The organism is Corallococcus sp. AB030 (genome assembly GCF_003668965.1).
Classification (GTDB): Bacteria; Myxococcota; Myxococcia; order Myxococcales; family Myxococcaceae; genus Corallococcus; species Corallococcus exiguus.
The window spans coordinates 1-54,018 of sequence record NZ_RAWQ01000040.1 but is presented as its reverse complement, the minus strand read 5'-3'; the positions used below and the strand labels follow the sequence as shown (position 1 = coordinate 54,018).

General features: G+C 70.1%; 29 protein-coding genes. 15 read left to right on the top strand and 14 right to left on the bottom strand.

Going from position 1 to position 54,018, the window contains the following annotated elements; all coding sequences use genetic code 11:
* The first annotated feature begins 45 nt into the window (after window positions 1–45).
* Both D7Y15_RS13035 and D7Y15_RS13030 read left to right on the top strand, forming a co-directional pair.
* Entirely contained in the window at window positions 46–14,382 is a 14,337-nt protein-coding gene (locus tag D7Y15_RS13035) for an amino acid adenylation domain-containing protein (RefSeq protein ID WP_368667338.1), read from the top strand.
* A gap of 275 nt (window positions 14,383–14,657) precedes the next feature.
* Window positions 14,658–16,007, top strand: coding sequence for a GON domain-containing protein (locus D7Y15_RS13030; protein ID WP_158629043.1), 1,350 nt, complete (start codon window positions 14,658–14,660; stop codon window positions 16,005–16,007).
* Between the two features lie 10 nt (window positions 16,008–16,017).
* Here D7Y15_RS13030 and D7Y15_RS13025 read toward each other — a convergent pair whose 3' ends face one another.
* The 6 genes from D7Y15_RS13025 to D7Y15_RS12995 form a co-directional block, all read right to left on the bottom strand.
* Entirely contained in the window at window positions 16,018–16,842 is an 825-nt protein-coding gene (locus tag D7Y15_RS13025) for a GNAT family N-acetyltransferase (protein ID WP_121752762.1), read from the bottom strand.
* Window positions 16,843–16,891: 49 nt separating this feature from the next.
* Window positions 16,892–17,617, bottom strand: coding sequence for a hypothetical protein (locus D7Y15_RS13020; protein WP_121752761.1), 726 nt, complete (start codon window positions 17,615–17,617; stop codon window positions 16,892–16,894).
* On the bottom strand, window positions 17,614–19,692 hold the full coding sequence (locus D7Y15_RS13015) for a serine/threonine-protein kinase (protein ID WP_121752760.1): 2,079 nt from the start codon (window positions 19,690–19,692) through the stop codon (window positions 17,614–17,616). The genes D7Y15_RS13020 and D7Y15_RS13015 overlap by 4 nt, the downstream gene beginning before the upstream one ends.
* Before the next feature lie 645 nt (window positions 19,693–20,337).
* Window positions 20,338–20,805 carry an SMI1/KNR4 family protein gene (locus D7Y15_RS13005; protein ID WP_120576392.1) on the bottom strand — a complete coding sequence of 156 codons (468 nt, stop codon included), beginning with the start codon at window positions 20,803–20,805 and terminating at the stop codon, window positions 20,338–20,340.
* A 10-nt stretch (window positions 20,806–20,815) separates the two neighbouring features.
* Window positions 20,816–21,328 carry a hypothetical protein gene (locus D7Y15_RS13000; protein ID WP_217275963.1) on the bottom strand — a complete coding sequence of 171 codons (513 nt, stop codon included), beginning with the start codon at window positions 21,326–21,328 and terminating at the stop codon, window positions 20,816–20,818.
* Window positions 21,329–21,457: 129 nt separating this feature from the next.
* Window positions 21,458–23,182, bottom strand: coding sequence for a sigma 54-interacting transcriptional regulator (locus tag D7Y15_RS12995; RefSeq protein ID WP_121752758.1), 1,725 nt, complete (start codon window positions 23,180–23,182; stop codon window positions 21,458–21,460).
* A 233-nt stretch (window positions 23,183–23,415) separates the two neighbouring features.
* On the opposite strand from D7Y15_RS12995, the gene D7Y15_RS12990 reads away from it, so the two are divergent.
* Window positions 23,416–29,256 carry a DUF3320 domain-containing protein gene (locus D7Y15_RS12990; RefSeq protein WP_158629042.1) on the top strand — a complete coding sequence of 1,947 codons (5,841 nt, stop codon included), beginning with the start codon at window positions 23,416–23,418 and terminating at the stop codon, window positions 29,254–29,256.
* Window positions 29,257–29,275: 19 nt separating this feature from the next.
* On the opposite strand, the gene D7Y15_RS12985 is transcribed toward D7Y15_RS12990, so the two are convergent.
* Window positions 29,276–29,974 carry a carbonic anhydrase gene (locus D7Y15_RS12985; RefSeq protein WP_233604928.1) on the bottom strand — a complete coding sequence of 233 codons (699 nt, stop codon included), beginning with the start codon at window positions 29,972–29,974 and terminating at the stop codon, window positions 29,276–29,278.
* Complete coding sequence (locus D7Y15_RS12980; RefSeq protein ID WP_121752755.1) at window positions 29,971–31,233, bottom strand: FAD/NAD(P)-binding oxidoreductase; 1,263 nt, start codon at window positions 31,231–31,233, stop codon at window positions 29,971–29,973. Before D7Y15_RS12980 ends, D7Y15_RS12985 begins: the two co-directional genes overlap by 4 nt.
* A 192-nt stretch (window positions 31,234–31,425) precedes the next feature.
* Between D7Y15_RS12980 and D7Y15_RS12975 the strand changes: the two genes are divergently transcribed.
* Window positions 31,426–32,127, top strand: coding sequence for an MBL fold metallo-hydrolase (locus D7Y15_RS12975; RefSeq protein WP_121752754.1), 702 nt, complete (start codon window positions 31,426–31,428; stop codon window positions 32,125–32,127).
* A gap of 2 nt (window positions 32,128–32,129) precedes the next feature.
* On the opposite strand, the gene D7Y15_RS12970 is transcribed toward D7Y15_RS12975, so the two are convergent.
* On the bottom strand, window positions 32,130–32,681 hold the full coding sequence (locus tag D7Y15_RS12970; protein WP_120581150.1) for a glutathione peroxidase: 552 nt from the start codon (window positions 32,679–32,681) through the stop codon (window positions 32,130–32,132).
* Between the two features lie 184 nt (window positions 32,682–32,865).
* Between D7Y15_RS12970 and D7Y15_RS12965 the strand changes: the two genes are divergently transcribed.
* From D7Y15_RS12965 to D7Y15_RS12945, 5 genes are all read left to right on the top strand, one after another.
* Window positions 32,866–34,980: an ATP-binding protein gene (locus D7Y15_RS12965; protein ID WP_121752765.1), complete on the top strand. Its 2,115-nt coding sequence runs from the start codon at window positions 32,866–32,868 to the stop codon at window positions 34,978–34,980.
* Window positions 34,970–36,343 (top strand): sigma-54 dependent transcriptional regulator, encoded by a 1,374-nt coding sequence (locus D7Y15_RS12960; protein WP_120581148.1) that lies wholly within the window; start codon window positions 34,970–34,972, stop codon window positions 36,341–36,343. The genes D7Y15_RS12965 and D7Y15_RS12960 overlap by 11 nt, the downstream gene beginning before the upstream one ends.
* Before the next feature lie 88 nt (window positions 36,344–36,431).
* Entirely contained in the window at window positions 36,432–36,956 is a 525-nt protein-coding gene (locus D7Y15_RS12955; protein ID WP_121752764.1) for an OmpA family protein, read from the top strand.
* A 34-nt stretch (window positions 36,957–36,990) separates the two neighbouring features.
* Window positions 36,991–37,788 (top strand): DUF3014 domain-containing protein, encoded by a 798-nt coding sequence (locus D7Y15_RS12950; RefSeq protein ID WP_121752753.1) that lies wholly within the window; start codon window positions 36,991–36,993, stop codon window positions 37,786–37,788.
* 155 nt (window positions 37,789–37,943) lie between these two features.
* Window positions 37,944–39,086 (top strand): hypothetical protein, encoded by a 1,143-nt coding sequence (locus tag D7Y15_RS12945; protein WP_120574281.1) that lies wholly within the window; start codon window positions 37,944–37,946, stop codon window positions 39,084–39,086.
* A gap of 18 nt (window positions 39,087–39,104) precedes the next feature.
* Here D7Y15_RS12945 and D7Y15_RS12940 read toward each other — a convergent pair whose 3' ends face one another.
* Together D7Y15_RS12940 and D7Y15_RS12935 are read right to left on the bottom strand one after the other, a co-directional pair.
* Window positions 39,105–40,451, bottom strand: a complete 1,347-nt coding sequence (locus tag D7Y15_RS12940; RefSeq protein WP_120574282.1) for a hypothetical protein — start codon at window positions 40,449–40,451, stop codon at window positions 39,105–39,107.
* Window positions 40,452–40,458: 7 nt separating this feature from the next.
* Window positions 40,459–41,532 (bottom strand): amidohydrolase family protein, encoded by a 1,074-nt coding sequence (locus tag D7Y15_RS12935; protein ID WP_121752752.1) that lies wholly within the window; start codon window positions 41,530–41,532, stop codon window positions 40,459–40,461.
* 188 nt (window positions 41,533–41,720) lie between these two features.
* Here D7Y15_RS12935 and glsA point away from each other — a divergent pair, with 188 nt between their 5' ends.
* Complete coding sequence (gene glsA / locus D7Y15_RS12930) at window positions 41,721–42,797, top strand: glutaminase A (protein WP_121752751.1); 1,077 nt, start codon at window positions 41,721–41,723, stop codon at window positions 42,795–42,797.
* A gap of 3 nt (window positions 42,798–42,800) precedes the next feature.
* On the opposite strand, the gene D7Y15_RS12925 is transcribed toward glsA, so the two are convergent.
* Both D7Y15_RS12925 and D7Y15_RS12920 read right to left on the bottom strand, forming a co-directional pair.
* Window positions 42,801–43,961: a DcaP family trimeric outer membrane transporter gene (locus D7Y15_RS12925; protein ID WP_199745922.1), complete on the bottom strand. Its 1,161-nt coding sequence runs from the start codon at window positions 43,959–43,961 to the stop codon at window positions 42,801–42,803.
* A gap of 176 nt (window positions 43,962–44,137) precedes the next feature.
* Window positions 44,138–45,229 carry an erythromycin esterase family protein gene (locus D7Y15_RS12920; protein WP_233604927.1) on the bottom strand — a complete coding sequence of 364 codons (1,092 nt, stop codon included), beginning with the start codon at window positions 45,227–45,229 and terminating at the stop codon, window positions 44,138–44,140.
* Window positions 45,230–45,471: 242 nt separating this feature from the next.
* Between D7Y15_RS12920 and D7Y15_RS12915 the strand changes: the two genes are divergently transcribed.
* From D7Y15_RS12915 to D7Y15_RS12895, 5 genes are read left to right on the top strand one after another with little or no spacing between them, the layout of a single operon-like run.
* On the top strand, window positions 45,472–47,301 hold the full coding sequence (locus tag D7Y15_RS12915) for a sigma 54-interacting transcriptional regulator (protein ID WP_120574287.1): 1,830 nt from the start codon (window positions 45,472–45,474) through the stop codon (window positions 47,299–47,301).
* A 10-nt stretch (window positions 47,302–47,311) separates the two neighbouring features.
* The gene (locus tag D7Y15_RS12910) at window positions 47,312–50,803 is read left to right on the top strand and encodes a serine/threonine-protein kinase PknK (RefSeq protein WP_121752749.1); all 3,492 of its coding nucleotides are present in this window, start codon (window positions 47,312–47,314) and stop codon (window positions 50,801–50,803) included.
* Window positions 50,804–50,835: 32 nt separating this feature from the next.
* Window positions 50,836–51,381 carry a hypothetical protein gene (locus tag D7Y15_RS44120; RefSeq protein ID WP_148712753.1) on the top strand — a complete coding sequence of 182 codons (546 nt, stop codon included), beginning with the start codon at window positions 50,836–50,838 and terminating at the stop codon, window positions 51,379–51,381.
* Window positions 51,378–52,607: a YcaO-like family protein gene (locus D7Y15_RS12900; protein WP_233604926.1), complete on the top strand. Its 1,230-nt coding sequence runs from the start codon at window positions 51,378–51,380 to the stop codon at window positions 52,605–52,607. The genes D7Y15_RS44120 and D7Y15_RS12900 overlap by 4 nt, the downstream gene beginning before the upstream one ends.
* Complete coding sequence (locus D7Y15_RS12895) at window positions 52,604–53,368, top strand: TfuA-like protein (RefSeq protein ID WP_121752746.1); 765 nt, start codon at window positions 52,604–52,606, stop codon at window positions 53,366–53,368. The genes D7Y15_RS12900 and D7Y15_RS12895 overlap by 4 nt, the downstream gene beginning before the upstream one ends.
* Window positions 53,369–53,655: 287 nt before the next feature.
* Here D7Y15_RS12895 and D7Y15_RS12890 read toward each other — a convergent pair whose 3' ends face one another.
* Entirely contained in the window at window positions 53,656–53,856 is a 201-nt protein-coding gene (locus D7Y15_RS12890; protein ID WP_121752745.1) for a hypothetical protein, read from the bottom strand.
* Window positions 53,857–54,018: the final 162 nt, after the last annotated feature.

Genomic DNA, 54,018 nt, shown 5'->3' with positions numbered 1-54,018 from the left:
CGCCGCGCATGGCCCGTTCCCCCGCCCGTCCCGCAGGCCCCCGTCCTGCCCGCACGGCTGCGCGAACATGCGCTGCGGCAGCCAGACGCAGTCGCCGTGGAGCAGGCCGGGCGGACCTGGACCTGGAGGGAGCTCGCTTCCCGCGCGAGAAGGCTCGCGTCGAGGCTGCGCGAGCAGGGACTCCGGCCGGGAGAACCCGTGGCGCTCTGCCTCCGTGCGTCGCCGGAGAAGCTGGCCGCGCTGTGGGGTGTCCTGGAAGCAGGTGGCGCGCCGGTGGCGCTCGGGCCCACGGACCTGGACTCGCTGGCCGTCTACGCCGTGGAAGGCAGTGTCGTGCCCCGGCTCATCACCTGGCGCGGGCTCTTCACTTCAACACGCCTGGAGTCCTCACGCGTCCTGCACGTCGAAGAGGTGCTGGGAGACGCGGCGGTGTTGACGGTGACGGAGGCGCTGCCGCTTCCCTCGCCGGAGTCCCTGGCGTGGCTCCTGCCCATGGGTGCGGGCCAGCCCGCGTGGGCGTTGAGTCACACGTCGCTCTCGGGCTTCTTCGCGGGCCTGGATGCACGGCTGCATCCGGCGCCGGGCACTACCTGGCTCGCCGCCTCCGAACCCGCTCCCGAGAAGCCCGAACTGGAAGCCCTCTGGGCCTTGTCGCGCGGCCTGCGCGTGCTGTTCCCCTCCGAGGCCACCACATCGCGGCGAGGCGTATCGGACGAGGCGGCATCGCGTCCGCTTCAGCTCAGCCTGTCGTACTTCGCCAACGACGAGGACTCGCTCACCGGGCCCAAGTACGAACTGCTGATGGAGGGCGCGAAGTTCGCGGACGCGCACGGCTTCTCCGCCATCTGGACGCCCGAGAGGCACTTCCACTCCTTCGGCGGCATCTACCCGCAGCCCGCGGTGGTCTCCGCCGCGCTCGCGTCCGTCACGAAGCACCTGCGCCTGCGCTCCGGCAGCGTGGTGCTGCCACTGCATGATCCGCTGCTCATCGCGGAGCAGTGGGCCGTGGTGGACAACCTGTCGCAGGGCCGAGTCGACGTGTCGGTGGCCACGGGCTGGCACGTGCAGGACTTCATCTTCGCGCCCGGGAACTACGCCGACCGGCGCAACATCCTGTTGCGCCACCTGGAGACGCTGCGAGGCCTGTGGCGCGGAAACCGGCTGCGGCGTCCGGGCGGCAACGGCGTCACCGTGGAAGTGGGCCTGCGCCCGAAGCCGGTGCAGCGAGAGCTGCCCGTGTGGCTCACCGCCACCGCGAACCCGGAGACGTTCCGGCTCGCGGGTGAACTGGGCGCGGGCGTGCTCACGGGCCTCTTCGCCCACTCGCTGGAGGAGCTGAAGCCAAAGGTGGCCCTCTACCGCGAAGCGTGGCGCCGCAACGGCCACCCGGGCCGGGGCCACATCACCTGCATGCTGCACACGTACCTGGGTGACGACGAAGCGGAGGTCCTCCGGCAGGTGCGCAAGCCACTGCTGGCGTACTTCCGGAGCTCGGCGGACATCACCACGTCGCTGCTCGCCGCGCAGGGGTATCAAGGGGAGATCGCCAAGGTGTCTCGCGAGGACATCGACGCACTGCTGGAGCACACCTTCGAGCACCACGCGAAGGGCACCGGCCTCATCGGCACGGTGGAGAGCGGCATCCAGCGGCTGCGCGAAGTGCGGGCCTCGGATGTGGACGAGGTGACGTGCCTCATCGACTTCGGACTGGAGACGCCCGTCGTCCTGGAAGGGCTCAAGCGCCTGGCCACGGCACGCGAGGCCGTGGCCGCTGATGCGGCGTCAAACTCGCGGCGCGTGCGTGGCGAACAGGAGACGGATGCGGAGGAGTTGCTGTCGCTAGCGAAGCAGTCGGGCGCGGTGCTGGTGAACACCACGGCACGGCTGGCCCGAGCGTTGACGGACCTGACGGGAGCGCGCGAGGCCCTGGCACCGGTGGGGGCCTGGGTCCTGGAGAACGCATCCGCGGAGCTGGCGTCCGCGCTCCAGCGCACTGCGGGTGGCGACGTGCTGCTCGCGGGGGAGGCCCGGGATGGAGGCCTGCTGCCGCGTGCGCCGGAGGAGAAGCTGCCTCCGGGCCTGGACATCTGGGTGCTGGACGCGGCCGGGGCGCCCGTGCCCGCGGGCGTCGTCGGAGAGCTGGCCCTGTCGGGAGCGGGCCTGCCTGCCGCCCTTTGGAGGGCGACAGGTGAGGCGCCGGGCCGGTTGGTGCCGCATCCGCTGAATGGATCCGCGAGCCTCTACCGCACCGGCCGTCCTGTGCGCCTGCGCGCGGATGGTCGTGTCGAGGCCGTGAACCTCCCTGCCTTCAAGCTGCCCGCGCCGCGCCCCACGTCTCCAGCCACCCAGAGCGCTTCGGCCGCGACAGTGCACGCGGAGACGCCCAGCGCCTCCGGTGCCCTCCAGACGATCCCGCGTGCGCCTCGTGGCCAGCCGTTGCCCCTGTCGTTCGCGCAGCAGCGCCTCTGGTACCTCCAGGAGCTGGAGCCGGAGAGCACCGCCTACAACAACGCGATCATCTTCCGGCTCACGGGGGCGCTGGATGTCACCGCGCTCCAGGCGGCGCTCCACTCGCTCGTGGAACGCCATGAGGTCCTGCGCACCACCTACGCCCTGGGCGACACCGGGGCCGTGCAGGTCATCCACGCGACCGGCCCCCTGCCCCTGGAGGCGGAGGATATTCCCGGCGACACGGCAGAGGCGCGCGAGGCCGCCATGCTTCGCCGCTGCCAGGCGTACACCGCCACGCCCTTCCACCTGGACACGGGCCCCGTGGCCCGCGCGCTGCTGCTGCGGCTGGCTCCAGACACGCACGTCCTGCACCTGCTCCTGCACCACGTCGTCTCCGACGCCTGGTGCGCCCTGGTCCTCAGCCGCGAGTTGCCGGTGCTGTACGCCTGCGCCAGCGCGGGTGTTCCCTCCGTCCTGCCGCCGCTGCCGGTGCAGTACGCCGACTACGCCGTGTGGCAGCGCGCGTGGCTGACCGGGCCGGTGCTGGAGGAACAGGCACGCTGGTGGAAGGAGCTGCTCCAGGGCACGCCGCCGCTGGAGCTGCCCACCGACCGTCCCCGTCCCGCCGCGCAGTCCTACGCGGGCGCCGCCCACGCCTTCCACCTGCCTCGCGAGCTGTCCGAGCCGCTCCTGGCGCTGGGCCGCCGTGAAGGCGCCACGTCCTTCATGGTCCTGATGGCGTTGTTCCAGGTGCTGCTCTCCCGCACCTCCGGACAGGACGATTTCGCGGTGGGCACGCCCATCGCAGGACGCTCGCGCCCCGAGGTGGAAGGCCTGCTGGGCTGCTTCGTCAACACGCTCGCCTTCCGCGCGAGGCTCGACGGGGCACCAGGGTTCCGCGAGCTCATCACGCGTGTGAAGCAGCAGGCACTGGGCGGCTACGCGCGCCAGGACATGCCCTTCGAGCAGTTGGTGGACGTGCTCCAGGTGCCTCGCGACCTGAGCCGCACGCCGGTGTTCCAGACCGTCCTCAACGTCATCAACGTTCCGGCGGCCCAGACGACCGGAGGTGCGGGGCTCCAGATTGGCGGAGTGGACGTGCCAGTGACGACGTCCAAGTTCGACCTGTCGCTGGAGGTCTGGGAACAGCGCGACGGCCTGCGCTGCCGCCTGGAGTACTCCACCGCCCTCTTCGACGCCGCGACCCTGGAGCGCATGGCGGCGCATCTGACCGTGCTGGCAAAGGCCGTCGTCGCCGCGCCGGACGCACCAGTCTCCACCTTGTCGCTGCTCACGCCGGCCGCGCGCGAACAGGTCCTGCGCGGCTGGAACGACACGCGCGCGGACTTCCCTGCTGGCGCCACGCTCCACAACCTCTTCGAGTCCCAGGCCGAACGCACGCCGGAGACCATCGCGCTCCAGTTCGAGGACCAACGCCTCACGTACGCGCAGCTCGAAGCGCGGGCCAACCAGCTCGCGCACCATCTGCGTGCACACGGCGCGGGTCCGGAGACCCTGGTGGGCGTCTGCATGGAGCGCTCGCTGGAGATGGTCATCGCCCTCCTGGGCGTCCTGAAGTCCGGAGCCGCCTACGTGCCGTTGGATCCGGCCACACCCGCGGAACGGCTCGCCGGGATGTTGGAGGACACCGCCGCTCCCGTGCTCCTGGTGCAAGAGCGCTTCCGCGCCGCACTGACTCCGCATGCCGCGCACGTCATCGCGCTCGACACCCAGTGGGAGGCCATCGCGCGTGAGTCCACTGCGCGTCCCGTGCCGTTGGCGGCGGATGACTCCCTCGCCTACGTCATCTTCACATCTGGCAGTACGGGCCGCCCCAAGGGCGCGATGAACGCGCACGCGGGCGTCGTCAACCGCCTGCGCTGGATGCAGAGGCGCTACGGCCTCACGCCGTCGGACACGGTGCTACAGAAGACGCCGTTCAGCTTCGACGTGTCCGTCTGGGAGTTCTTCTGGCCCTTGATGACGGGCGCGCGGCTGGTGCTCGCGAGGCCCGGCGGACATCAAGAGCCGGACTACCTGGTCGCGCTGATGGCCCGTGAGGGCGTGACGACCACGCACTTCGTGCCGTCCATGCTGCGCGCCTTCGTGGAGGAGCCCGGCCTGGAGTCCCTGTCGCGCCTGCGCCACCTGATGTGCAGCGGCGAAGCCCTGCCCGCGGACCTGGTGCTCCGTGCCCAGTCGCGACTGCCGCACACCACGCTGCACAACCTCTACGGCCCCACCGAGGCCGCCGTGGACGTGACGTCCTGGGAGTGCCCGCGCGACGAAGCACTGCGAGTCGTTCCCATCGGCCGCCCCGTGGCCAACACCCGCATGCACGTCCTGGATCGCCACGGACAACCGGTGCCCTCGGGCATCCCGGGCGAGCTGTTCATTGGCGGCGTGCAGGTGGGCCGAGGCTACTGGCGCCGACCTACCCTCACCGCCGAGCGCTTCATCCCCGATGCCTTCAGCGATACGCCCGGCGCGCGCCTGTACCGCACGGGCGACATCGCACGGTGGCGCACCGACGGCACGCTGGAGTACCTGGGCCGCGCGGACTTCCAGGTGAAGCTGCGAGGCTTCCGCATCGAACTGGGTGACATCGAAGCCGCGATCCAGTCCTGGCCCGGCGTGCGCGACACCGTGGCCGTCGTGCGACTGGCGGACACAGGGGGACCGCGCCTCGTCGCCTACGTCAGCGTCGAGGGGACACTCGACGTGGCCGGACTGCGCGCGTTCCTGCACTCGCGGTTGCCCGAGTACATGGTGCCCTCCGCCATCGTCCGCATGGACGCCCTGCCGCTCACCCCCAGCGGCAAGGTGGACCGCAAGGCCCTGCCCGCGCCGGACGCGCCCACCGCCGGACGCGCGGAGCCCATCGCCCCACGCGACGACACCGAGCGGGCCCTGGCTGAGATCTTCGCGCAGGTGCTCGGCATCGCGCGGATCGGCGTGAGGGACAGCTTCTTCGAGTTGGGCGGGCACTCGCTGCTCGCGACCCAGGTGGCCGCGCGCGTGCGGGCTCGCCTGGGCCACGAGGTGCCGCTTCGTACGCTGTTCGAAGCCCCCACCGTGGAGGCGCTCGCCCGGCGCATCGCTCCGTCTGGGGCCGTTGCGCCCGCGCCAGCGGAGCCTGAGAAGACCGAGCCCACCGGCCTCACGCCGTTGACCCGTGGCGTGCGGCCCGCCGTGCTGCCGCTGTCGTTCGCGCAGCAGCGGCTGTGGTTCATCCATCAACTGGGCACCGCGGACACGGCCTACAACATGCCGTTCTCGCTCCGGCTGGAAGGCACGCTGGACCTCGGCGCGCTCCAGCGGAGCTTCGACCGACTGGTGCGCCGGCACGAAGTCCTGCGCACCACGTTCCGCGAGTACGAAGGAGCCCCGGAGCAGGTCATCCACGCTCCCGGTCCGCTGCCCTTGCGACAGGTGGACCTCACCGGCACCCCGGACCTGGAGCAGCGCCGCGCCGAAGCGACGAGGCTCGCCCTCGAGGAGGCACGCACCCCGTTCGACCTGGAGCAGGGTCCTCTCCTACGGGCCCTGTTGCTGAAGCTGTCGCCCACGGAGCACGTGCTGGTGCTGAACCTGCACCACATCATCTCCGACGGCTGGTCCACCGGCGTCCTGGTACGCGAGATGGGCACGCTCTACGCCGCGCTCTCCGACAACCTCCCCTCCCCGCTGCCCGAGCTGCCGGTGCAGTACGCCGACCACGCGCTGTGGCAGCGAGGCTGGTTGCAGGGCGCGGTGCTGGACGCGCAGCTCGGCTACTGGCGGCGGCAGCTGGAAGGCGCGCCGTCGCACCTGGAGCTGCCCACGGACCATCCGCGTCCGGCCCGGCAGACCTTCCAGGGCGCGCTGATGCCCTTCACCCTCCCGAGTGCTTCCAGCGAAGCCCTGGAGACCCTGGCGAAGCGCGAGGGCGCCACGCCCTACATGGTGCTGCTCGCCGCGTTCCAGGTGCTGCTCGGCCGCTACGCCGGACAGGACGACGTGCTGGTGGGCTCGCCCATCGCAGGCCGCCGCCACGCCGAATCCGAGGCGCTCATCGGCTACTTCGCCAACACCGTCGTCCTTCGCACCCGGCTGCGCGAGGACGACACCTTCGTCTCGCTGCTGACGCGCGTGCGGGACACCACCCTGGGCGCCTACGAGCACCAGGACCTCCCGTTCGAGAAGCTCGTCGAGGCACTGCACCCCGCGCGCGACGCATCCCGCACGCCGTTCTTCCAGGTCACCTTCACGCTGCAGAACGCGCCGCTGCCGCCGCTGGCCCTGCCCGGCCTGTCATTCCAGCCGATGAACGCCGACCCGGGCGCCATCCGCTTCGACCTGGAGCTGCTGCTGCACCGCGCTCCCGAGGGCTTCACGGGAGGCCTCAACTTCAACACCGCCCTGTTCACCCCCGGCACGGTGGCTGGAATGGCCAGGCACCTGAGCGTGCTGCTCGAAGCCGCGGTGGCTTCGCCGGGGACGCTGCTCACACGCCTGCCGCTGCTGACGTCCGAGGAGCGGCACCAGGTACTCGTCGCCTGGAGCGACACCGCGACGGAGTATCCACGTGACGCCTCCGTGCCCGAGCTGTTCGCGGAGCAGGCCGCGCGCGCGCCAGACGCCGTCGCCGTGAGGATGCCCGCGAGTCCAGGGGCCTTCTCTTTGGTGGACACGACGCGGATCGCGGCGCGTGAGCTCACGTACGGAGAATTGGATCGCCGCTCGAACCAGCTCGCGCACCACCTGCGCCGGTTGGGCGTGCGGCCCGGAGACCGCGTGGGGCTGTGCGTGGAGCGTTCGCCGGAACTCGTCACCGGCATGCTCGGGATCCTCAAGGCGGGCGCGGCCTATGTGCCCGTGGAGGCGAAGGCCCCGGCGGACCGCACGACCTGGGTGCTCCAGGAGGCGGGCGTCAGCGTGCTCGTCACGCAGGAGGCGCTGGCGGATGAACTGCCGGCGGTGACCGGGCTCCTCGTGCTGCTGGACGAGGAATGGGACCTGATCGCGAAGCAGCCGGTCACGCCCCTGGCGGTGCACGTACCCGCGGAGGCGCTGGCCTACGTGATGTTCACGTCGGGCAGCACGGGCCGTCCCAAGGGTGTCTGCGTGCCCCACCGGGGCATCGTGCGCCTCGTCCGGGGCAATGGCTTCATCGCCTTCGGTCCAGAGCAGGTGTTTCTCCAGGCCGCGCCAGTCGCGTTCGACGCCTCCACGCTGGAGCTCTGGGGAGCATTGCTGCACGGCGCGAAGCTGGTGCTCGCACCGCCGAATGCGCTCTCACTGTCAGAGCTGGGCACGCTGCTCGCGGTGGAGGGCGTCACCACACTGTGGCTCACCGCCGCCCTCTTCGAGCAGATGGTCCTTCACGAAGGAGTCTCACTCGCGGGCGTGCGGCAGGTGCTGGCGGGCGGGGACGTGCTGCCCGTGCCTCGCGTGAGGGAACACCTGTCGCGGATGGCGCCGGACGCCGTGCTCGTCAACGGGTACGGCCCCACGGAGAACACCACCTTCTCCACCACGCACACGCTGCGCGCGAGGGACACCGTTGAGCGCTCGGTGCCCATTGGCCGGCCGCTGGCGAACTCCACCGCGTGGGTGCTGGACGAGCGCCTCCAGCCCCTGCCGCCGGGACTTCCCGGCGAGCTGTACGTCGGCGGTGACGGCCTCGCCTGGGGCTACCTCCAGCGGCCGGACCTCACCGCCGAGCGGTTCATCCCCCATCCCCACTCCGCCACGCCGGGCGCCCGCCTGTACCGCACGGGCGACCGGGCCCGCTGGCGCGACGACGGCACCCTGGAGTTCCTGGGGCGCACCGACTTCCAGCTCAAGCTGCGCGGCTTCCGCATCGAGCCCGGAGAAGTGGAGGCCGTGCTGCGACAGGCTCCGGACGTACGCGAGGCCGTGGTGCTCGCGCGCGAGGACGTGCCCGGTGAGAAGCGGCTCGTCGCCTACGTGGTCCTCGGAGGGGACAGCGCCGACACCGACCGCGTGAAGGCGCACGCGCAGCGGCAACTCCCCGACTACATGATGCCGTCCGCCTGGGTGGCGCTGCCGTCCCTGCCGCTGTCACCCAACGGCAAGGTGGACCGCAAGGCCCTGCCCGCGCCCGAAGCGCCCCGGCCCACCGAGTCGACGCGCGAAGCCCCACGCAACGCCGTGGAGGCACAGCTCGCGGCCATCTGGGCGGAGGTGCTGCACCTGGACGCAGTGGGCATCCACGACGACTTCTTCGACCTGGGAGGCCATTCGCTCCTGGCCACGCAGGTGGTGTCGCGCATCCGCGCGGTGCTGGGCGTGGAGCTGCCCCTGGGTGAGTTGTTCAACGCGCCCACCGTGGCCGCGCTCGCCCGGCACCTGGGAGCCACCACGAACCGCCACGAGCACGTGCCGCCTCTCACCCGGGCCCCAAGGCCCCCGCTGCTGCCACTGTCCTTCGCGCAGCAGCGGCTGTGGTTCATCGACCAGCTCGAACCGGGCAGCGCCCTCTACAACATGCCCGTCGCCCTGCGGCTCCTCGGCGCGCTGGACGAGGCCGCGCTGAAGGGAAGCCTGGACGCGTTGATGGCGCGGCATGAATCCCTGCGCACCACCTTCCGCACGGAAGCGGGCCAGCCCGTGCAGCACATCCACGCGCAGGCCACCGTGCCCCTGGAGCGCGTGGACCTGTCCGCGTTGGAGGACACCGAGGCCCGGCTGCGCGAAGCGGAGCGTCTGGCGACAGCGGAGTCCCAGCGGCCGTTCGACCTGGAGCGAGGCCCCGTCATCCGCGCCCTGCTGATCAGGCTCGCGCCCGAGGAGCACGTGCTGGTGCTGCACCTCCACCACATCGTCTCCGACGGCTGGTCGCTGGGCGTGATGGTGCGCGAACTCACCACCCTCTACGCGGCCCTGCGTGAGGGCCGGCCGCCCGCGCTCCCGGAGCTGCCCGTGCAGTACGCGGACTTCGCGCTCTGGCAGCGAGCCTGGCTCCAGGGAGAAGCACTGGAGGCGCAGCTGGCATGGTGGACCCGGCAGCTCGAAGGAGCGCCCCGGACCCTGGAGCTGCCCACCGACAAGCCCCGTCCCGCCGTCTCCACCCAGCGCGGCGACACGCTACCGGTGCACCTGTCCCTCACCCTGTCCGAGCGCGTGGAGGCCCTGGCGAAGCAGGAGGGCGCCACGCCCTTCATGGTGCTGCTCGCGGCCTTCCAGACGGTGTTGCACCGCTACGCCGGCCAGGATGACGTGCTCGTCGGCACGCCCATCGCGAACCGTCGTCACGCGGAGACCGAAGGCCTCATCGGCTTCTTCGTCAACACGCTGGTGCTGCGTGGAACCTTCGGCGCCCGGACGACGTTCCGGGAGCTGCTGGCCCAGGTGCGAGCCACGACGCTGGGCGCCTACGAACACCAGGACGTCCCCTTCGAGCGGCTGGTGGAGTCGCTGCAAACGACGCGCGACCTGGGGCGCATGCCGCTGTTCCAGGTGATGTTCGCGCTCCAGAACGCGCCGGTGCCGGAGCTGTCGCTGCCCGGCCTCACCGTGCGTCCCGCGGCCCTCGCGGAGCGCACGACATCCCAGTTCGACCTGAGCCTGGACCTGGACCGCCGCGAGGATGGCTTCCGGGGCAAGCTCGAATACGCCACGGACCTCTTCGAGCGTCCCACCATGGCGCGGCTGATCACCCACCTGGGGGTGCTGCTGGAGGCGGTGCTCACGAATCCGGACGGACCACTGTCCGGACTGTCCCTCGTTTCGGAGGAGGAACGGCGACAGCTCCTGGGCGACCTGGCCGGAGGCATGTCGCACTTCGATGGTGACGGCACGCTGCACGGCCACTTCGAGGCCCAGGTGGCGCGGACTCCGGATGCGGACGCCGTGGTGTTCGGAGACACGACGCTGTCCTTCCAGCGGCTCAACGCGCGGGCCAACCAGCTCGCCTGGCACCTGCGTTCGCTGGGGGTGGGCCCGGAGGTGACGGTGGGCCTGTGCCTGGAGCGCTCGGCGGAGAGCGTCATCGCACTGCTCGCGGTGAACAAGGCCGGGGGCGCCTTCGTGCCGCTGGACCCGGCCGCGCCCGCCGCGCGCAGGTCGTTCGTCCTCAAAGACTGTGGCGCGTCCGTGCTGGTGACGACGCGGGCATTGCAAGAAGCGTGGCACCCCGAGGTGCCCCACTTGGTGTGGATGGACGCAGAACCTGTCCGACTGTCGGACAGGTTTTCGGACAACCTGCCGCCGGCGGCGGGAGCGGAGAACCTCGCCTACGTCATCTACACCTCCGGCTCCACCGGGACGCCAAAGGGGGTGATGGTGCGGCACCGCTCGGTGCTGCACCTGCATCACGCGCTCCTACGGACCGCCTACGCGGGGCGGCCCCCGGGGCTCCGCGTCAGCATCAACGCGCCGCTGTTCTTCGATGCCTCCATCGAGCAGGTGCTGCAGCTGTTGGGCGGCCACTGCCTGTGCCCTGTTCCGGAGGATCTCCGGTTGGAGCCAGAGCGGATGCTCGAGTGGCTGGAGCGGACGCGGGTGGACGTACTGGACTGCACGCCCGCGCAACTGAAGCTCCTGTTGGATGCGGGGATGCTGGACCGCCCCCGTCTGCCGTCACTGATGTTGGTGGGAGGCGAGGCGCTGGACGAAGTGATGTGGCGGCGGCTCGCCACGACCCGGCGCACGCGGGCCTTCAATGCCTATGGCCCCACCGAATGCACCGTGGATGCCACGGTCTGGGACATCCAGGGAACGTCCCACGCGCTGCCCGTCATCGGGCGGCCGCTGGACAACCTGCGCGCGTACGTGCTCGACGAACGTCTGGAGCTGGTTCCCTTCGGCCTGCCTGGAGAACTGTGCTTCGCCGGTGAAGGCGTCGCGCGCGGCTACCTGGGCCGGCCGCACCTGACCGCCGAGCGCTTCATGCCGGACCCCTTCGGCACGGAGCCTGGAGCGCGCCTGTACCGCACGGGCGACAAGGTCCGGTGGCGCGAGGACGGAACGCTCGAGTTCATGGGCCGCCTGGACTTCCAGGTGAAGCTGCGCGGCCACCGGATCGAGCTGGGTGAGATCGAGTCCACGCTGCGGGCCCATGCCGGCGTCCGGGACGCGGTGGCCCTGGTGCGCGAGGACGTTCCGGGCGACGCGCGCCTCGTCGCCTATGTCACGCCGGAAGCGGACACCACGCCACTGCACGAGCACCTGCGCAGGCACCTGCCTGATTACATGGTCCCGGCCACCGTCCTCGCCCTGCCCGTCCTGCCCCTGACGCCGAACGGAAAGGTGGACCGCAAGGCCCTGCCCGTACCGGACGCGTCATCGCGCCCCGCACGTGTCTTCGAGCCTCCCGCGACACCCACCGAACAGCGCCTCGCGACCATCTGGGAGGAGCTGCTCCGCGTGTCCGGCGTGGGCCGTCACGACAACTTCTTTGAGCTGGGCGGGCACTCGCTCCTGGCCACGCAGGTGGTGTCGCGCGTGCGCGTCCATTTCGGTGTAGAGCTGCGCGTCCGGGCCCTCTTCGAAACGCCGACCGTGGCGGGGCTCGCCCAGCGGCTGACGGACGCCGCATCCACGCCCGCGCTGCCGCCGCTGACAAGGACGCAGGGAGACGAACTCGCGCCCCTGTCCTTCGCGCAGCAGCGGCTGTGGTTCATCGACCAGCTGGAACCGGGCAGCCCGCTCTACAACATGCCCTTCGCGCTGCGGCTGTCCGGAGCGCTGGACGTCCCTGCCCTCCAGCGGGCCTTCGACGCGCTGGTGCGGCGGCACGAAACCCTGCGCACGACGTTCGAGACCCACGATGAAACACCGCGTCAGCGCATCCATCCCGCGCCCTCGGGAATGCTGCGCACGGAGGACCTGGAGGCCCTTCCCACGGATGCGCGTGAGGCTGAAGTCCGGCGCCGCATGGACGCCGATGCGCTGCGTCCCTTCGACCTGGGCACGGGGCCCCTCGCTCGCTTCACCCTGCTGCGGTTGGACACGAGGGAGCACGTGCTCCTGCTGTGCACGCACCACACCGTTTCCGATGGCTGGTCCTTCGGGGTGCTCGTGCGCGAGCTGGTGGCGCTCTACGAAGCCTTCCGCCAGGGCCAGCCGTCGCCGCTGCCGGAGCTGCCCGTGCAGTACGCGGACTTCTCCCGGTGGCAGGCCTCATGGCTGGAAGGTCAGGTGCTCGCGGGACAGCTCGACTGGTGGAAGCGGCGGCTCGACGGGGCGCCGCATGCGCTGTTGCTGCCCACGGACCGGCCGCGTCCGGCCCGCCGCTCCGCACAGGGAGCACGGTGGCCCGTCCAGCTGACACCGCCCTTGAGTGACGCGGTGGAAGCACTGGCGAAGCGGGAAGGCGCCACGCCGTTCATGGTGCTCATGGCCGCGTTCCAGTTGCTGCTGTCGCGGTACTCCGGCCAGGACGACGTGCTGGTGGGCACGCCCATCGCGAACCGCCGCCACGCGGAGACCGAAGGCCTCATCGGCTTCTTCGTCAACACGCTGGTCCTCCGAGCCCGCTTCACCGCGGACACGTCGTTCCGGAAGGTCCTCGCACAGGTGCGCTCGACCACGCTCGGCGCGTACGAACACCAGGACCTCCCGTTCGAGCGGCTGGTGGACGCGCTCCAGCCCGAGCGCGACCTGGGCCGTACTCCACTCTTCCAGGCCCTCTTCGCACTGCAAAACACGCCGGAGCCGGAGGCCACCCTCCCGGGCCTGACGCTGAAGGCGGAGGAGGTCCCCTCCTCGGCGGCGAAGTTCGATCTGGACCTGGCCCTCATCCGGCAGCCAGACGGCTTCCAGGGTGCGCTCACGTACAGCACGGACCTCTTCGATACCGCCACGGTCCAGTGGATGATGGAGCGCTGGAGCACGCTGCTGGAGACAGTCCTCGCCGAGCCCGACGCGCCCCTGGATCCACGGACGCTGCTGACGGACGAGGAGCTTCTCCGGATGCACGTCCCAGAAGCACCGGCGTCCCGTCCCTCCGAAACCACGGAGGTCGCCCCACGCGACGACATGGAGCGGGAGCTGGTGGCGCTCTGGGAGGAGCTGCTGGGAGTCCGGCCCATTGGCGTGACGCGTCCGTTCTTCGACCTGGGCGGTCACTCCCTGCTCGCCGTGAAGCTGATGGCGCGCATCCGGGAGCGCTTCCACCGCGAGCTGCCCCTGGCCGCCCTCTTCCATGCGCCCACGGTGGAGACGCTGGCCCGGCTGCTGCGTCAGGCGCCCGAAGTCTTCTCCCCGATCGTACCCATCCAGCGCGAGGGCTCGCAGCGGCCCTTCTTCTGCGTCCACCCCGTGGGCGGCAACGTGCTCGCGTACGCGGCTTTGGCGAAGCAGCTGGGCCGGGAGCAGCCCTTCTACGGGCTCCAGTCCCAGGGGCTCGATGGAAGCCGTCCGCCGCTCGACACGGTGGAGGCGATGGCGGCGCTCTACGTGAACGCCGTGCGCACCGTGCAGCCCCACGGCCCCTATCGGCTCGGCGGCTGGTCCATGGGAGGCGTGGTGGCCTTCGAGATGGCCCGTCAACTCCAGGCCCGGGGCGAGACCGTGGAGCTCGTGGCCCTCATCGATCCCAGCCCGGCGACGGACGACCGTGTGCCGCTCGACGTGGACGACGCAGCCCAGGTGGCCGCGCTGTTCGAGCTCGACCAGGGCCAGCTCGCGACGCCGGAAGCGACCACGGAGACGGGGCGCACGCTCCTGCACGTCTTCACCCGCAACCTGCGCGCCCTGAAGCACCACCGCCCCGGACCGTTCACCGGCCGCGTCCTCCTGCTCCAGGCGGGCGGAGCGCCGGCGCGCGGCGACGACGGCTGGAGCGCGCACGTCCACGGCGAGCTGACGCGCGAGGTGCTCCCCGGCACGCACTACTCGCTGCTGCGCGCGCCCCACGTCCAGCGGCTCGCGGAGCGTTTGACGGAGGCGCTCCAGGGCGCGGCGCGGGACACGTCCCGGTAGGCCGGAGACCCGCACCGGCGCCGTGCCTCCCGCGCGGCGCCGGGGTTCGCCCGCCGCGATGTCCGTGGAGGGCTCTGAGGGGAGCATGACAGGCCGCCTCCTCGGAGGAGCCAGCGCGCGTGCCAGGACTGGCACGTTCGCGGCGCGGCCACGTCATCCAGCGGGCCGCGCTCACCCGTAACGCCCCGGAATCCCGACGGCGAGGCCCTGGCGGCCCGCGTGGCCCCGACCTTGCGATGGGAAGGCTTCGCAACCTCTCACAGGAGCCCAGCCCCATGAACTCCCAGAAGCCTTCCGTCATCCCCCACCTCCCCCGCCGCGCGCGGACCCTGACCTGGAGCCTCCTGGCGCTCGCCGCCGCCGGCTGTGGCGCCAGCGACAGCGCCAGCCCCGGCACCCTGGCGGAGCGCCCCCAGTCCCTCACCGAGCTGCCCACCCGCTGCCTGGACATCCGCACCGCCCAGCCCGGAGCGCCGGACGGCGACTACAAGCTGTATGTGGCGGGTGACCCCAGCGCGTCCTGGACCGTGTACTGCCACGACATGGCCGGCACGCCCGCCGAGTACCTCACGCTCACGCGCACGGACGCCGACTCCAACTTCTCGCGGTACACCGCCGGCGGCTTCTCCCCCGGCACCGACGTGCTCACCCACTTCACCCGGCTGCGCATCGCCCCCGCGACCCTGCGCGTGGACACGGCGGACCAGACCTTCGCCTCCTCCACCGGCGCGCTGACGCACTCGCCGGACACCGTCACCGCGATGCCCTACGGCGTGGCCATGACGTGCGGCGGCGGACAGGGCCAGGGCAACGTCGACCTCCGGGGCACCCCCTTCACGGTGGAGGCGCAGGCGTTCAGCGTGGGCGGCGCGAACGGGACCGGCGCCGCCGTCTCCAGCGAGCACGGCCAGGTCGTCACGCTGTCCGGTGACGGCATCTGCGGCTGGGTGGGCCCGCAGGGCAGCTACAACCCCTTCAACCAGCATGGCGGCCTGCTCCAGCTCCACTACCGCGGTGAGAACTTCCCCGCGACGTGCCAGGACGTCCAGGCGGCCCGCCCCGGTGCGCCGGACGGCGAGTACGCGCTGTTCGTGAACAAGGACCCGCTGAAGCGCTGGACGGCCTGGTGCCAGGACATGGCCGGCACGCCCAGGGAGTACCTCTCCCTGGTGCACACGGAGGAGGGCGCCAACTACTCGCAGTACACGTCGGGAGGGAACTCGCCGGGCACCGACGTGCGGACCCGGTACACGCGCGTCAGGCTGAACCCCGTCACCCTCGCCGTGGACACCGGGGACCAGACCTTCGCGACGTCCAGCGGCTCCCTCAAGCACGTCAACAGGGAGCTTGTGACGGCCATGACCTACGCGGCCGCCATGGGGTGCAGCCGCACGGGCCTGGCCAACGTGGACCTGCGAGGCACGCCGTTCTCCGTGCCCACCGGCAACATCGTCCGGGCCGGCCCCTCCAGCGAGTCCTCGTGGTGGGCCTTCCACGACAACAACCAGGTGGTGGAGATGCGCGGCTACGGAGGCTGCGGCTGGGTGGGCCCGCAGGGCAGCTACAACCCCTTCAACAAGAACGGCGCCCTGCTGCCCCTGGCGTACACCGTGCCGCAGCCGTAGCCCCTGACGCTCAGGGAGACGGCTCCAGCCCCGCGCCGGGCTTCACCAGCACGGCGCGGGAGTAGGCCATGAGGAAGCCCAGGCGCATGGCGTTGCGCTCCGTGGGGATGCCGGGCGAGGACATGATGGCCGCCAGGTCACTGCCCTTCTCCAGCCCTCGCGCCAGCCGCGCGGCGATGAGCGCCTGCTGCACGCCGAGCCGCCGGTACGCGGGCAGCACCGACGTGCCGAACAGCGAGGTGAGCCCGTCGCTCACCTCGCAGCTGCCGGCCCCCACCGCCACGCCGTCGAGCCACGCCACGTACGAGTCCGAGACGGGGTTGCGCGCCGCCTTCAATCCCATCTCCAGGAAGATCGCCGGCATCGACTCGCCCTCCGGGACGAAGCCGCTGCCGGCGACCTCCACGAACCGGTGCACCGCCGCGTCGTCGGACGGATCCACCCGCTCGACGCGCAGCCCGGCGGGAGCGCCCCGGGAAAGCCGCGACAGGTCCTCCCCCACCTGCAACGGCCGGTACAGCACCGTCTCGAACTCGCGCAGCACGAAGCCCCGGTCCGCCAGCCCCTTCAGCAGGGGCTGCGGCGCGAAGGGGCTCAGCTCCGCCTTGGGCTCCACGCCACGCGACGCGAAGAAGTCCACCAGCGCGTCCAGCTCCGCGTCCGTGACGGCGCGCTCGAAGCCGTAGCCGCAAGACTTGTTGATGTAGGACCCCACGCCGCCGAACGCCATCCAGCCGTCCGCGAGCGGCGCGGACGCCGTCGAAAGCGCCACCGCGGAGGTGGCCTGTTTGCGCTCGAACCGCCGGGCGATCTCCACCAGGTTCACGTCGTTCATCCTCCCCGTCTACACCGGGACGGGCCGCCGCGTCAGGGCGTCGCTGCGCTCACCCAGGCCCGTTTCCGTGGGGTGGCGGGGGCGAGGACAGCAGGCCGTCCAGCACGCCGTAGGCGTAGAGCGCCGCGAAGGCGTAGGCCCCCACGAGATAGGAGACGTTGAAGGCCCGGGCCGTGGGTGCGTCCTGGGCCGAGTAGCGGCCGTCCGGGCCGCGCAGGGACAGGGCCACGCCCAGGGAGACCGCGGACACGGCGAACGTCGTGCCCTGCCCTACCGCGAGCGCGGTGCCCTTGGAGCGCTGGCCGTGCACGAGGTGGCCCACGCCGAACGGCACCAGGTACCAGCCTCGCGAGGCCGGGCGGGATTCGACCAGGACGGGAGCGGTGATGGAGCTCGTGGGCCCGGGCAGGAGCACGGGCGGGCGGAGTCGGGCGGCGCGCTGGACGATGCGGTCATGGCGCCGCGCGCGCACCCGTTCGATGAAGGCGATGAAGTCCGGCGGATACACCAGGGGGTCCAGCTTCGCGTCGGGGTCGAGCGCGAGCCCCTCCACGGCCTCGTGCTCCGCGCGGGGCAGGTCCTCCTGGGCGTGGAGCGTCGCCGCGAGCAGCAGGTGGGCTTCCGCCTCCTCCTGGGGATGGGAGAGCCGAGGGGGCTGGAGCAGGGCCTCCAGCGCGGTCCGGGCGCGGGGCAGGTCGCCGGACTGATAGGCCTCGCGAGCGGGGCCCAGCGGAGAGGACGCCGCGAGCAGCAGGGCGACGATGGCGGTCTTCATGGAGCGGCCCCCAGCACGAGCGTGGTGTGGGTCCCCGCCACCGCGTCGAGCGATTGCCTCAGCACGTGGCCTCCCGGGTCGCGGACGGACAGGAGGTGTACCCCGTGCGAGAGCTTCAATGGGTCGCGCAGCGGGGCCACGCCCACCTCCACGCCGTCGACGAAGACGCGGGACGCCGCGGGCGCGACGAGGGTGACCTCCGCGTCGCGCACCCGGAGGGAGACTTCACGCGAGACGGTTGCGCCGGCAGCCACTTCGAGCACTTCCTCGACGGGCTCGCACAGGGGGTTGGCGAAGCGGAGCCGGTGCGTGCCGGGAGACAGCCGCAGCTCGCGCAGCCGAGGGGTGTAGCCCCGGCTCTGGCCGTCCACGAACACCTCGGCCCAGGGGCGTGTCGCCACCGTGAGCGTCGCGAAGTCCCGGGCATCCGGGACACGGACGGGCAGCTCGTCGCCGGGGGGCTCCGGGGACACGGGCCGTTGCAGAGAGTCCTGGGCGGGGCGGGCCAGCGGCGCTGGCGCTGCCCGAGGAGACCTGCCCGGAGCCTCCGGACGCGCGCCCCGGACCGGCGTCCCGGAGGCCGCCTGAGGCAAGGGACGCGAAGGTCTTTGCGCTGAATCAAGGCGGGCGACGGCCACGGGCGCGGCGGAGGCCTCGCTTGTGGCGGGCAGGCCAGCGCCGGGCGGTGCCGAGGCGGCCGTTGTCGCAGTGGAGTCGTCACCGGGCGAGAGCGCGGCGGAGGCGGCATTTGTCGCAGTGGAGTCGTCACCGGGCGCGAGCGCGGCAAGGTCCTCCGACGTGGCAGGCGAGCCCGCAGCAGGAGCAACTGGCACGGCGGTCTGCACCGTTGCCTCCGGATCCGTCGCGGGCGCGGACGCCTGCCCCGTGGCCACCGCCGGACTCCTGGCGCCACCCGCGCGCCATGCCCATGGCCCCAACCCGCCCGACACCGCCGCGAGCACCAGGGCCGCCAGGAGCGCTCGCTTGTGCTCCGCCCACGAGCGCGGGAGCGCCTCCCACGCGCTCCGGGCGAGACCCTTCCTCATGGGCCGCGAGCGCAGGAGCGCCAGCACCTCGGGGGCCCCGGGCCGGAGCGCCAACGCGGCGTTGAGACACCGGGCAGCCCGGGCGCCCTGCCCCGCGGCGAGCAGCGCACGGCCTTCGCCCAACAGCCGCTGGAACCGGTCCTCGCGCCAGCGGGCCACGCAGGACTCCGGAGCCTGGAAGAAGGCACGCGACGCTTCGGCGGGAGCCCCGACCCACGGCCGCAGCACCGCCTCCAGCTCCTGCGCCAGCGCCCCACCCTCCACGGGCCTGTCACGCGCATCCCGGGCAAGACACCGCGCGACCAGCGCCGACAGGGACTCAGGCGTGCCCGGCGCGGCCTCCACCAACGGCGGCGCATCGCGGGTCATCACCGAGACCGCCAGCCGGGCACTGCCCTCCCCTGCATGGGGCGTCGAACCGGTGCACAGCTCGAACAACACGACGCCCACCGCGTAGACGTCCGACGCCGGGGACCACGCCCCGGTATCCATGCGCTCCGGCGCCATGTACGGCAGCGAGCCGATGACGGCGCCAGTGCTCGTCAGCCGGGCCTGGTCCGCCAGCGCGGCGATGCCGAAGTCCGCGAGCTTCAGCGGCCCTCCACGCGCCACGAGCACGTTCTCCGGCTTGACGTCCCGGTGCACCACGCCGCGCGCATGCGCCGCGTCCAGCGCGCGGGCCAGCTCCCAGCCCAGCAGCGCGACGGCCTCCGGCGGCAATGGAGCCAGGCGCCGCGCCAGTTCGCGCAGGTTCTCGCCTTGCACCCATTCACAGACGAGGAACGGGCCGCGCACGGCGTCCTGGCCAAAGTCATGCACCGCCAGGACATTGGGGTGCTGGAGCGAGGCCACCACCTCCGCCTCCTGGCGGAAGCGCTCGGTGAAGCGGGCGTCCAGGCCCGGGTGCAGCACCTTCACGGCCACGCGGCGGGACAGCTGGAGGTCGAGGGCGAGGAAGACCGTCGCCATCCCGCCCCGCCCCAACTCCTGCTCCAACTGGTAGCGGCCGGCCAACAGTTCGCCCGTCATCGCGCGCGCAGTCTAGGAAGCGGGATCCGCGCGATCAAACCCCCGGGCGCCCTCACTGCTGGCACACGCGGAGGGTGGAGCCGGGGAGCTGCACGCACGTGCCTGCCTGTCCCCCGGGACACTCCGCATCCGACCGGCAGGGTTGGTGACAAGTCTTCCCACGTCCCAGGTTTGCGCAGAAGCCGCAGCGGGCGCAGTCCATGGAGGTCTCGCAGGAGTCGCCCAGGTGCTCGGGGGGCAGGCCCTCGCAGGTATCGACGCACAGGGACTCCGGAGCCGGTGAGCATTGGTAGCCCGTGGGGCAGCCCGGGTCGCAATCGCGTGTACAGCGTCCCTTCACGCAGTACGCGAACGTCGAACAGGCCAGGGGGTCGGAGCAGGGCTCGGTGAGGCGGGGGCCCGATTCGCATTCCCTGTAGACGTCGGAGCAGCGCTGCCCCTCGGGACACTCCCGGTCCGCGGCGCAGGAGCGCACGCAGGCGTCTCCCAAGCAGCCGGCGTCCAACTCCTCACGCACCTGGATGTCGAGCGGACACCCCGGGGCCACGAGCAGGACCCACAGCAGGACCGAGAGCGGGAAGCGCATGGGCTCAGGACTACATCAAGGAGTGAGATATACGCACGCGGTGGCGCTCGCCACGGCCGCTAATCCTCCTCCGTCTGAAGCCAGAACCATTCTTCATTGGAACGGAGCGCTCCGCCCAAGAACTCTGAAAAGGAGCCCGCGATCTGGCGGTTGTAGGCAGGGTCTGGAAACGCTTCGCGGTAGCCATCCCGGATGGAGTACCGGCCCTCCGCCTGCTGGTTCACGTCGACGAAGATGTAATTGGTATCCCGCACCTCGCAGACCGCGTACCAGGACGCGGGACCCGCCCTGTCTGTGTCCTCCTTGAGGAGGACGACACGAGCGCGGCGAATCTTCGCCAGCGGGTAGAAGAAGAACGCGGGGTCGACTCGGTCGAACAATTTCGCGCCATCGCAATGCAGGTAGAAGGCACGAAGGTCCGGGTCCAGGCGCCACCCGACTCTCTGCTCAAAGGCCTCGATCTCCGACGGAGTCGCGGGCGGGTTCGGGAAGTGGAGCCGTGAAACCTCGTCCAGAAGCGCCGACATGGCTTCGGAGCTACTCGCCATAGGGGTGATCCACTCCTACACGCGTCCACGGAGGCTGGTTCGCATAGCATTGGTTGTAGGGGCCCAGCAGATCCTCGTGAAGGTCCTGGGGAAACGGCAGCAGGTTGTCCCAATCGGTGGGGTTGCCGCCATGTTGAAGGTCGCGGATGTGATGGCCCTGGTAGGGCTTTCCGTCGGCTTCCGTCGGCCAGTCACCGAACCGCCGGGACCATTCCTCACGGAACCCCTTGCGCGCCTTGTTCCAGCGATTGCGAGCAGCTTCATTCTGGCGAGGCGTCAGTGCTCCGTAGTTGCAGCAACAATGCGCCATCCCAAACCGGCTGCCGGCCTGAATCAGCGTGCCCTGAAAATCCATCTTCACGTCCGCCAGCCACATGCATCCCTGGAGGACGTGGCCGCTTCCCGCGCATTTCTCCTGGCAATAGGTCATGAACTGGGAGCTGCACTGCCACGGCCCATAGTAGATGACGGTGCGGAACTGCCCGCCTCCTGGCACGTTCATGAGCGGCCCACGCCACATCCGAACCGCACCAGCACTGGGTGCCACCGGTGCTTCGGCACAACTCACGGCCACGACGACAAGAGCTGCGAGCAATCGCCACAATAGGACACGCGCACGCAATCAGGCCTCTCAGTCCTCTTCCCCCAGGTATCGGAACACGGAGCGCACACCGATGCCCAGGGCCCGGGCCGCCTCCTTCTTGCTGCCTCCGCTGCGGGCAATGGCCTCGCGCACATAGCGCAGCACGAAGGCATCGCGAGCCTCATCCAGGGGCACCCGCGGTGCCGTGTCCGCGGCCAGGTCCAGGTCCTCGACGCCGATGAGTTCCCCGGAAGCGAGGATGGCCGCGCGCCGCACGCGGGACACGAGCTCGCGGACGTTGCCCGGAAAGGGATGACCGCGCAGGGCCTCCGCCGCCTTCTGCGTGAAGCCCCGCGCACGCGCCCCCTCCTGCTTCAGGACATGGTGCGCGATGAGCAGCACGTCCTCACCGCGCTCCCGCAGCGCGGGCACCTCCAGGCGCACCTCGTCCAGCCGGAAGAGGAGGTCCTCCCGGAAGGCACCCCGAGCGACGAGCGCCTTCAACGGCTGATGCGTGGCGGCCACGACGCGCATGTCGACCCTGCGGGGACGATGCTCGCCCAGCCGCGTCACCTCGTGCTCCTGGACGACGCGCAGCAGGCGCGACTGGAGCGGCAGCGGCATGTCTCCAATCTCATCCAGGAACAGCGTGCCCCCATCCGCCGCCTCCACCAGCCCCGCGCGGTCGGAGGTCGCGCCGGAGAACGCCCCGCGAACGTGGCCGAACAGCTCCCGCTCGATGAGGGACTCCGGAAGCGCCGCGCAGTTGATGGCCACCAGCCGTCCGCGCCGGCCGCTCCGCCGGTGAAGCGCGCGGGCCACCTCCTCCTTCCCCGTGCCCGTCTCTCCCTGGATGAGCACATGCAGGGACGTGGGCCCCAGGCGTTCCACCTGCCGGTAGAGGTTCCGCATGACCGGGGACTCACCGATGAGCCCTTCGAACGTGGCCGCGGCGATGCGCTGCGTGAGGCTGTCCACCTGGGCGCGCAGCTCCGTCAGCTCCCGCGACGTGGCCAGCAGCAGCGCCGCGAGCGACGACAGCGCCATGGCCTCCTCCAGCTCGCGAGTCGAGAACGGAGGGCTGCCCAGGCGCCGTCCCAGGTACACCGCGCACAGGGGCGCGGAGCCCGCGCGAAGTGGCAGCACGAGCGCGGACGTCAACCGCAACGCCAGGACACTGGGAGCCCCCGCGAGCGCCGCATCCGCCGCGATGTCCGGCACCAGCACCGGAGCCCCCGAGCCCACGACTTGATCCACCAGACTGTCCACCACCACCGAAGCCGGCACGGAGCCGGTGGCCCCCAGCACCTGCCGCCGGTCCCCCTCCACCGACACGACGAACCCCACGTCCGCGGAGGCGACGTCCGCGATGCCCCGCAGCGCCGCCTCCAGCAGCTCCGACGCAGGGCGCTGCACGAGCAGCCGCGAAGCGAAGTCCGTCAGCACGCCCAGCAGGCGGGACGGCGTCGAGGAAGGCTCAACCCGGACCGGCGCCTCCGAAACCATCAGCGTGAGCGAAGCCCTGCCCACGCTGAAGGACTCCCCCGGCTCCAGCGGCGCCAGCTCCACCCGCTTGCCGCGAACCCGGACGTCACAGTCCGCGCTGGCGGCGGACACCGTCCACCCGCGCGCGTCACGGAACACCAGGGCGTGGCTGCCCTTCACCCCCGGTGCGGAGAGGACGACGTCGCACGCCGGCTCGGAGCCCACGGACACCACCGGCTTCTCCAGCGGGAAGGAACGGCTGTCCGGGAGGGTCAGGAAGAAGCGCACGGAGCGAAGGCCTCTCAGGAGGAACCACCATGGAGCGTCCGACGTCTTCCACCTCCATCCCATTCATGCCCTTGAAGGGCCACGCAAAGACTCCCTCCGAGGCATGTCCATCGCCCATGGGAGGGGGGCCAAAAGACCCCGCCCTCCCCCGTGGATCCTTGGACAACCGCACGCGTGGCATGCTGTCGCGGTCAGCGGGATGTGTCGCCTTGGCCACCCGCACTCGAGGTCCCATGTCCACGGCCATTCCTGTCCCGGCGGTTCCTCCGGTCCAAGTGGAGCTGCTCAGCGCACCCACGTTGAACTTCGCCATGGAGCAGAGCGGCGTTCCGCTCATCCGGGAGGCACTCATCCGGAATACAGGTGAGCGGGCACTGGGACCGACCACACTCGAGCTGCAGTTGCTGCCCGACCTGGGAGAGCCCCTTCAGCTCCCCGTGCCGCCACTGCCTCCGGGCGAGGAAGCCAACCTCGGGGTCATCGACCTGCGCCTGCCCGCCGGGCGTCTGCGCTCGGTCGTGGAGGCGGAGCGGGCCCAACTGCGATGGGCGCTTCGTGAGGACGCCACGCTCCTTCGCGAGGGAGCCCTGGATGTCGAAGTCCTCCCCTACAACCATTGGCCCGGAACGCGCGCCCCGCTGGGCCTGCTCGCCACCTTCGTCACGCCCAACCATCCCGTCATCCCCGAACTGCTCAAGGATGTGCGGAACCTGCTGGAGCAGGCCCTGGGCGACGGCGGCCTGAGCGGCTACCAGAAGCGCAATCCCAGCCATGCTCGGGCCATGGCCGCCGCGCTCTACGAAGCCGTGCAGGCCTTGAAACTCGGGTACGTGGAGCTCCCCGCCAGCTTCGAGTCTCATGGACAGAAGGTGCGGCTACCGGATCAGCTCCTCCAGGAACGCATGGGGTGCTGTCTGGACCTCACCCTCCTCTTCGCCTCCGCGTTGGAGGCCATGGGCCTCCACCCCCTGCTCCTGCTCGTCCAGGGCCATGCGTTCCCCGCGGTGTGGCTGATCGACGAACGCTTCCCGGAAGGGCTCGTGGAGGACGCGGCCCGGCTGCGCAACCTCGTCGCACTGGGGCACCTGCTCCCCTTCGACTCCTCCACGGCGGTGGGCGCCGGGCGTCCCCCCTTCGAGCGGGCCATCAGCGAAGGGCTCAAGCACCTTTCGGAGGACAGCCGCTTCGTGGCCGCGCTCGACGTGAGCGTCCTCCGGTTCGATCGCTACCGCCCGCTTCCCCTTCGCGCCGTGGAGGCCCCACCCGCTGAGCAGGTGTCGAGCGAGCCGGCGCACGCGCGCATCCGGACGATCCTCGAAAGCGCCGCGGCGGCGCCTCCACCCGTCGAACCGAAACCCCCGAGCGCCCAGGTCCTCACGCGCTTCAGCCGCTGGAAGGAGAAGCTGCTCGACCTGACGCTGCGCAACAAGCTGCTCAACTTCCGGCTCGACACGCGGAGCGCCCTGGAGCTCCACATGCCGGACCTCGGCGCGTTCGAGGACAGCCTGGCGGGAGGCGAGGCCTTCGAGATCATCCCCGCCCCGGACATGGACTCGCTCGATGCCCGTGAAGCGAAGCTCCTGAAGGCCCGGGGCACCGGGGAGGAGGTCGCCACCCGCCGTCGCGGCGACCTGGACAAGGGACTGATCCACTCCCCGCTCCGTGAAGCCGAGCTCTGGTCCCGCGCCAGGTACCTGGAGCGCACGGCACGCACGGACCTGGAGGAAGGCGGCGCCCAGACGCTCTACATCGCCATCGGACTCTTGCGGTGGTTCGACCCGGGCGATCCCTCGACGGCGCGGCTCGCCCCGCTGCTGCTCTACCCCGTCGCCTTCCGCCTGGACCGCGCCCGTGAGCGACTGCGCATCGAGCGCCTCCCCGAGGAGCCCCTGGGCAACGTCACCCTGGTGGAGAAGCTCAAGCGCGAGTTCGGCCTCGACGTCAGTGCCTTGACTTCGCTCGAGCCCGACGAGAAGGGGGTGGACGTTCCCGCCATCCTCCGCGCCGTCCGCACCTCCATCCAGAAGCAGGCCGGCTGGGAGGTGCTGGAAGAGGCCCACGTGGGGCTCTTCACCTTCACCAAGTTCCTGATGTGGAAGGACCTGGAGGACAACGAAGAAGTCCTTCTCTCCAACCCGCTGGTCCGCCACATCGCCGCCGCCAGCACCTCCGCGCCACCCGCGAGCGGCACGGAGTTCCAACCGGAGCAACTGGACGCCGACGTCCCGGCCGGGGAGTTGCCCTGCGTCGTCAACGCGGACTCCACGCAGCTCGCCACCATCGCCTCCGCGCTCTCTGGACGCTCGTTCGTCATCCAGGGACCTCCGGGGACTGGCAAGTCACAGACCATCACCAACTTGATCGCCGCCGCGATTGCCCGGGGCAAGAGCGTGCTCTTCGTGTCGGAGAAGATGGCGGCGCTGGACGTCGTGTACCGGCGGCTCCGGGACGTGGGGCTCGAGGACTTCTGCCTGGAGCTTCACAGCCACAAGAGCAACAAGAAGGAAGTGCTCGCGTCCTTCGGCCGGGCCTGGGAGCGGACCCGGCAAACGCCCGTCCCACCCTGGAAGGCGCGTTCAGACGAACTCACCTCCCAGCGGGAGGCGCTCAACGCCTACGTCCGGGCACTCCATCGGCCCTGGCCCCTGGGGCTCAGCTTCTATGGCGCGACCGGCCGGCTCCTGTCCCTGGGGGATGCCCCGGACGTGCACCTGAGCCTTCCTTCCCCTGGAGACCTCACGGAAGCGCGCTTCCGCGAAGCCAGTCATGAAGTGGAAGGACTCGCCAGCACGCTTCGCGCCTTGAGGGCCCTGGGGCCGCATCCGTGGCAGTCGGTTCGCGGTGTCACGTGGACCCATGCCTTCGAGCAGCAGCTCCGAGACTCCCTGACCGAGACCCGCGCCGCGCTCGACGGCGTGGAGCAGACGGCCACGGCGCTCGCGGCCTCCACCGGCATCGACGTCCCCGGCTCGACGCAGGGTCTGCAGCCCCTGGTCGAGTTGGGAGAGGTCCTGGCCAGTGGACCGGTGCCCTCCGTCGCGCTGCTGGATGACGCGTGGCCCGAGGTTTCGCGAAAGCTCCAGGAGCAGTCGCTCGCCCTGCGCGAGCAGACCTCTCGCGAAACCCAGCTGGCCTCGCGCTGGGGGACGGGGCTCCTCACCCTGGACCTGGCGGCCCTTCACGCCCGGTTCCAGAAGTGGGCCGGGGCGTTCTTCCTCTTCGCCTTCTTCTTCCTGCGCGGCGCACGGAAGCAGCTCGCGTCGCTTGCCTCCAAGGGACTGCCCTCCAACCGCGACATCGAGAAGGACCTCGCCACCGCGCGACAGGTGCTGGAGTGGAGACCGAAGCTCTCCGACCAGGCCAACGCGCTCGCGACGACGCTGCGGGGCGTGCCTTCGCGGGACCTGACACACGCCGAAGCGCTGGAGGGTCTCTCCATCCGCGCGTTGAGGGTTCGCGACCTTCGAGGAGTCCTGGGCGTCGCCCGGGTCCAGGTCCCCACGGACGCGGCCTCCCGCGAGCTGCTGGCGACCCAGACCCAGGCGCTGCGAAGTGCCCTGGAGCGCCTCACGCGTGCCGAGAAGGCACTGAGCGCCCTGGTGAAGACCCGCTCCTGGGAGAGCGCGACCACACCTCACCACCGCGCCTCCTTGCGCCGGCAGCTGGACGCCTGGCAGTCAGGACTCCGCTCCCTGAGGACGTGGTGCCTCCACCAGGCCCAGGCCGACAAGGTCCGCGCGCTGGGTTACGGACCGTTCGTGGACGCGGTGGAAGCCCAGGGCCTCACGGAAGAGCAGTTGGGCACGGCCTTCGAGCGCGCGGTCCTCACCGCGTGGACCCATGCCCTGAGGGACAGGGAGCCCGCGCTGCGTGACTTCGAGGCCCGTGCCCACTCCACCCGGGTGGAGCGCTTCCGTCAGCTCGACGGCGAGCACGTGGTCCTCTCCCGCCAGCAGGTGATCTCCACGCTGGAGCAGAAGTTGCCGTCCGGCGTCGCCTTCGCCGCGGAGAGCTCGGAGCCCGGCATCCTCTCGCGGGAGCTGCGCAAGAAGCGGGGACACATGCCGCTGCGCAAGCTGCTGACCTCCATTCCCAGCCTGTCCCGGCGGCTCAAGCCCTGCTTCCTCATGAGCCCGCTCTCCGTCGCCCAGTACCTGCCCGCGGAGGGCCGTCGCTTCGACCTGCTCGTCTTCGACGAGGCCTCGCAGATTGGCACCCACGACGCCATCGGCGCGATGGCCCGCGCGGACCAGGCCCTCATCGTCGGCGACTCCAAGCAGCTTCCGCCCACCACCTTCTTCACCCGGGGCGAGGACCCGGAGGCGATCCCGGACGAGAACGACGTCATCGAACTGGAGAGCATCCTGGAGGAGGCCCTGGCGAAGCAGTTCCCCCAGCAGATGCTGGGCTGGCACTACCGCAGCCGGCACGACAGCCTCATCGACTTCAGCAACCGGCAGTACTACGCGGGCCGCCTGCATGTGTTCCCCGCCGCGCGTGCTCGCGTGGAAGACCTGGGCGTCAAGTGGCGCCACGTTCCGGATGGGGTCTATCAGTCCAAGCTGAGCGGGAAGTCCGCCGCCATCAATCCCCGCGAAGCGGAGGTGCTGGTCGCGGATCTGGTGAAGGCCTTGCGCCGCCACGCACCGCACGAGCGGACGTTCGGCGTCGTCACCTTCAGCGCCGTCCAGCAGCAGGTCATCCTCGAGCTGCTCGAAGCCGAGCGGGCGCGCTTCCCGGAGGTCGAGGCGCATTTCGCCTCGTCCGAGCCCGTCTTCGTGAAGAACCTGGAGAACGTCCAGGGCGACGAGCGGGACGAGATCTTCTTCAGCATCTGCTACGCGAAGGACGCCGCGGGGAAGCTGCGCATGAGCTTCGGTCCGCTGAACCGCGCGGGCGGTGAGCGGCGCCTGAACGTCGCCGTGACCCGCGCGCGGTGCGCCCTGCGGGTCTACTCCACGCTGACGCATGATCAGATCGACCTCTCGCGGACCGCCTCGGTGGGCGTGCGCCATCTGCGGGACTTCCTCCGCCGGGCCGCTGAAGCGGACGCCCTCGCGGCAGCCGCGGCCGAGCGCGAGCCGACGGACGCGCTGGAGCAGCAGGTCGCGCAAGCACTGCGCGAAGCCGGATGCACGGTGCACACCGACGTGGGGAGCGGCGGCTACCGGGTGGGCCTGGCGGTCGTCCACCCCGAGCGCCCCGGCGAATACATCCTGGGCGTGGAGTGCGACGGCCCCCGCTACAACTCCGCGGCGAACGCACGGGACCGCGAGCGGCTGCGTTCCGAGGTGTTGCAGGGCCTGGGCTGGCGGCTGCACCGCGTCTGGTCCCTGGGATGGGAGCAGGACCGGCCGGGGCAGCTGGAGGCCTTGAAGGCAGCGGTCCAACGCGCACTGGAGGATGCGAAGCAGCCACGGCCCGCGCCCGCTCCGCCCCCGCTCGCCGCGGAACCGCCCCCGGTCCAGCCAGCCCACACCAGCGCCCCGGCCACGCCCCAGCCCGTGGTCGCCGGTCCCAGCGCGTCCGCCCAGGCCTACGTCCCGGCGACCCTGCGCGCCATGAAGGAGGGAGCGGACCTCTTCGCCACCGCGTCGGACGCGTCCCTGCGGGAGCACCTCCAGTCCGTCATCGATCAGGAGGCACCGCTCCACGAGGACCTGCTGGCCAGGCGCGTCCTGGATGCCTGGGGTCTGACCAAGCTGACGCCCCGCGTGCGCAAGAGGCTGGAGGAACAGCTCCAGGCGCTCGCGAAGCGCGGGACCGTGACGATCCAGGAGGAGTTCCTCTGGTCCACCAGCCGGGGGCCGGCGCGGTACTCAGGCTTTCGTGGCGCGCATCCCGAACGCGAGGCCGCACACCTTCCCCCGGAGGAGGTGGCCAACGCCGCGGCGGCCGTGCTCACCCAGGCCCTGTCGCTGGAACGCGAAGACCTGCTCCGCGAAACAGCCCGCTGCTTTGGCATCCAGCGGCTGACCCGGGCGGTCATCCCGGTCCTGGAAGCCGGACTGACGCTGCTCCTTCAGCGAGGGCACTGCCAGGCCGAAGGAGAGCGGATGGTGTGGAAGCAATGACTCCCGCGGGACTGCGGCCTCACTCCTTCGTGAGGTCGTAGACCTCCTGGATGCTGTGCAGCGTCTGGACGAAGTCCAGCTTCAGGTCCTGGAGGATGCCGTTGCGCAGGTCGAACACCCACGAGTGCACGATGGGGAAGCCCCGCGCCAGGTAGGACTTCTGCACGGCGGCCGTCTTGATGATGTTGATGCTCTGCTCCAGGACGTTGAGCTCCACCAGCCGCTCGTAGCGCTTCGTCTCGTCCGCGATGCCGTCCAGCTCCTGCTTGTGGAACCGGTACACGTCGCGGATGTTGCGCAGCCAGGGGTTGAGGATGCCCAGGTCCTTGGGCTGCATCGCCGCGCGCACGCCGCCGCAGCCGTAGTGGCCGCAGACGATGATGTGCTTCACGTCCAGCTGCCGGACGGCGTAGTTGATGACCGACATCACGTTCAGGTCGACGTTGTTGACCAGGTTCGCGACGTTGCGGTGCACGAACACGTCACCCGGCGCCAGCCCCATGATCTGGTTGGCGGGCACGCGGCTGTCCGAACAGCCGATGTAGAGGAAGTCCGGCTGCTGCGACACCGACAGCTTGGTGAAGTAGTCCGGATCCGAGCGGAGCTGTTCCTCCGCCCAGAGCTTGTTGTTCTCGAAGATCTTGTCGTAGGGCGTCACGGCCAGGACGGTCGCACGAGCAGGCCCCACCGTCGAGCGGTCACTTCCTCCAGTGTTCACGCGCGGCCACGAAGCATCCAGTCCCAGTACAGGCGCGGCAGTCCGTACTTCTTGAGCAGCCACAGGTCGCGGCGCTCCACGAAGGTGTTGATGAACGGAAGGCTCGGCGCGGGCCGGCCCTCGTAATCGAACTCGGCGAGCAGCATCCGCCCATAGCCCGTCACCAGCGGACAGGACGCATAGCCGTCGTACCGCGCGGTGGGCTCCCGCCCCTCCATCACGGCCACCAGGTTCTCCACGAGCACCGGCGCCTCCGCCCGGACGGCGGCGCCCGTGCGCGACGTGGGCAGGTCGCTCGCGTCTCCAATGGCGAAGACGTTCGGATGGTCGGGGTGCTGGAGCGTGTGCTTGTGCGCCTTGACCCAGCCCGCGTTCGGGCCGTCCGGATGCGCCAGCGCGCTGCGCTTGATGAAGTCCGGCGCGCTCTGCGGAGGCGTGACGTGCAGCAGGTCATACCCCACCGTCACCACCTCCCGGCGTCCGTCGCGCGTCACCGCGAAGAGCGCCTCACGGGTGTGCGCGCGCACCTCCACCAGGTCGTGGCCGAAGTGCGTCTCGATGCCGTAGCGCTCCACGACGCCCTCCAGCACGCGCGCGAAGGGCTGCACCGCGAAGAGCACCTTGCCCCCCGAGCCGAACACGACCCGCGACTTCTCCGCGAGCCCGCTCCGGCGCAGATGGTCCGCCACCAGGTACATGACCTTCTGCGGCGCCCCTGCGCACTTCACCGGCGTGGCCGGATGGGTGAACAGCGCAGTGCCGCCCTGGAACGCCCGCACCATCTCCCACGTCTTCGGCGCCAGCCGGAAGTCGTAGTTGCTGGACACGAACGGCGTCTTCAGCGCCTCGCGCAGGCCGCGCACCCGATCCCAGTCCAGCTGGATTCCCGGAGCGACCACCAGGAAGTCATAGGTCAGCCGCGCGCCTCCGCGCGTGAGCACCTGCTGACGGACGGGGTCCACCTCCTCCGCCCGGTCCTGGATCCACCGCGTCCCCTCCGGGATGTAGTCCGCCTCCGGCCGCACGGTGCTCGCGATGTCCGCGGCGCCGGCGCCCACCAGCGTCCACAGCGGCTGGTAGAAGTGCTGCGCCGAGGGCTCGAGCACGGCGACACCCTGCACGCCCTTGCGCCGCAGCCGCGCCGCGACCGTGATGCCCGCGGTGCCGCCGCCGATGATCAGCACCCGATGGTGCTCGGAGACGGACGAAGGCTTGCGGGATGGGGACGCCTCGAGGCGCGCGGACAAGTGAGCGGTCATGAGAGCACGCCGCGAGCCTGCCCACGACAACCCCACCGCGCCAGCTGCCCTGCGAGGCGAGTGCGCGTTGGCGAGACCACATCAAATATCGAAGGACGTCCCTTTCTCGGAGCCCGCGTTCCAGCGGACACTCCGTGCGATGCGCTGAATCCCCCGCTCCGCCGGCGGCCCCCGTGCAACGGAGATTCCGACATGCTCTTCCGCCAGCTCTTCGACTCCGAGTCCTCGACCTACACGTACCTCATCGGTGACGAGGCCACGCGCCAGGCCGCGCTCATCGATCCGGTGCTGGAGCAGGTGGACCGCGACCTGCGGCTCGTCAGCGAGCTGGGGCTCGTCCTCTCCCACGTCTTCGACACCCACGTGCACGCGGACCACGTCACCGCGTCCGGCACGCTGCGGGAGCGCACGCAGTGCCAGGTGGTGGCCGGGACAGGCGGGGCCCGGTGCGCCGACATCCAGGTGCGGCACGGAGATACGGTGCACGTCGGACAGTGCACCTTCCAGGTGCTCGCCACGCCGGGCCACACGGACGACAGCGTGAGCTACCTGCTGGGCGACCGCGTGTTCACCGGGGACGCCCTGATGGTGCGGGGCAACGGCCGCACCGACTTCCAGAACGGGAGCGCGAGCCAGCTCTACGACTCCATCACCCGCGTCCTCTTCCAGCTCCCGGACGCGACGCTCGTCTACCCCGCGCACGACTACCACGGGAACACGGTGACGAGCATCGGCGAGGAGAAGCGCCACAACCCGCGGGTCGCGGGCAGGAGCCGCGAGGAGTTCATCGAGGTGATGAACAACCTCCACCTGCCCCACCCCAAGAAGATCGACCTGGCCGTCCCGGCCAACCGCGCCTGCGGACGGACTCAGGGTCCGGCGCCAGAAGCCTGACCTCAGGCCGGCTTCGCCAGCGCCGCGTCAATGGCCTGGACCAGGCGCGGATCCTCCGCCGTCACATCCGGGGCGAAGCGGCCCACGACGCGGCCATCCCGGCCGATGAGGAACTTCTCGAAGTTCCACTGCACCTCCGGCTTCGGGTTGGCTTTGATGCCGTAGCCCTTGAGGTTCGCGCGCATGGGCCCGTCGCCCGTGGCATCCGGGATGGCGCCCGTCAGCGCGTGGTAGAGCGGGTGCTTGTCCTTCCCCACCACGGAGATCTTCGAGTACAGCGGGAAGGTCACGTCGTACTTCAAGGTGCAGAACTGCTGGATCTCCGCCTCGCTGCCCGGCTCCTGCCCATTGAAGTTGTTCGCGGGGAAGCCCAGCACCTCCAGGCCCTGTCCCTGGCGGCTCGCGTAGAGCTTCTGCAGGCTTTCGTACTGGGGCGTCAGGCCACACTTGGAGGCGACGTTCACCACCAGCAGGACCTTGCCCTTGTGCTGACCGAGCGTCCGGGGAGCGCCGTCGATGCCTTTGAGGGGGATGTCGTAGAGGTTCTGGCTCATGTTCACTCCTTCTGAGGGGGCGGCCACTCTAGCCCAGGCCCGCCAGGGGGTGGCCCCGGGCAGGTCCGGCAAAGTGCCAGCCCCGGTGTGGTGATTTGCGGCGGTCGCGGCGCGATGCAAGGCGCCGGCCCCTGGAGGGAACGGCTGGCCCGAGCCTTGCGTTGTGTGGACTCCCTCGCACTCCATGCACCGCCTCCTCGCCCCCCTCGTCCTCCTGCTCGTTGCCCTGGCCAGCGTGGCGGGCGGAGCCGTGTGGTTCATCCAGCGCGACCGGCAGGCGCTCGTGGAGCAGTTCGGGCGCGACCGGCAGGCCCAGTTGGAGGAGGCCGCCAGTGGCGTCGCCCGGTCGCTGGAGGACCTGGGGGACAACCTGCGCTTCGCGAGCGAGCTGCTCGCCCAGCCCGGCTCCGCCGGAGACCATCACAACGAGCTGCGTGCCCTGTTGGAGTCCGTGGGCCAGTACCGGGCCATCGCCGTGCTGGGCCCGGATGGCGAGGAGCGGCTCTTCCTGGTCGACCACAAGTCGCGCCACCTGCCGAGGGAGGCCGTCCACCCCCCGGCGATCGAGGACACCGCGCGGCAGGCGCTCACGGCCCCGGTGGGGCACGTCATCCCCTCGCCCCCCATCGAAGGTGCGTCCTCTGGGTGGATGCGCGTCTTCGCCATCCGCATCGACTCCGACACGCCCGGGGGCGGAGGCGTCGTCGCCATCCTCGTGGACACCGAACCCATCTTCGCGCCGCTGCGCATGGTGACGGTGGAGGAGAACACGCGGCTGCTCCTCCTGGGCGCCCACGGCACGCCCGCGCCCATGAGCGACCCGGCGCTCGCGTCCTGGCACCGGCGGCTGGGGGAAACCGAGGGGAAGCTCGTGCCGGGCCTGCGCACCCTGGTGGCGCGGATGCGCGCGGGCGCGTCCGGGTCACTGCGGATCAACGAGGCGGAGGCCTCGCGCCTGGGCCTGGGGTCCGCGGACGCGGTGGCCACGTTCCGTCCCCTGCGCATGCGAGGCGAGGCCTCCTGGTCCGTGGCCACGCTCTCCTCCACCAGCGCCCTGCGCGCCCACGAGCGCACCCTGGTGCTGCGCCTGTCATTGGCCGCGCTCCTCGTGGCGGTGTTCCTGGTCGCGTTCGGGACCTACGTGGTGCTCGCCAACCGCCGGGAGGTGGCGCTCCAGGAGAGCCTTCGCCACGCCGCGAAGTTCGCGCACCTGCACGAGAAGACACAGAAGATCCTCGACCACATCCCCACGGGCATCCTGGCCCTGGACCGCGAAGGCCGCATCAGCGCCGTGAACCAGGCCTTGCGCGCGCGCCTGCCGGCCACCGCCGTGGGGAGCACCCTCCCGGAGGCCTTCCCCACCGCGCCCATGGCCGCGGTGCAGCGGCTGACGGCGATGGTGCTGGCCGCGCGGGACAAGGGCGCCGTGCACAGCCTGCACGGCGAACCGCTCAGCCTCTTCAACGACAAGGACCAGTTCAACGTCCACGCCGTCCCGCTGGAGCACGGCGACGGAGAGGCGAGCACGCTGCTGGTGCTGGAGGACCTGAGCAACGTGCGCATGCTGGAGGACCAACTCCTGCGCGCGGAGAAGCTGGCCACGGTGGGCGTGCTCGCCGCGGGCGTGGCCCATGAAATCGGCACGCCGCTGGGCATCATCCGGGGCCACGCCGAATACATGCTCCAGAAGGTGGGCGGCGTGGAGCACCCGCAGGGCCGGGGCCTCAACGCCATCGTCACGCAGATCGACCGGGTGAGCCGCATCATCCGCCAGCTCCTGGACCTGTCGCGCCTGCAGCCCGCGCGAGCCGGCGTCGTCCCCCTGGCGCCGCTCGTGCGGGGCCTCCAGGAGCTGCTCGACGTGGAGGCCGAAAGGCGGCACGTCCACTTCGAGCTGGACGTGCCCGAGCGGCTGCCCAGCCTCGCGGCGGACGCGGATCAACTCCAGCAGGTGCTCCTCAACCTCGCCCTCAACGCCTGTGACGCTTGCAGCCCCGGAGGCCACGTGCGGCTGAGCGCCACGACGTGCATGGCGGGAGACACCCCGGCGGTGGAGATCCGCGTCCAGGACGATGGCCGGGGCATCGCGCCGGAGCACCTGCACCAGGTGTTCGACCCCTTCTTCACCACCAAGAAGCGGGGCCAGGGCACGGGCCTGGGCCTCAGCGTGGTGGCGCAGATCGTCCGCAACCACGGTGGCCAGGTGGGGGTCGAAAGCGAGCCCGGCCGGGGCACCGTCTTCACGCTGCGGTGGCCGGTGGCCGCCGCGCCCGGCTGGGAGGAACGGCATGCCGTCTAGTGCGCGCATCCTCGTGGTGGATGACCACGAGGAGATGGGACAGATGTTGAAGGAGCCCCTCACGGACGCGGGCTACCGCGTGGACCTGTCCACGGGGGGCGCGGACGCCATCGCCCAGCTGAGGGCCCGCGTCTACGACGTCGTCCTGTGCGACCTGCGCATGGAAGAGGTGGACGGACTGGACGTGCTCGCGGCGGCGCGCCGGCACGACCCGGAGCTCCCGGTGCTCCTGATGACGGCCTTCGGCGCGGTGGAGAGCGCCGTGGAGGCGATGAAGCGCGGCGCCTACCACTACCTCACCAAGCCCTTCCGCCTGGACGAGGTGCTGCTCCACGTCGGGCGCGCGCTGGAGTCCCGGCGCCTGAGGACCGAGCACCGCGACCTCAAGCGCCAGGTGGCCCAGCGCGGCGGCCTGGGCTCGCTCCTGGGACACAGCGTGCCCATGCGGACGCTCTACGAGCTCATCGACCGCGTGGCGGCCTCGGAGGCGCCGGTGCTCATCCGGGGCGAGAGCGGCAGCGGCAAGGAGCTGGTCGCCAGGGCGCTCCACTCCGAAGGGCCCCGGAGCCAGGCGCCCTTCGTGGCGGTCAACTGCACCGCCCTGCCCCACGCCCTGCTGGAGAGCGAGCTGTTCGGCCACATCAAGGGCGCCTTCAGCGGCGCCACCACCACGCGCCGGGGCCTCTTCGTGGAGGCGGACGGAGGCACGCTCTTCCTCGACGAAATCGGGGACATGCCCCCGGAGCTCCAGGCGAAGCTGCTGCGCGTCCTCCAGGACGGCGAGGTGCGCGCAGTGGGCGCGGATGGCTCGCGCCGCGTGGACGTGCGCATCCTGGCCGCCACGCATCAGGACCTGGACGCGCGGGTGAAGGAAGGCCGCTTCCGGGCGGACCTCTACTACCGGCTCAACGTCGTCTCACTCCGGGTGCCGCCGCTGCGCGAGCGCACGGAGGACATCCCGAACCTCGCGGAGCACTTCGTGGCGCAGGCCCGCGCCCGCAATCCGCGCTCCTCCGTCACCGCCCTGGCCCCGGAGGTCGTGGCCACGCTCGCGCGCATGCCCTGGCCCGGAAACGTGCGGGAGATGGAGAACCTGGTGGAGCGCCTGGTCGTCCTGGGAGCGCAGCCCACCGTGGACCTGGCCCAGCTGCGCCTGCACACCTCGGAGGCCGCGCCGGAGGTCCACCCCCTGGCCTCGGCCCACGGACAGGTGGTGCCGCTGAGACAGCTGGAGGGTGAATACATCGCGTGGGTGGTTGCCCGCTGTGGAGGCAACAAGACGCGCGCCGCGGAGCTGTTGGGGATTGATGTCTCCACCATCCACCGCAGGGAGAAGACCGACAGCGGCGTTTCGCAACGCTAGAACGACGCGCTTTGCGAGTCATCGCGCCACCGCGCGCGAGACTCCAGACGGAAGGACCGCGGCACAGCCCTTGCTCATGTATCAGGGCATGAACCGAACCCACCTGGTCCTCCTGCTGTCAGTGATTGGCCTCACCGGTTGCGCGAGGCGCGCGGCCAACACGAGCACCGCCGACGCGGCGACGCACCCGCCGGCCCCCACCGCCAGCGACCGTGGCAACGCGGCGCGGCCCACGCCCGACGACGCGGAGCAGGCGCTCGCGGCGCTCAACGCCTCGCCCATCTACTTCCCGCTCGACTCCTCCATGCTCCCGTCGGAGGCCACCGACGAGCTGTCGCGCATCGCCCAGGCCCTGCGTCAGCGAGGCCTCGCGAAGGTGACGGTGGCGGGTCACACCTGCGAGCTGGGCACGACGGAATACAACATCGCGCTGGGCCAGCGCCGCGCCGCCAGCGTGCGCGCCTACTTGGTGAACCTGGGCGTCGAGCCCGGGCGCATCTCCGTCATCTCCTACGGAGAAGAGCGGCCCGCGGACGCGAACGCCCCGGAGAAGAACCGCCGCGCGGAGTTCTCCTTCCGCCTGGCCGAACAGGCCCGCGCCGGCGATCTGTAAGCCTTTTTCGAACCCTCACCGCGACCCCACTCACATGAGCTCCAGCGAAAACGCCCCCCTCCCGCCGTCTGTCATCCGTACCCTGCGCTGGCCCCTGGGCATCGCCGCCGTCGTGGCGCTCCTGGGCGGTTCGAGCTACTTCTTCCTGCGCACGTCGGAGCCGCCTCCCGCCCCCACGCCGACAATCGCCGAGCCCACGCCTCCGGCACCGCCTCCGCCCCCGGCGGTGCAGCTCTCCGGCACCGACGCTCGCGTGAGGGAGCTGTTGAAGGGACTCTCCAGCGACGCGGACTATGCGCGCTGGCTGTCCTCCGAGGACCTGGCCCGCCGCTTCGCCGCGTCCGTGAACCTTGTCGCCGAAGGCCAGAGCCCGCGCATGCCGCTGTCCTTCATGGCGCCCGCCGGGACCTTCCGCGTGACAAAGCGTCATGGCCACACGGTGACGGCGCCGGAAAGCCATACCCGTTACGACGGCGTGGCCCGCGTCATCACCTCGCTGGACGCGAAGAAGGCGGGACAGGTGTATCAGGAGCTCAAGCCGCTGCTGGACGCCGCCCACGCGGAGCTGGCCCCGCCGGGCCGGAGCCTGGATGCGACCCTGTCGCAGGCCATCGGGCGTCTCACCCGGGTCTCCGTCCCCAAGACGCCTCCGGAGCTCACGACGAAGGGCGCGCTCTACGTCTACGCGGATCCGAACCTGGAAGCGCTGGGTGCGGCGGAGAAGCACCTGCTGCGCATGGGACCGGAGAACATGCGCAAGGTGCAGGCGAAGCTCACCGAACTGGCGGCCGCCCTGGGCCTGCCGTCGCAAGAGCAGGCCCGCAGGCCGTAGCCGTCGCCGGACAAAGGCGAAGGCGGCCTGGCCAGGACGGAAACGGATGAACGGCTGCATGCCCGCGTCAGCGAGGCGGGTGACCTGCCTTCGCACGGCCTGGTTGCTTCGCCGACTGGCAGGAGACGCACCCACGGCACAGCTTTTGGATTGCCATGGACGTCCCCGCCTCGCTGCTCGACTTCTCGCTGGTCCAGGGAACATCACTCGACCGGCGGCACCGCTTCCCCCGTCTCGACCGGGTCTCGATGCCCGTGCGCGTCGCCAGCCTGATGCTGGTGAGCTGGCTGCCGCTCCTCGTCCTGTCTCTCCTGGAGGGCGGGCCGCTGGCACACGCCTTCCTGCGCAACGTGGCGACCCATGTCGAGTTCCTGGTGTCCCTGCCGCTGCTCATCGCGGCCGATGGATACATCGACAGGCGCCTCGCGGCGGCCGTGCGCCATTTCGTCATCGCGGAGCTGATTGATGCGAAGCACCTGCCCCGCTACGAGGCCATTGCTCGCGACGCGGCGCGGGGGCGGCGAAGCGGCGTCATCGAGGCCGGGTTGCTGGTCGTCTCCTTCGCCCCGTCCTTCTTGCACGTGCCCTACCTGCCGAACCGTCCGGACTGGCTCCATGCGGAGCCCGGGGGCCCGCTCACCCCGGCCGGGTGGTGGTACCTCGCGGTGAGCATGCCGATCATCCGGTTCGTGCTCCTTCGCTGGCTGTGGCGGGGGATCCTGTGGGCGATCTTCCTGTTCAAGGTCTCCAGGCTGCCGCTCTCGCTCGTGCCCACCCATCCGGACTCGGCGGGCGGAATGGGCTTCCTGGGCACCTGCCAGGCAAGCTTCTCGGTCATCGTCCTCGCGTTGTCCGCCACGCTCACCGCGCAGCGTCTGGCGCACGCCTCCACCGCGAACTTCACCGGCTACGCCATTCACCTGGCCGCCTTCTCGATCATCTGCCTTACCGTCGTCTTCTCGCCGCTGATGTTCTTCTTCCGTCAGCTCCTGCTGGCGAAGCGAAGGGGGGACCATGCCTACTCGGGCGTGGCGGCCTGGCACTCGCGGCGTTTCGAGCAGCGGTGGTTCCACCGCGAGCTACCGGAGGGGCTGAACCCGCTGGGCGCGCCCGAGTTCTCCTCACAAACAGACCTGAATACGTCCTTCACCACGGCGCGCGGCATGCGCTGGTTCCCGGTGGACATCCGCGCCGCGCTGGCCGTCGTCGCCGCGGCCATGGCCCCCATGGTGCCCCTGCTCCTCGCCGACCGGCGCTTCATCGAGGTGATGCTGGAGCTCGGTAAGAGCATTCTCTGACGCCGCGACGCACCGTCGTCAGAGCAGGATGTCGGTGCCCACCGAGAGGGTCGGCCCCGTCTGCCCAGCGGTATAGAAGCCGAAGCTGGACCCGGTGGGGCTGCGCTGGACGTAGATGAAGTGCAGGTTCAACCGCCAACTGCGCGCGGCCATGGGAAACACGCTGACGCCGCCCGACAGCTCCCAGGGCCTGCGGTCGAACTCATCGAACACCAGCGAGCCGGAGGAGTACACGCCCACGTATTTCGGGACGACCATGTACATGGCCTGGGCGAAGAAGCCCTGGTCGAAGATGGAGTCCTGCGGCAATGGCCCGGTGGCCAGGAAGTTCGAGAGCCGCCGGAAGAAGTACTCCCCCTGGAACGTGAAGCCCCGGTACTTCGCCCCGACGTCGAAAGCCAGCACCTGGTAGTTGAGCTTCTGGACCGTCACGCCATCCGCGAGCGCGCCCTCCTCGAAAGCCAGCAGCCCATCGGAGAGGCGGATCTGCGTCTCGTTGGGAGGTGAGCCCAGCTGGTTCGCCCGGTCCTCCCGCGCATGCGCGGCGGAGATTCCGAAGCGCGTCGCCACCCGCGGGTGCTCCTCGAAGTCCGCCAGGCCCCCCCGCAGGCCATACTCGCCGGTGGTGGGCATCCACGAAATGGAAGCGCTGTAGGCCAGGTCGCGCGAGTCATTGGTGGCGGTGATGCCCAGCTGGCTCAGGTTCGTGTTCAAGGAGACCGTGTAGAAGAACCGTGAGAGGGGCTCGCCCTTCAGCCACACCGCGGAGGAGAACCCGCCGCGAAAGAACTCCTCGCCCATCTGCCGGTCGCTGGAAGCCCAGAACGGATGGGAGCCCTGCATCGAACGCGAGGTGAGCGTGGGGCCGATTCCGGCGCCCAGCGTGAGGGCCTTGTTGAACTTGAACTGCAGGTTGCCGAAGGCCAGCGTCTGCTGCGTGGTGGGCAGCGACCAGACGGTCACCGTGTAGCTCAGGCGCGGATGCAGCGCGAAGCCCGAGAACCAGATCATCGTGCGGTGCCAGTTGATGTCGTTGCGGGTCTTGACCTCGTGCTCGCGTCCCAGATGGTCGATGAAGATCTGATTCCCCGGGAGTTGATTCACATAGCGCACCAACCCATAGAGGCTGATGTTCAGGCTGCCCCAGTCGGTCTTCAGCAGTTGAAAGCCCCGGGCCGGCGTGAACTCGCCAGCGACGGTGTTCTCCGCGGGCTCCAGGTCCTGGTCATCCACGGGGGTCGTGTCCGCCGGAGGAGTGACCGCGGCATCATCCTGGGCCATGGCGCGCAAGGGAAGAAGCGCCAGCGCACCGGCGAGCAGCGCCAGCAGGGTCGCGAGACAGCGTCGACGGAAGTGCGGGGACATGGCGCGCTCAGGGAGAAGCAGCGGGGGGTCGTTGAGAGCGCTCCCACGCGCGGACCTTGAGCCGGGCCGCGTCGAAGAGCCGCGCGAAGTTTCCTTGGAGCAGCTTCGCGCGGGCCTCCGGGGTCAGCAGCTCCAGCATGGGCGCATACTGCGTGTAGACGCGCAGATACTTGGACTGGGTCTCGGGCGAGACCTCATCGGTGCCGAAGAGGAAGCGCTCCGGATACCGGTTGATCGTCTCCGCCACCCTTCGTGCTGTCTCCGGAGTGGCCACCGCGTACTTGGCGACCTCGGACCAGGAGATGTCCATGGACACGTGTCGAAGGTCCGGGTCCGCCAGGATCCCCTCTATCAACTCGATGTGGTGTTCCACCGGACGCACCACCCGGCCGACACCGACGTGCGCCCAGATGATGGTCGTCTTCGGATGCCGCTTGAACAGGGCCTTGATCTGCTCCAGGTGGACCGGCGTCGACCCCTCCTCCGCGAAGGGAGCGTCCAGGTCGTTGTGCAGGAGCACCACCAGGCCCACCTCACCGGCGAAGTCCAGGAGGCGGTCGAGGGCCGGGTCGGTCAGGCTGGCGACCTCGCCCGCGACCTTCGAGGAGACGAACTCCTTGTGGATCGTGAACTCGCCAATGCCGCTGAACACGCCGGGGTAGACCGTGAGCACCCGCCGGATGTGATCCGCCGCGTACATGTCCGTCGGATTGAAGCCGGTGATCATCGGCTCGAAGCGCGCGCGCTGTTCCTTCGGCAGGGACAGGTACGCGTTCGCGATGAACGCATCCGTGAAGGAGTAGTAGTAGAGCGGCGCATCCGTCTGCAGGTAGTAGGTGGGTGCGGCGTTCCCAGACACCCGGTAGGACCACTGCTGCTGCAAGGGGATGCCGAACAGCGTGGCCCGTCCGACCTTGTCTCCCATCACGCGCAGCATGTGGCGGATGTCGCAGCCCTCCTGGACGTAGTTGGTCAGGTGCACGTGGGAGTCATTGAAGAGGAAGGACCGCTTGGGGGTCTGCGCCACGGCGTCCGAAGCCAGGAGCAGGCCGAGCGCGAACCACGGACACCATCGAGCCATCGCCAGCCTCCGGGCAGGGAGCCGCACGCTATGCATGCCCATCCCTCCAGGGAGAGCCGCCCCCGGGTGCATGAGCGATGTCTGACGGGCGGAGGGGCGCCCGTGAAGCCCCCTCCCCCAAGGCTGTCCTACCGTCGATGGAGAACTACGTTCCGCCGTGAAAGGCATTCACAACGGGAGGAGCCCCCATGCTCGCAGGCAACCAGGGTCGCTGGAGTGTTCTCCTGGCGGCGATCGCCGCCATCACGATCACGACGAGCGCTTCGGCACAAAAGGCCGCGACCGGGCTCCCCACCGACGCGGAGTTCCAGTCCGCCATGCAGCGGGCCTATTCAGCGAACAAGGCCGTCACCGAAGGCAAGAACGCCGACTACATCCCGGCGCTCGCCAAGGTCGATCCGAAGCTGTTCGGCATCGCCATCCTCACCGTGGACGGGAAGGTCTACTCCGTTGGAGACACCGACCACGCGTTCTCCATCCAATCCATCTCCAAGCCCTTCACGGCGGCCAGGCTGATGTCGGAGATGGGAGTCCAGAAGATGGAGGACAAGCTGGGGGTGAACGCCACCGGCCTCCCCTTCAACTCCATCGAGGCGATTGAGCGGAACAAGCAGCAGGAGGAACCTCCCACCGGCAATCCCCTGGTGAACGCGGGCGCCATCGCCACGGTGGGGAACCTGAAGGCCGCCAACGCGGACGCGCGCTGGAACAGCGTCATCAACAACCTCAGCGCGTTCGCGGGACGCAACCTCTCCGTGGACCAGCAGATCTACAAGTCCGAGGCGGAGACCAACACCCGCAACCGCTCCATCGCGGATCTGCTCAAGGCGTATGAAGTGATTCCCGGCAGTCCGGCGGAGGCGCTCGACGTCTACACGCGGCAGTGCTCGGTGGCGGTGAACGTGAAGGACCTGGCCGCGATGGGCGCAACCCTCGCCACGGGCGGCACCAATCCCCTCACCGGCAAGACGGTGGTGAGTCCGGACGTCGCCGCGCACACGCTCGCGGTGATGATGACCGCCGGCCTCTACGAGGACTCCGGCACCTGGGCCTACGACGTGGGCGTGCCCGCCAAGAGCGGCGTGGGAGGCGGCATCGTCGCGGTGGTACCCGGCAAGTACGCGGTGGCCGCGTTCGCTCCTCCTCTGGACGAAGCGGGCAACAGCGTGCGCTCGCAGCGGGCCATCGAGTCCATCGTGAAGGACCTGGGCGGCAACGTCTTCCACGTCGCGAAGCGGCCGGCGGCCCGGCCCTCGCCGCGGTAGGCGTCACTTCTCCTTCTTGAACGTGTGGTCGAACGAGTACTGCATCGAGAACTGCAGCCGGAAGTCATCGTAGATGTAGCCGCCCCGGAAGTTGCGGCGTTGTCCCCACGAGAACTCCGGACCGAAGAAGAGGTCCTCCGTCGGATGGACCAGCACGTTCGCCAGGGCGTAATTGCCAGCGCTGAACGCGGTGTCTCCCTGGCCATTCGAGTTCACGACGTTGACGAACGAATGGCCAATCGTGCTGGTGAACAGCTCGCTCCAGGTCAAATCCAGGAAGGCGACCGTGCTCAACATCTTCAGGCCCACGCCCTCGACCGGCTTCGCGGATCCGGCCGGGTTCAGCTGGACGGCGACGTCCGCGCCGGCGTCGTTCATGTAGTTCTCAATGGCCTTGCCATAGACGACCTGGAGCCGGAGCACGGCCTTCTTCCAGGGGAGCTTCAGATTCGAGCTCAAGGCGACGCCCGCCCCCACGGTGTCCCCGGCCAGGTCGATGGCATCGCCGTTCAGGTCATCCCACCGGAGGTACCGCACGATGCCCGCGAGTTGCACGTGACCGAAGCCGCCGCTGTACCGGTAGTGGGCCACCACGTCGGGCGCGGGGAAGCGTGAGGTGACGCCCTCCAGCTCGATGCGCTGGGAGTAGTTGTCGACGTCCGCCGAGCCGCCCGGACTTTCGAGGGACAGGTGCAACTCGTGCGCGGGCCCCTGGAGCGGGCGCCAGCGGATCTGGGCGTTGCGGAAGAACACCATGCCGTTGGGTCCCCAGTACTCGATGGAGTTGGGGAAGACGTCCGGGTCCATGAACCCGCTCCACGTCTGGCCGGCGCCGAACTGGCCGAGCTCACCGAAAGCGTGTCTCAACCGGAACGTCGTCTGGCCCGCTTCGTCACCGACCCCAAACAACTCCGCTTCCAGGTGGACCTTCAGGTCGCCCAGTTTGGTGGGAAGGAAGCTCTTGATGCCGAGCCGGCTCTGCCGGACGCCGAAGAACACGCGTCCCTCGCCGCCGAACTCACCGTCGAACGAGGGCAGCTTCGTGGGCCGCAAGACGTCAAACCAATCCTGGTTGATGGTCCCGAAGTTGTAGCCCGAGTCGGTCATCGCGAAGCCGAAGACCTCCAGCTGCGGCCCGGTGGGCTTCTCCTCTTCTTGAGCCATGGCTGGGAGCGCGCAAAAGCAAGACGCCCACAGCCCTCCCACCATCCATCTTCCCAGCCGCATGAGAGCCCCCTCCCCCGGAGGCTCGAAGCTGGAAGCAGGCGCATGCCGATTCAACCGTGCGCGCGGACAGCAGGAATGGGGCCGCGTTCACAACCGGGTCGTACGGAGGAGCGTTAGCGGGCCACCGGGCGCGAAGGGGTTTCCTCCCGGACGATGAGCAGCCCATCCATGACCGTTGCCCAGGGGGCCTTCATCCACGAGGTATAGGTCAGGGGACGGGCCACCCTGGGCCCCAGCTCACGAAGCTGGCGCCCATCCAGATACCGGGTGTCTCCGGTGTGGTTCGCGAACGCCTCGGCCTCCAGCGAATCGGGGGTCGCGGGGGCGAGGACAAACGTGCGGGGGCTGGCGCCGAGTGAATGGCTTCCGGAGCTGGCGGAGAACCCCAGCACGAAGGACTGGTCCCCGAACCGCTCACGGACAAAGGACCCGAAGGGAATCCTCTGCCGGTCGTCCGTCTCCAGGCTCGACATGTCCTTCGCGGCATGAACGGTGGCAGTCCAGACAATGGCTTTCCGGGGCTGGGGGGACTGGGACAGGAGCCATTCCAGGTTCATGAACATGGAGCGATCTCGCGCGATGTCATGACCCCAGTCCCAGGGCCCATCAGGCTGAGCCTGCTTCCGGGCCCGCGCGGCGGCCTCACGGGTGAAGTTCCTCACCAGATTGCGGGCGATCTGCGACTGCGCGGGTGTCGCTGGCGCTTCGGGCCTGGAGAGCGCCGACTCCAGCTCCTTCGCGCAGCCCAGGAGGTCCTTCGCGGTCTCCGCCGTGTACGGGTGGGTTTCGTCATACCGCCAGGCCAGGTGCCGATCGAGCGCCGCTCCGCACTCCGCCTGCCGCGGGCCGGTGAACAAGGGGCTGAGCTCACGCGCCATCTCTTTCGTCGCCCAGGTGCCCCGGTTGATCTGATCATCAATCCCACCGACCGCGAGGGTTCCCGCCCGGAGCCGCTCGGCTAGAAAAGGAATCAGGGGCGCCATCTCCGGACTGGCCCACATCCCGCCAATGGCAGCCGCGAGCGTGTCATCGCTGACGGGCTGGCCCGCTTTCAGCAGCGTCTGGATGCGGAGGAAGTCATAGGTGCCCGTCTCGATGAAGAAGGCGTCGTACTGGCATTCCTCCACCAGCCTGCGGGTCAACTCCACCTTGAAGGCCACGGTCCTGGCGCTGCCGTGGTGGGATTCCTCCCCCAGCAGCGCCATCTGTTTGCCGCAAAGCTCCCGGACGATCCGGTCGGCGTCTGAAACCCGAGGGGCTTCACTTCGGGGTGACGAGGCACAGCTCGAAAGCAAGGGAATCAGGAGCAGCAGGTATCTCATTCGGGGTCTCCAGGAAGGAGCATGCTCCGAGGCGCTCTCCCAGTGAAACAGTGGGCAAGCCGCCGGCCTTGTGGGTCTACCCAGCCCCTGTCTGCCCGGCCGCCCATCTCCTCTATACTTTCGCCATGCACGCAGGGCAGCGACGTCAGGCGACAGGCGTCACCAAGACGGACCCCATCACGAACGGTGGAGGCGAGGAGCGGGTCGCGGGGTACGCGCAGCGGATCGCCGTGGTCGTCCACCACGAGCATGGCGCCGAGCTGGGGTTGCTGACGCCCGACGTTCCCTTGACCCTCGGCCGTGACGAGCCCTCCGGCCTGCGCATCCACGACCGGCGGCTCTCGCGCGTCCATGCGCGCCTGCTGCTCTCCGACCAGCGCATCACCGTGGAGGATCTCGACTCGACCAATGGCACCTGGGTCGCCGGCAGGCGCATCCAGACGGCCTCGCTCGAAGTCGGTGATGAGTTCCGGCTCGGCGGGCTGCCCGCGCGGATCCACGCGCTGGGCCGTTCGGGGCAGTCGCTCCGACTGGAGGGAGATGCGCTCTTCCGGCAGGCCGTGGACGACGAGGCGGCACGGGCGCGGCAGTTCCACCGCCCCTTCGCCCTGCTCGTGGTGCGCGCCGCGCGGGCCCGGGGCCAGGGTGCGCCGCCTTCGATTGATGAGCACGTCCACCGTTGGTTGGAGCACGTGCACGGCCTGCTGCGCCCGGTGGACCGGATGGCGCCCTACGGCAGCGACGCCGTGCAGTTCCTGCTCCCGGAGACCGGCCCCGAGGACGCGACGCGCCTCGCGCACGCCATCGCCGCCCTTCCGCGCGACTCCAGCCCCCAGCTCGTGGTGGGCGTAGCGCTCTTCCCGGGAGCGGCCGGCACGGTGGAGGAGCTCATCGAGCTGGCGCGCGCGGCCGCCAACCGGGCCGGGCCTGAGAAGCCCGTGGAGCTGACCTCGACGGCGCCGTGGTTCGACAGCGGCACCGTGGCCCAGGGCGACCTCGTCGCGGGCGCTGCCATGCACGGGCTGCTGGAGACCGCGCGCCAGGTCTCGGCCTCTCGCGTCCCGGTCATCCTCCATGGGGAAACAGGCACGGGGAAGGAGGTGCTGGCGCGCTTGCTTCACGAGCAGGGCCCCCGGCGCTCCCAGCGGATGGTGCGCGTCAACTGCGGCGCCATTCCCAAGGAGCTCGTCGAAAGCACGCTCTTCGGTCACGAGCGCGGGGCCTTCACCGGCGCGGGGACCTTGAAGCAAGGCGTCTTCGAGGAGGCCCACGGCGGCACGGTCTTCCTCGATGAGATTGGCGAGATGCCGCTCGCGGCGCAGGTGGCGCTGCTGCGCGTGCTGGAGACCGGCGCCTTCTCACGGGTGGGGGCCAGCAAGGAGCTCACCGTCGACGTCCGCGTCGTCGCGGCGACGCACCGGGACCTCGAGAGCATGGTGGCCGCCGGGAGCTTCCGGGAGGACCTCTACTACCGGCTCAACGCCATCATCCTGGCCATTCCCCCGCTGCGAGAGCGGCAGGATGAAATCGAACCGCTCGTGCACCGCTTCCTGCGGCTCGCCAACGAGAGCAACGGCCGCGCGGTCCAGGGCTTCGAGCCCGCGACGCTGGAGCTGCTGCGGGCCTACTCCTGGCCCGGGAACGTGCGCGAGCTGAAGAACGCCATCGAACGCGCCGTCGTGGTCGCACGGGGTGCGCTGCTCACCCCCAGCGACCTGCCAGCGCGAGTGCAGGCAGCGGGCGCACCGCGGCCTCCCGCCGCGCCACCCGTGCCCGGGCCCGGGCAAGAAGCCCCGGACCCGGCTCGCGAGCGGGTGCGGGACTACGAGGCGCGGCTCGTCCAGGAGGCACTCATCGCGACGGGCTGGAACCGGACCGAGGCGGCGAAGCGTCTGGGAATCCCCGTGCGGACCCTGTCCTATCGGATGAAGGTCCTGGGTCTCAAGAAGCCGTAGCCCGCTCCCAATGACTCTCATCTCAAGGCCGGGCGAGCCCTCCACGGCGCTGCCCTTCATGCTCGGGGACTATCGGATCACCCGCATCCTGGGCCGTGGCGGGATGGGGGTGGTGTACCGGGCGGAGCACCGCGAGCACGCGGTGCCGGTGGCCCTCAAGACGGTCCGTGCGTCCTCGGAAGTCTTGCTCGCGGGCATCCGCCGGGAGATCCATGCGCTTCGGCGACTGAACCATCCGGGCATCGCGCGCATCCTCGACGAAGGTTTCTCGGAGGGACTGCCCTACTACGTGATGGAGCTCTTCGAGGGGGGAACCCTGCGAAGCCACCTTGGGGCCATTCCCGGGGCAAGCCTGCCCACGTCCACTGAAACCGCCGCGACGGGCGAGATGTCTGAAACCCTCCCCGCGCCCGCAGCCCCAGGGGAGCGCATCGGGTTCGACCTGCCCGCGCTCCGTGCACGGCTGTCCATGTTTCGAAGGCTCTGCGCACCACTCGCGCACCTGCACGGTGAGGGCTTCGTCCACCGGGACCTCAAGCCGGAGAACATCTTCATCCGCGAGGACGGACGTCCCGTGCTCGTGGACCTGGGCATCGCCGCGTCCTTCAGCGGAGCCGCGAGCCGCGAGGAGCTGGCCGCCGAAGGGCGCGTCGTGGGCAGCGTGGCCTACATGGCGCCGGAGCAGCTACGGGGCGAACTGGTGGATGCGCGCGCGGACCTCTACGCGCTGGGCTGCATCCTCTATGAGTGCCTCGTGGGCCGCCCGCCGTTCATCGGCTCGTGGGCCGGCTCCATCGTGTTCCAGCACCTGAACGAACCGCCCGCGCCCCCCTCGCGCTACGTCGAAGGCCTCCCGGAAGAGCTCGAATGGCTCGTGCTCCGGCTCCTCGAGAAGCGCCCGGAGGCCCGGCTCGGCTACGCCGAGGACGTGGCCCACGTGCTCGACACGTTGGGTGTCGAAGGCGACGAGCGCGAGGGCACGCCACGGCCCAGGAGCTATCTCTATCGCCCCGGGCTCGAAGGCCGCGCGGGCCCGCTGGCGGACCTGGGAAGCGCGCTGGAGCAACTGCGCCAGGAGCGGCGCGGACAGCTCATCCTCCTGGAGGGTGAGAGCGGTGTGGGCAAGACGCGGCTCGCCATGGAGGTGGCCCTGCTCGCCTCCCAGCGTCAGGTGAGGACGCTGACCGGGCAGTGCGCCCTGCTGGACATGTCATCCCTGGAGCAGGGACGGATCGCCGTCGCGCTCCATCCCTTCCGCCCGCTCCTGCAATGGGTCGCGGACCGCTGCCGCGAGCGGGGCGACACGGAGGCGGAGCGGCTCCTGGGCACCGGCGCCAGGTGGCTCGCGCTCTATGAGCCCGCGCTGGCGGAGCTTCCCTGGGTGCGGCGCCTGCCGGAGCTCCCGGTGCTGCCGCCGGCCGCGGCGCAGCCACGCATCCTGGAGGCGTTGCGCAAGGCGTTCGCGGCGCTCACGGAGGAGCAGCCCGTGCTGCTCGTCCTCGACGACCTGCAATGGGCCGACGAGCTCTCCCTCGCGTTCCTGAAGACGCTGGCCGACCGGGGCGGGGAACCCGGGCTGCTCATCCTGGGCACCTGCCGCCTGGGGGAGACCGGCGCGGAGCTCACGGCGCTCCTGGGCTCGCCGGGGATCCGTCGGATTGCGCTCGGCCGGCTCGACACGGCGAGCGTGGGGACGCTGGTGGCCGGGATGCTGGCCTTGCGCGAGTCACCGGCGGAGCTGGTGGACTTCCTGGCGGACAGCTCGTCCGGCAACCCCTTCTTCGTCGCGGAGTACCTGCGCGCGGCCATCGACGAAGGGATGCTGGTGCGGGACAGGAACGGAGCCTGGAAGCTCCGCTGGCCTGGAGCCGCGACGGACCGGCGGGCCCGCCACCTGCTCCTGCCGCACACGCTGGCCGCGCTCATCGAGCGCCGCCTGTCCCTCGTGGGCGACGCCGGGCGGGCGCTGGTGGAGCACGCCTCGGTCCTGGGGCGCGAGTTCGACAGCGCATTGCTGCCCACGCTGGCCGGGCTCGCGGAGGCGGAGGTGCTCGACGGGCTCGGGGAGCTGCGCAGGCGCCAGCTCATCGAGGAGACCGCCTCCGGACGGCTGCGCTTCGTCCACGACAGGTTCCGGGAGATCGCCTACGGGCGCATGGCCCTGGAGCGGCGGCGCGAGCTCCACCTGGGCGCGGCGCACCTGCTGGAGTCGCGCTTCCGCGACGTCCCTGACCTCTTCCCGGAGCTCGGGCACCACTTCTCGCAGGCGGGCCTCCACGACAAGGCGATCCTCTACCTGGGCCACGCGGCGGAGCGGGCGCGGGCCACGTACGCCAACGGGGAGGCCATCCGCCTCTACCAGGCCGTTCTCCACGAGATGCAGCAGGCCGGAGAGCAGCTCCGGGCCGTCCTGCTCCACGAGGCGCTCGGGGACGTGCTCGCCCTGGTGGGGCGGCACGAGGAGGCCCGGTCCTCCTATGCCTTCGCCATGGAGGGCACCGCCTCCGGGAAGCGCCTGGATCTCTCGCGCCTGCATCGCAAGGCGGGCAAGGCCTGGGAAACGCAGCATGCGCATGAAGCCGCGCTCACGGCCTACCTCACCGCGGAGCAGGTCCTGGGTGAAACCCCTTCCGAAGCCGCGGAGGCGTGGTGGAACGAGTGGCTCCAGGCACGGCTCGATCAGCTCGCTGTGCACTACTGGACGGCACGGCTGGACGTGATGGAGGAGCTGTCCCGGAGCCTCCAGCCCACGGTCGAGCGCCACGGCACACCCCTTCAGCAGGCCCGCTTCTTCCAGGTGCGCGTCCAGCGCAACCTGCGCGCGGAGCGCTATCTCGTCTCGGAGGAGACCGTGCGCTTCGCCCGGGACTACCTGCGGGCCAGCGAAGCCGCGAACAGCCCCGCGGAGCGCGCCGAGGCGGAGTGCGTGCTCGCATGCGTGCTGCTGTGGCACGGCGCACTGGAGGAGGCCGCGACCCGCCTGGCCCTGACGGTGGAACAGGCCCGGCGCACGGGGGACGTGGCCATGGAGGCGTATGGGCTCGCCTACCTGCCGCAGATCTACCGGCGGCAGGGCGCCATCGAAGCGACGCGAGAGGCCGCGACGCGGAGCCTGCGGGCCGCCGAGGCCGGGAACATGACGAGCTATGTCGGCGCGGCCCGGGCCAACCTCGGATGGGTGGCCCTGCGCGAGGGCCGAACCGGGGAAGCGAGGACAGAGTGCGAGGCTGCACTCCAGTGCTGGGCCACGACTTCCCGCGTCTACCCTTTCGAGTGGCTGGCCTTGTTGCCCCTCATGCAGTTGGACATTCTGGAGGGGTGCTTGGAGGAGGCCTCGCGGCGGGTGGCACGTCTGGTGGAACCCACACAACAGCACCTGTCCGAACCGCTCACCGCCGCCATCCGCGAAGCCCAGAAGGCCTGGAGCAGCGGCCGCGAGGAGGTCTCACGGATGGGCCTTCAGTACATTCTCAAGGCAGCACAGCGCGCCGGATATCTGTAGATACCCTCACAACCCCAGACACAAGGAAAGCCATGTCCCAGACGACACAAGACAAAAAATTGAATATCTTGTTCGAGGTAATCCGTTCGCCTGATCGCGAACCGGATGGCGCCCTCCGGAACAAGACTCCTGGCGGCAGGCATCACATGGAGGTTGGCGGCGCCGCGCGACTGACGGCGGTCAATGCCAAGGGGGACATCAAATGGACCTTTAGTCAGCCCAAGCTCGCGCCCCCCGCACCCGCACCGCCTACTCCTCACAATGCCATCGACGTCGCTGGCATGGCCTTCGGTCAGGTCGACGTCACGGCGCATGACCCGGTGACCAACCAGTTCGCGCCTCTGACCTTCTTCTGTGGCTCGGTGGTCATCATCGGAGCAGATGGCAAACAATGGCGCTTCTATGCCGACGGCAGCACCCACAACTTGGACCGCAACCCCACCCTCGACAAGCTCGTTGAATGCAATGCAGTCGTGGCCAACCTGACGGGCCCGAACGTGCTAATGCACAAGGCTGAATTGGAGCCGTATGTCACGTGCTACGTCTTGAATCTCAAGAGCTTCAAGTTCGACCCTTGACGACGACGCCCAAGGGCTTCCACGCGGGCACGCACCGGCTCCACGCGCCCGAGGCAACAATCGAGCGCGTGCGGAGCCTGCTGCCCGTGATGGGCATCACCCGCGTCGCCAACGTCACGGGCCTGGACACCCTCGGCATCCCGGTGGTGATGGTCATCCGACCCAACGCGCGCTCGCTCTCCGTTTCCCAGGGCAAGGGCGCCACGCTCGCCGCGGCCCGGGCCTCTGGGCTGATGGAGGCCATCGAGCTGTATCACGCCGAGCACCTCACCCTTCCCCTCAAGCTCGCCACCTTCAACGAGCTGCGGTTCACCCACCGGATGGTGGACGTGATGGGGCTGCCAGCGCTGTCCGTGAGCCGGTTCGACGGTCACTTCCGCACGCTCTGGACGGAGGGCCGGAACCTCTTCGACGGGGCCCCCACCTGGGTGCCCTACGAGATGGTCCACATGGACTTCACGCTCCCGCTGCCCTCGGGGAGCGGCTCGTTCCTGATGAGTTCCAGCGGCCTCGCCTCGGGCAACCACCCGCTCGAGGCCGTGAACCATGCGCTCTGCGAGCTCATTGAGCGCGACGCGGCCACCCTCTTCCGCTGCTCCAGCCAGGAGGCCCGGGACCGCCGCCGGGTGGACCTGAGCACCGTGGATGATCCGGGCTGCCAGGCCCTGCTCGGGCAATACGCGCGTGCAGGGGTGGAGCTCGGCGTCTGGGACATCACCTCCGACGTCGGCGTGGCGGCGTTCTCCTGCACCATCGTGGATGGGGACCCCTCGCCCCAGCGGCCCATAGGCCCGATGGGGGGAATGGGCTGCCATCCCTGCCGGGGCGTGGCCCTCTCCCGCGCGCTCACGGAGGCGGCCCAGAGCCGGCTCACCCTCATCACGGGCTCGCGCGAGGACGTGCGCCACCTGACGCCCCACGGGCCGGACGCGGAGTTCGAGGCCGCCCTGCGGATGCGGGACCGGCTCCGCGCCGAACCAGGGGTTCATGGATTCCACTCCGCACCCGACATGCTGACCAACACACTGGAGGAGGACCTGTCCTTCCTGCTTGAGCGCCTGCGGACGGTGGGGCTCCGGGAGGCCATCGCGGTGGACCTGACCCGGCCGCCCTTTGGCATCCCGGTGGTGCGGGTCATCGTGCCGGGACTCGAACCGCTCAACGACATTCCCGGCTACGTGCCGGGCTCCCGGGCCCGGCGCCGCCTTTCGGAGGACACGCCATGAACGTCGTCATCTTCGCGGGTCCCACGCTCTCCGCCAGTGAAGGCGCGCGCGTGCTCGATGCCACCTATCTCCCGCCAGCGGCGCAGGGGGACCTCTACCGGGCGGCGCTCGGCAAGCCCGTGGCCATCGGGCTCATCGACGGCTACTTCGAGCGGGTGCCATCGGTGTCCCACAAGGAGATCCTCTGGGCGATGAAGCAGGGGGTGCACGTCTTCGGCGCCGCGAGCATGGGCGCGCTGCGTGCCGCGGAGCTGTCTGCCTTTGGCATGGAGGGCGTGGGGGAGATCTTCAAGGCCTTCGCGAGCGGAGCGCTGGAGGACGATGACGAGGTCGCGGTGGTGCACGCCGCCGCCGAGGACGGCTACCGGCCGTTCTCCGAGGCGATGGTCAACCTCCGCGCGACGCTCCAGGCCGCACGGGCCGCGGGGATACTGGGAGAGGAGTCGCGGCGCACGCTGGAATCCTTTGCCAAGGGCCTCTTCCATGCCGACCGGAGCTGGCCTGCGCTCTTCCAGCGGGCCCGGGAGACGGGGCTCGATGTGGCCGGGCTTGAGGCCTTCCGCCGCTTCGTGACGGAGCATCGTGTCGACCAGAAGCGGCTTGATGCGTTCGCGCTGCTGCACACCCTGCACGCACGGCTGGAGGCGGGGCTTCCTCCGAAGGAAACGCGCTACGCCTTCTCCCATACGGATGCCTGGGAGCACATCCGCCAGAAGGTAGGCGCCGCACCGGCCTCAGGTGAACTGGACGCGGCGCTGTAGACTGTCCTTGAGGAGCTCCACGTCTCTGGCGCCCTCGAACCAGCGCGCTGGGGGCGCTCGTACGCGCCCTGGTGCTCGGGGAAGCCCGCCGACGGGAGCGCTCAGTGGACGCGCGGACGCTCCAGGCGGAGGCAGAAGCCTTCCGGCGCGAGCGTGGGCTCCTGGAGGCCAGAGCCACTGCGGAGTGGATGCAGGCACAGCGGCTCAGCGTGGAGGGCTTCTGGGAGTTGATGCTGGAGGAGGTCTTGCTGCGTTGGGCCTACCAGACGTTCGCGCCCGCACTCATTTCATGCCTTCCGAGCCATCTCCGCGCCTCCGGCGATTACGCCGCGCTCGCCGAGCGCGCCGAACGCAAGCAGCGCATCCTCGCTGAGCGAGGTCTGGAGAGCCCAAGATTGGAGGACACGGACCTCACGGAGGACCTTCTCTGCCGCTGGTACTTCAGTGAGCGGCTCGGCCAGCCCGTACCGTCGAATCTCGACGACCATGCCCGTGCTAAGCCATCCCGACTAATTCCGTTCAGGGGGTGTTGGCCCAGATGGGGAGCCTGCCGCGCCTGCGGACGCGGCGCAGCAGGAGAACGGCCTCATCATAGAAGGCGTCACGGTCCGCCGTCAGCATGCGGCTGAAGTAGGTGGACTTCAGCTCCT

Excerpts from the sequence above, each read along its gene's own strand:
- D7Y15_RS13030 (WP_158629043.1), top strand. The coding sequence starts at position 14,658 with ATGAACTCCCAGAAGCCTTCCGTCATCCCCCACCTCCCCCGCCGCGCG.
- D7Y15_RS13025 (WP_121752762.1), bottom strand. The coding sequence starts at position 16,842 with ATGAACGACGTGAACCTGGTGGAGATCGCCCGGCGGTTCGAGCGCAAA.
- D7Y15_RS13020 (WP_121752761.1), bottom strand. The coding sequence starts at position 17,617 with ATGAAGACCGCCATCGTCGCCCTGCTGCTCGCGGCGTCCTCTCCGCTG.
- D7Y15_RS13015 (WP_121752760.1), bottom strand. The coding sequence starts at position 19,692 with ATGACGGGCGAACTGTTGGCCGGCCGCTACCAGTTGGAGCAGGAGTTG.
- D7Y15_RS13005 (WP_120576392.1), bottom strand. The coding sequence starts at position 20,805 with ATGTCGGCGCTTCTGGACGAGGTTTCACGGCTCCACTTCCCGAACCCG.
- D7Y15_RS13000 (WP_217275963.1), bottom strand. The coding sequence starts at position 21,328 with ATGAACGTGCCAGGAGGCGGGCAGTTCCGCACCGTCATCTACTATGGG.
- D7Y15_RS12990 (WP_158629042.1), top strand. The coding sequence starts at position 23,416 with ATGTCCACGGCCATTCCTGTCCCGGCGGTTCCTCCGGTCCAAGTGGAG.
- D7Y15_RS12980 (WP_121752755.1), bottom strand. The coding sequence starts at position 31,233 with ATGACCGCTCACTTGTCCGCGCGCCTCGAGGCGTCCCCATCCCGCAAG.
- D7Y15_RS12975 (WP_121752754.1), top strand. The coding sequence starts at position 31,426 with ATGCTCTTCCGCCAGCTCTTCGACTCCGAGTCCTCGACCTACACGTAC.
- D7Y15_RS12970 (WP_120581150.1), bottom strand. The coding sequence starts at position 32,681 with ATGAGCCAGAACCTCTACGACATCCCCCTCAAAGGCATCGACGGCGCT.
- D7Y15_RS12965 (WP_121752765.1), top strand. The coding sequence starts at position 32,866 with ATGCACCGCCTCCTCGCCCCCCTCGTCCTCCTGCTCGTTGCCCTGGCC.
- D7Y15_RS12960 (WP_120581148.1), top strand. The coding sequence starts at position 34,970 with ATGCCGTCTAGTGCGCGCATCCTCGTGGTGGATGACCACGAGGAGATG.
- D7Y15_RS12955 (WP_121752764.1), top strand. The coding sequence starts at position 36,432 with ATGAACCGAACCCACCTGGTCCTCCTGCTGTCAGTGATTGGCCTCACC.
- D7Y15_RS12950 (WP_121752753.1), top strand. The coding sequence starts at position 36,991 with ATGAGCTCCAGCGAAAACGCCCCCCTCCCGCCGTCTGTCATCCGTACC.
- D7Y15_RS12945 (WP_120574281.1), top strand. The coding sequence starts at position 37,944 with ATGGACGTCCCCGCCTCGCTGCTCGACTTCTCGCTGGTCCAGGGAACA.
- D7Y15_RS12940 (WP_120574282.1), bottom strand. The coding sequence starts at position 40,451 with ATGTCCCCGCACTTCCGTCGACGCTGTCTCGCGACCCTGCTGGCGCTG.
- D7Y15_RS12935 (WP_121752752.1), bottom strand. The coding sequence starts at position 41,532 with ATGGCTCGATGGTGTCCGTGGTTCGCGCTCGGCCTGCTCCTGGCTTCG.
- glsA (WP_121752751.1), top strand. The coding sequence starts at position 41,721 with ATGCTCGCAGGCAACCAGGGTCGCTGGAGTGTTCTCCTGGCGGCGATC.
- D7Y15_RS12925 (WP_199745922.1), bottom strand. The coding sequence starts at position 43,961 with ATGGCTCAAGAAGAGGAGAAGCCCACCGGGCCGCAGCTGGAGGTCTTC.
- D7Y15_RS12920 (WP_233604927.1), bottom strand. The coding sequence starts at position 45,229 with ATGGCGCTGCTGGGGGAGGAATCCCACCACGGCAGCGCCAGGACCGTG.
- D7Y15_RS12915 (WP_120574287.1), top strand. The coding sequence starts at position 45,472 with ATGCACGCAGGGCAGCGACGTCAGGCGACAGGCGTCACCAAGACGGAC.
- D7Y15_RS12910 (WP_121752749.1), top strand. The coding sequence starts at position 47,312 with ATGACTCTCATCTCAAGGCCGGGCGAGCCCTCCACGGCGCTGCCCTTC.
- D7Y15_RS44120 (WP_148712753.1), top strand. The coding sequence starts at position 50,836 with ATGTCCCAGACGACACAAGACAAAAAATTGAATATCTTGTTCGAGGTA.
- D7Y15_RS12895 (WP_121752746.1), top strand. The coding sequence starts at position 52,604 with ATGAACGTCGTCATCTTCGCGGGTCCCACGCTCTCCGCCAGTGAAGGC.
- D7Y15_RS12890 (WP_121752745.1), bottom strand. The coding sequence starts at position 53,856 with ATGGTCGTCGAGATTCGACGGTACGGGCTGGCCGAGCCGCTCACTGAA.